Below are 52,134 nucleotides of genomic sequence, written 5' to 3'. Positions count from 1 at the left end.
GAGGCAGAATGCCGCCCTGATCGTGCAAGTAAGGCAGGCCAGTCGAGCCGATGCCGTCGTCCTTGCCACCTTGACCAGTGACAAACGCGACGGCGCCGTCCAAGACCTTCTTGCCAGCACCGATGGCCATGTCCGCGAACATGCCTGCATCCGGGAAGGCCTTCTTGAACTGGTCCACGAGACCGTCCACGATTCCGGCGATCGGGTTCCAACCTGCAGAACCTGCCTCGCCGCCACCGTCCAAGTACTCGGCAGGGTTCACGTAGCTCGGCCATCCGCCGTTCATCACCATGTAGTGCAGGTGATTTCCGGTGGAGTTGCCTGTGGAACCAACCTCGCCGATCTTCGATCCGCCGGTGACCATCTGGCCCAGCTTCACGGCGAACTTGGAAAGGTGCGCGTACCACGTCTGCAACCCGTTCGGGTGGTCAATGTGGATCTCGTTACCGCCGCCGTATTCGGACCAGCCAGCGGACGAGACACGTCCCGGCCCAGCAGCTCGGATAGGAGTGCCGGCCGCAGCCGCCATGTCCATACCGTTGTGCCCGCTGTGGAACGGTTGGGATACGACACTGCCTGGCAGAGGGTGAATCAGACCGCCCTTAGCTCGGCCCGGGTGGAACCCCGATGCCATGAGCTTTCGAACGGCACTGACGCCCTTGTTGCCCGCAGCGTTGAGCATGTCGATGAAGCCTCGCCCGGCGCCGCGAACGACTTCCGGAACCAGCACACCTTCACCGGGGCGCATGGGGGTGAGCACAGTGTCCCGCTTGCGTGCTTCGTAGCCTGGCAGCACACCGCCCTCGGAGAACCCGGACGGCAGAGATACGCGTGGTAGCTCCGCCAACCCAAGGGACTTGCCGATGGTATTGAGCCCGTTTATCAGGCCATCATTGATGACCGTATCGACCACGAACTTGACCGGGGCCTTCGCGATATCCTGCAGCTTCTCCCACGCGGTCTTTATGAAACCGACCCCGTCTTCAAAGGCTTTCGGGATGGTTTTCGTTATGAAGTCGCCTAGGACGTCGAAAACTGGCTTGATGACGTTTTCCCAGACCCACTTGATGACGGCGCCGATAGCATCGAACTGAGGCTTGATGACGTTCTCGTAGAGCCAGACGAAGGCCGGTCCGAGGACGTTGTTCAGCACCCACACGAGGCCGTCGAAAATCGGCTTGATGATGACCGTCCACCAAGCCGAAATCAGTGCTCCGATAAATCCGAACACTGGCTTAATGACTTTTTCGTAGAGCCAGAGGAAAGCTGGCGCTATGATCTTCTCGATCACGGCACCGAGTAGCTGGAAAATGTAGCTCGTGACCGTCCACCAGGCACCGACCACGAGGCCGATCCCCTCAAAAACGGGACGGATTATGTTTTCGTAGAGCCACGTAAAAACGGCTCCGACGACGGCGAAGACCTGCTGGATTATTGGCATGGCCGTGTTCTGGAACCAGTCGACCACCGCGGCTACGGCGACCTGTATAGCGGCCCACACGTTCTGGACGATCTGCTGCCCGAGCTCGGTCTGCGTGAAGAACCAAACAAGCCCAGCGACGACGAGTCCGATGGCGGTGATGATCCACATGCCGGGGAACGCCTTGATGCTGTTGTTCCACAGCCACTGCGCGGCGGTGACGATTTTCGTCGCCGTAGCCCAGTCGGCCATCACTATCCGCTGAATATTGCCTGCGGCCGTTAATGCTGCAGAAGCGGCGCGTGTAGCGACGAAGGCGCCGATCAGCAGGCCCAAAACTGCAGGGCTGCCAGCGATTGCCACCAGCAACGGATCGAACACCGCTAGCAGGGTCGCGACGCTTGAAGCGAAGAACGAGAAGACCTGAATCAGGCTCGGCCCGACTTTTTCCGTGATCGGCGCGAGCGCTGAAAGGAAGGCGCCGAAAGCTCCAGTCAGTCCCGGAAGTAGCGGAACAATTTCCCCTACCCCGCGCTGCACAGCCTCCATGAAGATTTTCAGCCCGGCCCCGAACTCAGGGTTCGACAACGCCGTGAACACGCCACCGACGAAGGTGCCCGCGATCTCGCCGCCCAGCCGCAGGAAGTCAGCGAATGCTGTTGCCCCGTTAGCGAAGGCGTCCCCGATAGGGCCCAGCGCCGCCAGGAGTCCTTGCGAACCAGCTTCCGCGCCAGCGAATATCGTCGACATGGTCGTCTGGAACACGGGGCCCTGCATGACCGTCTCGATATTGCGCAGAGCCGCAGCCATGCCACTGAGAGTCGACACAGCGCCGCCGGCCTCAGCTGCTTGGTTCAATGCGGAGAAGATCCCTGCCACGGAACCACCGATGGACCAGAGATCCTTGAATCCCTGAATTCCGTTGTCGATCCACATGGCAAGGCGCCCGTCGGCCGCGGCTGCCTGGATGACGTCATTGAAGCGTGTAGCGATGTCAGCGATTGCCGTGGCCAGCCGTGGCATGTAGTCCATGCCGACCTGGCCAAGGGTCACGAAGGAGGTCACTACAGGCTCAATTGCCCGGTTTAGGATGGTCGTGCTTGTGGCCACACCCATCAGCAAGGACTCGAGCACGCCGCCGTCAAGGGAAGTCTCGAGTGCCCGCATGAAGATCTGCGCACCGGAACCCAAGGCGGACGCGATAGCGCCTACACCCGTTGCCAGCTGCGGCATCACGGAACCAGCCAGTGAAAGCAGAGGTGCAGCGAACCCCGTAAAGAAGTTCTCCTGCGCGATCCGCCGGATTTGGCCCAACTGTTCCTTCACGGCCAGAAGGGCCCGGACGGACTCCTGCGCTGCAGGGGTCAGCTTTCCCATCGCGTCAGCTGACTTCTGCCCGGACTGCGATGCTGTGTCCGCCTGCTGCATCTGAACCCGTTCAAGGTTTCGATGAGCCTGCTCAACGGCACGGGCAGCATCTACCTGCGACTTCTGAGCCTGCTCAGTCGCATCCTGAATGGCCATCTGCGCATCAGCGATCCGCTTAGCGCCGTCCTGCTCCTGCTTGAGGACTTCCGCCTGGGCTTCCTTGCGCGCCTCAATGGCATCCGCCTGCGCTTGCCGAGCGTCAGCCAGGCGCTGCTCCGCGTCAAGGACCTTCTCGTTGCTGTCCTGCGCTTCCTCCTGCGCCTTGACCTGCTCATCGCGAAGGTCCAGCACGGCGCGCTTGGCGTTTTCATCGGCCGCCATCGACTTCGCAACGTTGTTCTCCAACTGCGCGAGAACAGCATCCGAAGATTTCGGGTTGCTGGCAGCCTTGTCATACGCTTCGATCGCGCGCTGGTGAGCCAGTGCGGTGTCAGTGGCTTTGAGGTTGGCAGCCTCCAAAGAGCGGCCGACGGTCTCGACTTTCTTGGCTGCGTCCTCACGTGCCTTGACCAGATCGCGCTGGGCTTCGATGACGTCGCGGGCGGCTTTCGCCTCGTCCCGCTCAGCCATTTCAACTGCTTTCGCGGCAGCTTTCTGAGCTTCGGCCGCGGCAAGCGTGACTTCCTGCAGGCTGCGCTTGGCGTCAGAAACGCGCCGGGCGGCCTGCACTTGGGCATCAGCAGCGTTTTCCTCCGCCACGGAGATGGCCTGCATAGCGTCCTCGACAGCCATCGCAGCCAAGCGCGGGTTTGCGGTGGATAAGCTGCTCGCACCCTCCAGCGCAGTTTTCAGCGCTTCGCCCACGCCAGAGAAAGCGGAGACGAGCACACCGGCGCCTGCGCCGATGGCCATCAGGCCGGCCGGAACGAGGGCAGCTACGCCTGCGAGTGAACTGAGGGACGCAGCGAAGGTGATGACATTGCCAGATGCGCCCAGTACAGCCGCACCTACAGCGCCCGCCGCTGGCGTAATTGCAGACAGCCCACCAACGACGCCGATGAAAGCTTGCGTGAATGCCCGGCCGCCGCGGGTACCCTCCCGGGCGACGTCCTGCGCCATCTTGGACAGGTCCACGCGGATCCGGTCAGAGTCGCGCCGGATGCCCGTGACAAGGTTGCCGAGAGGGCTACCCTTGAACGCGCTCGTCAGCCTGGCGGCCAATGTGTTGGCGCTCCGGCCTGTCCGTTCAGCTTCCTCAGACACGCGCTTGAGGTGCGTTTCCAGTTCGACCGAAGCGGCAGAGGACTTGCTCTGTGCATCACCGAGGTTGAGCGTTGCTTTGGCCAGGGCATGCTCAGCGACTTCACGGCGGTCCGTTGCGTCAGCTGCGCGGCGCCGAATGACACTCAGCTTCTCTTCCGCAGCAGCTATCTGAGACGCCTTAGCGTTTCCGTTGTCGCGGACTTCCTGAAGCTTGAGCTCCGCCACGCGCAGCTCGCCAAGAGCCTTGGACTCTGTCGCCGAAGCGGCGGCCAGTTTCGCTTTGGAAGCAGAGAGGCTGGTTTCAGCCTGAGTGGCCGCCTTAGTCAGGCGCGACACCTCAGCTTCAAGCCCTGCAGTTTCCGCCGAGAATCCGGCCGCCATCCCGGCGCCCATGTCCTTGCCAGCAGAACGGCCAGCCTTCGTGAACAGCGGGCCTACGCGCTTAGCGACTTCCTGCTGCACCCCTGTGAAAATCGGCTTCACAAGCACTTCCGCGATACCGATTACGGACATGGGATACCTCGAATCTCTATTCAGATGTCTGTGGCGTCAAAGCCGAACTGGCCTATAAAGTCCTCAGTCCATTGCCTGTCAAGGTCCGCTAGGGCCCGGTCAATCTCAGTTCGTGGTCCGGGGAACGGGGCCTCTTCGGAAGGCTTGCCACCGGCCACCGCTATGGATGTTTGGCGCAGGCTCTTGACCGCGTGAAGGATTTCCCGGAGAAGATGTGCGTTCAGGTCAAACTCGGAAACGCGAGGCGCCCACTCGCCCTTAGGCTTCGGCTGCGAGGCGATGTGCTGCGCGTACTCTTTGTCGTTGACTATTGCCTCGTTGAGCCTGCAAGCGCTGGGCAGCATGTCGATCAGATCGAGCAATGCCACCCAGCGCCCGTTGGCGTACCACTCCGCAAGATCCACGCCCGGATACTCATGTGCGAGATCGGCGCGGATCTGCGGGCGGAAACGCTCTATCAGCCCTCGGAGGCGTTGCCTTCCCCCGCGGTGCCGTAAATGTCCTCGTAGTACCGGATCGCTCGGCGCATCACGGTCGAGAGCTCAATCACCGAGAGCTTCTCAGCCTTCAGCGCATCGGCATCTTCCATGGATAGCCACGTACGGATTACCTTCCAGTTCGTGGCGTTCTGGTTCAGACGGCCGAAGATGCTCTCAGCTTCCGTGGACTCCATTGCATAGAGGTCCGGGAAGGTGATGACCTTCGAGTTCGACAGTCCTACCTTGAGGACCTCGGCTTTGGTGATTTCCTTACGGACGCCGGCAATTGAAAACTGGATGTTCGGGGTGTCAGTCATTTCTTGTTACCTCCGGGTGGTGGTGGTTGGGTTACTTGGCAGGCTTGGGGGAAGGGGCGGGCGGCTCGACGCGGGCGGCATCCGTTTCGCGGACGGCAGCGGTGCGGGCCTTCTGTTCGGTGAAGCCCTCGGCGCGCAACCGGGCGGCTTCGCCTGGCACGGACGTCTCGACAGCAAAACCCTCTTTGTTGGTAAAACGGGGCATGTCACGCTCCTAAGATCACGGGTGGGAAAAGGTTTGAAGCGGGCCGCACCATCACCACCCGGAAAGATGGCGCGGCCCGCGGTCATTACGGGGTTTCCGGCGTGAAACCCGTGACGGTCTTGTGCTTCACAGCACCCGTACCGCCCATGTAGTGCCGGACCGGAGTTCCGATCTCGGTGTCAGTGAAGACATCGAGGGTGACCGGGGCAGTTACCGGGTCACTGGAGCCCCACGTCTGGGAGTCGGTGGAAGCGAGCTTGACGATCCCGTAGCCGCGGCCAAGGATCCAGTTCTCGGCGGCGGGACCATCAGAGCCGATGATCAGCAGGCGGTATTCCTGACCAACGGGAAGCTCCGGCTCGTCAAAGACAACCTCGCCGGTCGTCCCGTCCTGCGTGGTCGCGGTCAGGTCCGTGCCGTAGGTAAGTTCCAGCATGTGCCGGCGGCCGGTCTCCAACGGGGTGAAGGTGATGGAGCGGGCGACCTCGGTAACGTCCGAGCGTGCAGGCCCGGCGTAACCGAACGCGCTCACGTCCTCCTTGGACACGTCACGGCCGAATTGGTAGCCGTCAGGCGTGACCATTCCGACGGGCAGCCAGCCGGCCACCTTGAGGTCAATCAATGCACCTACACCCGTAAAGAGCGAATCGGGCAGATCAACGGTCGTGGGAGCCAGGAAAGCAACAGCCTTCTGAATCTTCCGAATAAGCGCGCGCTCGTCAGCATCCTGGCGGATAGTGTCAAAAGTTGGCATGGCAAATAACCCCTTTCAAGGGCTCAGGTTTTTGGTGAATCCCCATCGGGGGTCTAGTTGATGGGCCTTGAGGTAATCAGAAGGGTCGCCAAGGCCCGATTCAGGGTGTCCGACTGATACGGCACGTCATCTGGGGTGCCGTCGCAGGTGATGCTGTCGAAATATCCGGAAGGAGTTTCGATGTCTTCGCCGCAAACAAGCGCCACGATCGACTCAAGAACGTTCACGGCTTGCTCGCCAGGTGCGTACACCTCAACCGTTCGACGCTCGACCCTGTCGATGTAACCCTGAGTACCGCCACTTCCGTAGATGTGAGCGATAGGAAACGGGCCCTGCAGAGATCCGCGCTCATCCGCCTGCAGGTGGTAGAAGGCCAAGACGGTTGCGCCGTCGTGGACACTCCCATCAATCAGGTCGAAGAGGCCAGCCTTTGAATCAGGAAAAACGAGGGCATCGCTCATTTACGCCTCACCTTCATGGCCGCCGCGACGCGTAAAAGAACGCCATCACGCCAGTCACGCCAGTGAGCTTCAGACTCGCGAACCACAGCGCCAGCGCGCCTTTCGTTGGCCCAGCCTGCCGTAACCGTCGTACTCTCCGCCTCATAGGTGGAGTCGCCAACAGCGTTCGCATTGCCGGCCATTCGCTTGGCCGCTTCCAGCGTTGCCGCGCCCATCTCCGGAGACTGGGCAAGCTTGCGGAGGCCGAAGTCGTCAGCTTTGTACTTGACGCTCATCCAGCCTCCAACCCAACCTCGACACCAATCGGCCATTCCTTTGGTCGGCCGTCCACGGACCAATCACCCGACATGCGAGCGCCATCCGGAACCCGGATGCGGTCAGTCGTTCGGAAACGGAAGTCAGGATCAGGATCCCGATAGAGGTACACCTCGGAAGCAGAGACATCCGACTGGTCAACGGGGTCATTCATCAGCCGTGGACCGATCAAGCAATCCTTGAGCGGGATCTCTTCATCCGGCCGCGGGTTCCCCTTCGGGTCACGGCCGCCATTGCGAAGAACAACGACGTCCACCCGCCAGGACTTCGGGAACCTCTTCACGATGCCCATGTCAGCCTCCCGGGTGAATCGTCCAAGCCTTGGCCTTCGGCCTGGACCTGCCCAGCAGCCGCTTATCAGCAGCTGTCAGGTACAGAGCATCGTCAGGGTTGGCTATCTTGCCGCCCATAGTGAACGGGCCGGCCCCTACTTGGAACGACTCGGTACCGGCCGGCGGCGCGTTCTCGTCCCGAGGTTCCAAAGCGCGCTTGACCATACGGTTCACAACAAGCTTCGGAACATCGCTGTCGAGTGAGCCGCCAGCGATCCGGGCGTCAAGATCGGGATATAGGCCTCGAACTTCAACAGACGCTTCGTGAAGCTTCTGCCGGGCTTCCGCCTCGTCCTCAGCAGGGAGCGCCGACCAGTGTTCTTTCAGATCCTCAAGGGATGCGTAGTCGGCGGCCACAATTACTGCTTCCGAGCTCGGCCGCGACGTGCAGGAGCAGGTGCGGTGAAGTCGGGTACGTCAGATGCGTCCGCAGCTTCATCGGACGATTCCGAATCACCATCGTCAGCGGCGTCAGAGTCGGCACTGTCCGAACCGGAATCTTCCTGTTCACCTTCGTCGGCCGCCAGCGTCTCAGGCACGCCAGTGAAGCCGGGAACATCAGGTGCGTCCGCAGCTTCGGGTTCAAGAACATGCTGGCCGACCTGATCGATCGCCCATTCAGGAACTTCGTCGCCAGGCGCAAAGTTCGCCGGCTGGTATTCGGGATTCATGAGAGCGACGTGCGTAGAGAATTTCGGCATTGTCGATCCTTTCGCTCAGGGATGGAGGATGGGGCGCAGCCGAGGCCACGCCCCATCAGGTCATGCTCAGAGGACCTTGGCCGCCAGAGACAGGTTGGCGTTGGCCAGCACCGGAAGAGCGATGGCGTCAGACTCGACCGTGGCAATGTGCGGGATCGAGGTTGCCTTGTGGGCTCCCACGACAACGCCCGGCTGCTCCACGTCGGCCAGCTCGTAATCGGACTCCTGTGAGGTCAGGGTCTGCCCCCAGAAGGTGCCACCCAGTTCGGAGTCGCCTTCCATCGGATTGACCGGAGCCGGAAGCAGGAGCAGCTTGTCGTCAGACAGCACGCGGCCGCCGGAGGTCCGCCGGTCGTAGACCGTGATCGGGGGCAGATCGGCGGCGACGAGGTAGTCGCGGACCTCGCTGGCGATGGCCGGACGAGTTGCGCCACCCACGAGCGTGGTCTTGAACTGGTCACCAGCTGCCAGCGCGGTCATTACTCGCCCAGAAGTGACGATTGCGCCGGGGGCCTGCCCGTCGTTGGTTGCCTTGTATGTGGCGACCAGCGTCTGCAGGTAGGTGAGCCGGTCAACGGAGGATGTGGACCACAGGGACCCTGCGGTCAGGGTGTGGCCCGCGGTGCGACCGAAGTCGTCATCGAAGATCACGTTGCCCTGGTTTACGGTTGCCTTGCCGGTTTCCAGTACGGTGCCACGCAGCCGCTCGATGCGGTCAGCGATTGCTCGTGCCACGTTACGGGCTTCCTTGAGGATGCTGTTGCGCAGCACCTCTTCGGAGGCGTTGCGGGCGCGAAGCTGGTCGTACTCGGAGATGATGCGCTTCTGACCGAGGGGCAGCATTTCCAAGGTGACGCGCTGACCCGTGATGCCGCCAGCGATCTCCGGCTCAGCATCGAAAGCGCGGAAGGACGCTTCAGCGACGAGACCGGCCTGGCCCTTCACGAAACGAACAGTGATGTCGTTCACGAAGGTGTTGGGCAGCCATGGGGCGAGGGAGGCCTGGTTTACTTCCAGATCCTCAAGGGCCGTGCGGACGTAGCCGGTCAGCTCGGCGGGAGTGATGAGATCAGTCCAAAGTGCCATGAGTCATCCCCCTTTCTTAGACGAAGACGATGGTGGTAGCGGAAAGCTTTGCCGCGGCGGCAGGCTTCGTGAACGCGATCGGCAGGTTCGCGGTCTTTACCCGACCGTGGTCGTAAAGCGGCACGGGGAAGTCGGTCGTGCCAACGACCTTCTGATCCGTGAGCACGAATCCGGCCAAGATGCCAGCACCTGTCACGGTGGCCTCATTGGAGTCGTAAGGAACGAGAAGGCCAGCCACTTTCGCGACGGCGGTGCCAGAACGGATGTAACCGTCGGGGTAGTGGGTGCCGGCAGTAAATGCGCCAACGTCAAGCTGTTCGGTCCGAGCGTTGTTAATCGCGTGTTCGGAGCCGACCCAGGACATGTTGCCGCTGCCGAAAGATTCGGTAGTCAGACGAGGCATGGTGAGCCCTTTCTAGGAGGTTTTCTTGTGCTTCTGCTCGTAGAGCTCACGGCCAGCCGCGAGCGAGCCTCCAGCAGCGTTGCCGCCGCCGGAGCGGTTGCCCGATGGAGGCACCGGGTCATTCTTTGGAGCTTTCCCCTCAGCAGCGGCCGCGAGCTCTGCGATGGCCTTTGCAGACTCGGCATAACTGTTCGCGTCCGTGCCGTGCACGAGGTGCTGGTACTTTTTCGGCACAGAGTGTTCTGCGATCGCGACAAGGCGAGCGTTGGTCTTTTCCAACTCTGTGGCCCGGTCGGCGTTGGCCTTCGCTTCGCGTTGCGCCTTCTCAATGTCGGAAAGTTTCGCCGCCTCAATGTCATCGAGGTCTTTCTGAAGCTTGGCGGCCTTGGCCGCTTCCGCATCAGCACGAGCACGCTCCGCTTTGAGTGCTTTCAAGCCCTCAGCGCGCAGAGGTTCGTCACCTTCGTTTCCGTCCGGCTCGCCCGGCGTGGGATCGGTGACGGGGGCTGCTGGCACCGGAGTCTGCGGATCCGCATCAGGATTGACGCGCATAACGGCGTCACCGAACTGTGCCCGGCGGTACGCGAACAGGGCCTTCAGCCCGCCCGGAGCGGTGATGTCAATGCCGTGGGGGAATGGTTTGCTCAAGGGAAATGCTCCTTCGTGAATGCCGCATCGCACGGCGAATAACCCTGCCCGCGTCGCACGGAAGGGAACTTAGTGGGGGTGGACTCCGTCAGTGACGAAGTTCGGGAACTCGCGGCGCATGGCAGCAGCTATAGCCTTCATGTCCGGTGAGTCAGCCGAGTCGCGGGCGACCTGGTACATGTCATAGAAGTCATCAGGCAGGTAGCCCGGCGGGTAATCATCGCCAGCGCGCAGCGGGACCGCCTGGCAGTCGCAGTCGCCGTGGTAGTCCTCGCCGTCCTCGCGAATCGTGGCGGAGGACTCGGAGAAGTAGACGGCGTCCCGGGAAGCGAGGATGAGGCACCACGAGCATGTGGTGGCACCAGTTGGAACCCGCGCCCAGGCGACGCCTTCACGGTCGGCATTCCACGCAACCGTGTTTCGCCCGAACTGCTTGACGTATTTGTCACTGGCCATCGACATGCCTGAGAGTGCAGATTCAGGGTTCGGGGTCCACAGCTTCCCAGCAAAGAACCGGACCGTGTCCTCAACCTGCTCCGCAACAACCGCCGGCGTCGGAGGCAGGGCAGCTGCAAACCGGCCCGCCTCACCAGCCTCAGCCAGCAGATCGTCGTACCACTCCATAGCGAGAGCGGCAGCAATCTGCCCATACTCGGCCACCAGAACAGGGACGAACTCCAACAAGGCATCGCGAGCGGCTTCAGGACGGGACATGTTCAACGTCGCGAAGAACGCAGCCAACTCATTGGTTGCCAGCTTTGACAGCCCTGAGCTCGCCGCCCGGAAGGCCTCGATGGACTCGCGCGCGACCACGGCTAGGCGTCCTGCGTCTCGCCAGGCTGACTGAACACCGGTGTAGCCGAGGACCTAGCCGCAGCTACCAAGGCGCTGAGCTTATTGCCCGCTTCCTTCTTAGCCCGGTGGTTGTTCATGCGCTCGATTTGCCGTTTCTCCAAACCGTAGACCTCCATAGCCACCTCGGGGTCGCCGTCCGGGAAGGTCTGTGTGAACTTCAAACCGGCGTCAGCCTGAGCAGCCTTCGACGTCGTGCCCGGATCCATGAAGTGCGCGGACAGGCCCCGAAGCTCTGCTTCCATGGCAGGCGTCCATTCGCCGTACCTCACAGCCAAGACGTTCCGGGCCAAGTCGACACGGGACATGCCGATGCTCGGCAACTCGGCCTCAACGACCGATACAAGGTCTGCTTCGTTCGCCCGGATGGCGTCAGCCGATGATGGATTGTCATGGATGATGCCGAGATAGCCCACAGGGATGGACGTTTCACTCGACACCATCAAGCCGATGCCCTTGAGCATCTCGCCGTGCGGCTGGAAAGTCGCCTGCGACAACTGCTGCAGAGTCGGCTTGACCAGATCGCCAGTTTCCTCATCTCGCGTGTTGGGGAGTGCCCACACGCCGCCGATCAAGGCGTCCAAAGGCGAAATGCGCTTACCGTCCGCGTCAAGGAAGTGCTCTTCCTCGGCGCCCAGCAGGGCCCGTTGAGGTGCGCCGTAGAACTCGGCGTTGACCTCTTGCCGCAACATCGTGCGCACAGCCATGTCCGTGAAGCCCATCAGCGGGCGTGTGATGCGGGAGTACCCAAAGGGCCGCTCGAGTGAACGCCCCCAAACGTAAGGGGTGCAGGTGACACGATTCGGCACACCAACGTAGACCTTCGTAACGAGCCACTCGTTCTTGAGGTACTGAAGCCTCAAAGTCTCGCCCGGCAGGTAAAGAAGGGCTTCCCACCGGCCAACCAACTCCAGAGCCTGTGTGACACGGTTCGTTCGTGTGTCGATCTCGGCCGTTGCTTCCAGTGCGGTCCGGGCGGCCACGATGATCTCAGGCTCGCCAGCGGCTTCATCGCCAGGTGTCACAAAGACGAATGACACCGAATGCTGAAGTGAAGCCTCAATTGCCATGCGCTCGACGGCAGCAAAGTAGTTCTCGCCAAAAATCTCTTCAAGCTCGCTGAGCATCTTGGACTGGCGAGGGAGGGTGAAGCCGTCCGGCCGAACCCTGCGGGACGGAACCTTCACGGCCTTGTTCGGCCAGCCCAGAACGACAGCGAAGTCCCTCATATGCGGAGGGATCGAAAACCCGATCTTGTCCAGCCGCTTCTTCGAATCGTTGTACGACGTCCGCAGTTGGTTCCGGTCGCGCTTCTTCCGGATCAGGCGGAGCATGCGCTGAAACGCAAGAGACTCCAACTCTGTCAGGGGGCGGGCTACGTCAAGTGAAGCCAAGCAGGCCACCTCCTAGAAAACGATCGCGCCGCGCTTCTTCGGAGAAGACTTGAGGATACGGCGAGCAAACTTTTTTGCGCCGAAGTGCGCGCACGTGACTGCAACTGTCGGGGCGAGGTCAGCGTCCAAGGTGTCCTTGTTCCACTTGAACGAGCCTGGGCGATTCTTGATCGGATCCTTGACGACGTGCTTGGCAGAGTTATCAAGGTGTTCCTGCCCGAAATGCCGGATCGCAGGGTGCTTCTCAACAGCTTCGTACACTCCTGCGCACGCTTGCGTGTACTCGCTGGAACTGAGAATGAAGACCTTCATTTTCTTGGCCTTCAGTAGTGGCTCCAGCAGGTCCCGGCACGGCGACAGAGCATCGATGACGATCGGGATGCGGCGCTTGGCGCGCTCCCACAACCACTCCACCAGCGCCGTTGTCCCGCGCTCATCAAAAGGCGCATCAGCAGCCAACTCAAGGTAAATGTCGTCGTCATCCGTGAACTGCGAGACGCCGATGGAGACCTTCGTGCGCTCCGGGTTCATGTCGACGCCATACGAAGCGATCTGCCACTCAGGATCCGGATCATCGATCGCCAGGTCATCCCACTTTGTGAATGCCTTCTTGCCAGTCTCTGTCGGCGTCGGCCACATATTCAGACGCTCACGAGCGTAAGACCGCGGAGAGAACTCGTTGAGCTCATCCTCGATCGTCTCCATGGAAATGCGAATACCGAGGGCAGGGTTCGCGTCAGCGGCGTTATGGAGGTCCCGGACAAACGCGGCAAGCTCGGCTTCGTCCATTTTGTCGACGTCGCCGCGGGCGGAGTGCTCCACCCATGCTGCACGCTTGTTCTTGCCAGTCACAGCGTTATTCCGCACACGAACAAACGGTTCGCCGCGCTCGGACAGATCCTTCGGCGGGGTGCCCATGAAGATCGTCACGGGATCGCCGCCAGGCGCAGCTGAGATCGTCGGCTTGAGAGCTTCCTGCTCGTCTTCTTCGTACTCCTGAGCCTCATCAATGACAAGGACGTCGAAGGAGCTACCACGGCCGGCGCCACCGGTGCGGGCGCCAAGCTCAATCATGCCGCCGTTACTCAGCACGATCGCTTCCTGGCCATTGGTTTTACGGATCTCAACGACCAATGCGTTCAGTTCCGGGAATGGCGCGTTCGGGTCGTTGACCTTCTGCCCAAAGAATTGAAGCAGGCGCTTGAACGCCTTCCGGGCCGACGTCAGCAAATGCGACGTGTGGAGGATTTTCAGGCCCAATTCCACGAGCATGTATAGCTCGACAGCTTCAAGGCCGCCGTTCTTGCCGTTCTGCCGCGGCACCGAGACGCCCCAAGTTCCAGCGCACCATTTTCCGGTCGTGGTTGTCCGCAGCCATGCCCGGACTACCTTCTCCTGCCACTCGTCAAGGACTAGGCCATAACCAGCGGCCAAGTCGATAGCGGCATCGGCGTGATCGCAAGAATATCCGCGAGGCTTAGGAGCGATGTAGAAGCGCGCGTCCTGTGAACCCTTCAACACACACCACCGATCAGGCCTTCTTCAAATTGCGGGCCCTTATCCGGTCGAGCGGGGTGACGCCGGCGGGCACGGGCTTAGCCGATGCAGGCTTCGCGGCAGCGTCGGGCGGGGATAGCTTCGTAAGGATCGTGGCCAGAGCAATAGCTTGCTGCCGGGCCTCCGCCAACGGGGCCGCAAACTTGACCTCAACGTTGATGTTGCGATCTTCGCCGTCGTCCTCAAAGGCATGAAGCCGGAATTGCATCAAATTCAGAACACCCTTGCCCTGAATGATGTTGTCGAGCTCGTCCAGGCGATCAGCGGTTCGGGCAGCCTCAAGAGCCAGAGCGTTCCGGGCAACGTCAGTGCCCGACAATGCCTTCCACACCTCAAGACCACGCTCACCAAGGCCAGCGGGAGCATCCATGGCGCCTCCGATCAGTAACCGGCGAGAGTGCCGTCCTTGCTCGCGGCAAGGCAGGGGCGGAGATGATCATCGACGAACTGACGCCGCGTACCAATCGGCACGTAACAGCGGTCCAGGCTCCAGCCGCGCAGACGATTCAAATTCATGGACTGGGAAAGGAACGTCAAAGTTCCGCCGCCAGGGAAAGTCAACGCTTCACGGCCGAGAGCCCGAATGATTTCCGCGACGACACCAAGCTCGGGATATGCCCGCATGAAATCCTCAAAAAGCACCCGTTCAGCTGTGGCGGTCTCTGCAAAGATCGCCACATGTCCGCCGTCAACAGCGGCAAGCAGCGCATCGGCAGCCAAAGACTTCGACATGATCACTAGGGACTCCTAAACTCGCGAAGGCCAGGACCAATGCCCGAGCTTCGGCTCTTCGCTGAATGGGTACAGGTGACCGAGATTGGCGGACCCGATAGGTTCCTCACGTTCAGGCCACAGGATTTTGAGCCTGACAACCATGGACCGATCCGCATAGTCCTCGCCGATGCCGGACATCTCGTACCACTGGTCATTGCAGAGCTGCGGGTCCACTTCAGTAATGATCGCGGCAACGTCTTGCGACAATGGATGCTCATGTCCGTGAAAATGGACGACCCTGCCCACGCTCGGCTGCTGGCTCATGATTTCTCCTAGGTAAGTTGAGCCGCGCCGCCCACGAGAGCAAAGGGCTCTCAAGCAAGCAGCGCGGCAGTCGAAATGCTGGTGAGGCCAACGAAAAACAGCCATGTGCGTCCAGTGGGAGAGCTCGGGGGGATATTTTTGCCCTATGCCAGAGGGAGGGCGCGGCCCGGGGGTGGGAGGGGATACCCGCCACCCCCGGTTTGGGGTTCAAACGCCCAGGACAAGGTCCATTTGGGTTTTTATTGCTTCGTCTGTGAGTCGTTCATCGCCTCGGACCGCGTTGCACCATCGGTGGGCGGTTCGCAGGTTGTTTGGCGTGTGGTCAGGCTTTGATGTGGATGACTTGGGCTTGACGTGATCGAGCGATGGAGCAAGCGGACTGTTCGCATGCGCATCTCGATCTATCGGATGCTGACATATCTTGCAGGTCCATGCATCACGTTCATAGATGGAGTGTCGATCGCGATCTGATATCCATCGTCCTCTGTTCCATTCGCCTGTCTTCTCGAAGTACGAGCGTGCCCACTTGGCATAGCGTTCGCTATGGGCAGCGGTACATGGTGCGCATCGGCATCCGTACCGGTACTTGCTTGCGGTGCCATGTGTGACCTTGGGTGGAGGTGTTGGTGTTCCATAGCGCTTGAACTTGCGGTAGTGGTTCTCGCAGTAGGTCAAGCGGATCTTCCCTGCACGCGAGCATTGGTCTACTGAGCATGTGTTCGCGGGCAAGGAGCTTCACCACCTTCGGCTGGTCTTGAGTGGCTTTGGCGGCTGGAGTGCGAGGACCTTCGCGTGACCCGGTGGCTTATTGCCGCGCTTGGCATTGCAGAGTCGGTGAGCAAGTCGGCAATTGGAGCGTTCGAAGGGTGAGCCGCCTTTGGACACCGGGATGATCTCGTCTATCTCGGGCGAGCCCGGCAGGCCGTGAGGGAGCGTCTTGTCCACCAAGAGGCCGCATAGCCAGCAGTGGGTTTCTTCCCTGAGGACCCTCGCCCTGAGCTTGTTGCGCATTGCGCTGTTTGCTCTGCGTGGGTTATTGGAAGCCATCTTGCGGGCCTCCCTAAGTGTTATCCGGTGTCGTAGCAGGGGCGCTTGGGATGGAAGAAAGGACATCCCTGGGCGTCGTTGCGTCCTGCGCTTCCTTGGGTCCTTGCACGCTGTGACAGCCTTTGGCGTGGTTGGTGGCTTTGACTGCGACACCGGAAGTGTTTCCCCGCTCGCCCTGCTCGCGCATGTTTGTTGGTCAGGGGCGGGGTAGCGGAAGATGCAGGGATCGAACCTGCTGGGCCTTTCGGCCGTACCTCTTTAGCAAAGAGGCTGCTCACCATTCGCTTATCTTCCAGAGTGCCAACATGGCCCAGAGTCGAACTGGGGTGCCATACCGCTCACATGTTGGCTTGTGCGCACGCGGCTCGCGGAAGTCACAGGAGTCGAACCCGCTGCCGTTTTACCGGCCACTGTTTTCAAGACAGCTTCCCACCGTTGGGGTAACTTCCAAGTGAAGGAGCATGGCGGGCTGCTGACCGAGCCATTCAACCGGGGTGCGTAAGACGTCGCCCGGCACCACTCATTGGCCATGCTCATTCGTGGGAGCAGCTGGAATCGAACCAACCGTGGACTGGTTTACAGCCAGCCCTGGCACCTTGCCTCTTCTACTCCCATGCTCCCTTGGTGCTCATGTACACCGTGGGACGCTATTTAGTTGGTGGCGCGTCTCTCGACATGGCCGTGGTCCGCTGCAGGCGCACCAGCTGAGATAGGGCCTCCTGGGGGTTGGTTTGCCTATCCGAGGGCATGAAAAAAGCCGGTCGCTTTTGCGATCCGGCTTGTTTTGGGTACGTCACTTACCCCTCAGTGAGTCACTTTAACACAACCTTGCGGTCTCATGCGCGGCTTTCTTCACGGCGTGTTTCGTACCAAGCGTCAAGCACCTCGTGAGGGTGATAGGTGGGTGATGGCTTGGATTCGACGGCCCTGATTTTGCCTCTGGCCACCCAGTTGCGTATGTCCTTTCCGGTGAGTGTGATTTGGGCGTTGAGGCGTAGCCAAGGGACGAGTTTGCGGGTTGGCATAGGTGGCGCAATGTCCTTGATGCGTTCCCGGTTCGCCGAATGGTTTACCGGCGGTTCCTCTGGGCCGCTGACGAGTAGTTCTGCTTTGGTGACCCAGTCTTGTATGAGCCAGGCCAGCCCGGCCGCCCGCGAGTCGTGAGCGTAGGCCTCAGCGCTTCGTCCGACGCTCTTGAGGTTCTCCTGCAGTTGGAGGGCGTCGAGATTGATTGGTGCTGCGCTGCCGGGTTTGCCGCCGGCGTTCCATCCTGCGTTGGCGGGTCTGACTTGGTCCCGTTTGGCGATGGTGATGCCTAGGGCCTGAATGAGTACGGGCACTTTATCCAGCCATGCTTGCAGGTCTCGGATGCACTGCTTGCAGAGGTATTTGTTGCTGTGGTTTGGGCAGTCCTCTGTGGTGCATTCATTGCTCAATGGTGGCCTCCGGTTCTTCCCATATTTCGTATGCTTCGGTGGCGAGGACGAGTGTTCTGTCATCCTCGTCGTTGTTCCAGAAGCCGACTCGGCGGCCGTGGTAGAAGTACACGTCGTGGGCTTGGATGGTTCGCGGTTCGGCGTGCTTGCTTTCTTTGAAGTGGAAGGTCCGAACCTTTTCGGGTTGGTCGGGTTCTGGGTCCTTCCCGTGGAAGGTCATGGTTTGCCTCCGTTATGGACGAGAGGCTTGCCCGATGAGTTGAGGCGCATGGACAGGATGCGCATGACGGTCGACCGTCCTCCGCGCCTCGGCCAGCTGATGGTGTCGCCGGCGCATAATCGTTCCAAGACTTCTTCCTGCCAAGGCGTGAGTTCGACCCCTAGCCTCGCTGCGAGCTGTTGAGGGCTGAGGCTCACAAGTTGCCTCCTAGTTCCTTTACAGCGTGTGCGGGCAATGGCGCGAAGTATTCTTCGACATCGAGGATGCCGAGTTCAGATGGGTGCGGGTCGTGGACGAGATTTCCGGAGCGGTCAACGATCACGGCATGGTGGAAGTCTCCACGTGGGGATGGCCCGACGCCGATGAAGAGTTCCAGACCGGGCGGTATGTGCTGGGCATTTCGCCATTTCCTGAGGCTGAGCTGATGCCTTTCCCAGACGTAGTTGTATGTTTCGCCCCACCAGTCTTCGAGGGCCACGAAGTGCGGGACACTCTCGTAGTCGTCGACGTCGAGTAGTGAGGCGATGCATGCTTTCCAGCAGTCGCCTGGGATGCCGTTTGCGTCGTGTCCGTCGCCGCGGGCTGGGTCGGCCAGGATGCGTTGTTTGTGCGGTTTCATGGTTTGCCTCCTAGGAGTTCGGTGGGTGCGGGCATTCCGGTGAGTTCGGCGTAGACGGCCATGAGTCCGAGTGCTGCAGCTTTGAGGTGCAGGTGGGCCTCTGGTGTGAGTCTTGGTTCGAGGTCGCGGACGAGTTCGACGTTGGCTTTCATGGTCCGGAATGCTTTGGCGACGTCGGGGTCTTGCTTGGCTGGGTGGCCGCCTGGCTTACGTTTTGCGGCCACGTGGTTTCCGTCCGTTGTGGATGAGTTGGCGTTTCGGCGGGAAGTGAGTCGGCCAGTGCCCGTAGAGCAGCCGGAGCGCGGCCAATCGTTCTCGCTTCGCTCGTCGTGTTTTGGGCGGGATGCAGGTGAATGTGAGCGTTGTTCCGATGACGGGCACCGATGTCCTGATGGTTTGCCCGTTCCATGTGTTGATTTCCTCGGGGCCGTCTTCGAATGAGATGGGCCCGGCTGCACCCAGCTCCTGCCACTGGTCGAAAGTGAGGATGTCGGTTCCTGCGGGGGCGAAGTACACCTTGCCTGGCATGAGCGGGCCGCCTTTATCGAGTGGGCCCATCAGCGTTCTCCTTCGTCGTAGATGTAGTTGGTTTGGAGTGATTGGACGGCTTTTTTGGTGCTGTATTTTTCGATGGCTTTCCAGAGGGCCCGGAACATGTGGTCGCTCTTGCCTTCTTTGGGTTGGCAGTCGATCGTGATGATGATCTTCCGGAGCTTGCCCACGCTTAGAACTTCTTCCCGTGCTTGTGGGGGCGGGACGTGTTGAAGATGATCTTTTCGACGATGATCGCCGCGCCGTCGATGTTGTTGCGGTAGAAGTAGTCGAAGCCTCGGATGATGCCGTCGGCGATTTCGGACGGGACGCCTTCGGGCTTGCGGGGCTTGCCCGCATTATCGGCCTCGATCAGTTCACGGGCCCGATCGACGCCGACCTCCGCGACGAGTGAACCGGGAAGCTGGAGTTCGGGGTAGTAGGTTTCGTCGGCGGCGCGGCCGTGGCGGATCTCGTCGTGGGCTTCGACGGCTTCGGACACGATGAGCATTTGAAGGTTGGCCTGGTAGCAGCGTTCGGCGTTGATGAAGGCGACGTCGCCGCGTTCGCCAGGCACGAAGTCGGCGCGGTCCGGGCGGTCGCCGTGGAAACCTTTCGCTTCATTGTTTTCGCCGATGGTCTTCTGAAGTTCGCGCAGGGCTTCGATGGTGCTGGCTGAGATGGTCATGGTGTCTCCTGGGTGGTTTCGTAGTGGTCGCGATTGCCGTTGATGAGGGCGACGAGTTCGCCGAGGGTGAGGGTCACCCATTGGTCTTGCGCTTGGCCTTTGCCGTGGCGTTTGTGGATGATGAGGCCGGCGAGGGCGTCGTCGTTGCCGCGTTCGGTTTCTGCTTCGGTTGCCCACGGGCCGAGCGCCAGCTTCATGGTGTTTTTGCATTCGAGGACTATGCGTTGGCCGAGGTGTCGGAGTCCGCCAATGTCGCCTCGGTCGTTGTTGCCGTTCTTGGCCCGCCGCTCGATTCGGTCGTCAACCCATTTGGCGAGGTAGTTGGCGATGAGTGTTTCGAACGATGATCCGGCTTTCTTGGCGGATGCCCGGTTACGTGTCACGAGGTTCCTCCCATGATGCGGTGATGGTCAGAGTTCGACGTCCTGGCCCGTCCTTGGCGTCCGTGATCGTTACGTCAGCGTCGGCCGGGACGGAGTTGATCAGTACAGGCAGGAGGTTCGCGATCGGGCCGCGCATGAAGTGCATGGACGGCTCAGGGCGGAGCGGTGGCCGGTATGTGCTCATCGTCCGCCCCATTTCCGGCGGTCGCGCAGGAGGCTGGGATCGTGCGGGACGTTGGGCGGGGTGGCCAGAGCGTCAGTGAGCGGTTTAAGGGCGGATGCGATGGTGTCCACGAAGGCGTTGGCCATCTCTGTTAGCGACTCCGCGAAGATGCCCAGAGCGTCAGCCATTGGCTTCGTGGCGTGCTCGATTGTTCCCTCGTGGGCTTGCTGCTGTTCGATTGCTCGAAAGTGGTCCGGGTGGGCTGCCAGGACCCTGCAGAGTTCGCAGGTATAGACCCATCGGGCTTTGCCTTCCTTGCGAATCATTCGCCGGCTTCCAATCGCTGAATCTTCCGGCCAAGGTAGAAGTGAGCCTTTTTATGGTCCTGAAGCGTCGCGCCCTTCTTGCCTGCCCGGGCGATGTACTTGAGGACGTTGAACAGGTACGCGTCCTTATCGAATCCCCACGCTTCGGCGACTTTGATGACCTCGTACGGGTCATCCGCTCCGCCGTAATGCGCGGGGTGGTTCACCGGATCATCAGCCACCGTCGGATGCTCGGCCAGGATCAGCTCCTGAGTGCCGAAATGGATGACCGTGTCGCTGGTATCGAAGATGACCCCGAATGGCAGCTTGTAACCTCGGATTGAGCTAATTTCGCGAACGTGGCCAACTCTGTCGAAATAGCTGCTGGTCTGCTCGATGACGCGGACAGGATCGCCGATCTTGAATTTGCTCATCGCTTGGCTCCGGCCCATGTGGCAGTCAGTGTGAAGTATCCGGGGTCGCGCTGATCCCCGCGTGTTTCGGTCAGGGCCACGGTTGCGTCTTTGGGAACCTCTGCGAGGAAGTCAGCCAAGTCGCCAGCTTTGAGCTGGCCCTGCAGTTGGACGCTTGCCGAGTTTCGGATGTTCATTTCTCTCCTTGAATGAGTGAAGCCGCCCCGGTTGGGACGGCTTCTTCGTTTTCTGTAGCTCTTGGTTGGTGGAGTGGGCATGGTGCGAGTTGGCCGCAGGCTTGGCATTGCTGGAAGTAGCCTCGACCTTGCTCCCACCGGTGGAGCGTCCGGACGTCCCGGTGAAGCGGTTCTCGATATGCGGTGCGCTGGACCGCCGCGGTGAGGCCTGCGATGAAGTCCAGTCGGAGTGGGTCCGGTTGGAGCTCGACGGCTTGCACTTTGATGCGGAGCTTTTCGCCGGCCTTCACGATCAGTCCCCATCCCTCAGGGAGTTCGCCGTCCTTGACGATGGATGCGTCTGACACGACGAGCCACCAGAAGTTGCAGTACCGCTTGATCCTCTCGGCCTTGGCAAGGTCCCGGAGTTCGGTCAGCCAGTCGGAGCGCGACACCTTGACCTCGTGGCCATGCATTGCCTGGGAACTGCTGTACTTGTCGATGGCGATGAAGTCCGCCACGCTCACGGTTTGCCGGTAGTCCTGCGAGGATCGGACATGTTCAGCGCGCACCCAGCGATCGGCGATCGTTCCCCGGCGCTCAGTGTTGTATCGCGCCAGCAAGAGGTTGAGCATGTCGCGCTCAGTGACAGCACTCATTCGACTTCGCTCTCGACGTCATCTCTCGGGGTGAGTTCGTCGTGGATGGCTTGCAGCACTGCGATGAGGGCTTCGAGGTCGGAAGCGTCGATTACTTCTTTCAGAACCTTCTTCAGTCCAGGCGCGTGGGATGCGTGATCGACGCTCACCTGTGGCCGCATGCCAGGAGCCAGCAGCAGTTCGCCGCGGAATGGTGAGGCGTGGAATGTCGACTTCTTGGTGACCTCGTGCTTGGCCGTGATCTTGGGGCTCATTCTTCGTTCTCGCTTTCTGGTTCGTGGTGGCGGCCAATACGGTCGCGTGGCCGGATGCCTGCTTTGACATCGGCCCAACATGAGGCGCAGTTGTGTGCGTCTTTGCCGATGTGGTCTTCGCATGGTGGTGGTTTCGGCAGGGAAGCGCGGACGGCTTCGGGCCAGAATCTGTGGTCAGTGAAGATGCCGCCAGGGGTATCGACTTTCGGGTCGCGTGCTGCGTTTACTGCGGCCAACGCGAGGTCCCGAAATGTGCCCGGGTGCTGGGCATTGCGTTCAAGGACTTTCATCATTGACGGGATGCTCCACTTGGGCCTGAGCTCGTGGAGGATGTTGGCCAGCGCCGTGGCCTGGCTCTCGGTGATCAAGGCTGATTCCTTCCTTCAATCAAATGTCCCGGCGGCTCGCGTTACTTAGGTGACGATTGATTGAGAACTTTCACCATTCCTTCTCTCAAGAACCTCAAACACAGGAGAGATAGGCACTCAGGTGAGTAGGTATATAGGTGTTGGTGTTGGTGCTTACTTTTCGCTTACAAAGTGCTTACAGATTCGTTACGCCTGCTTATAAGCACCCGCTTACAAAGTGCTTAGAGTGCTTACCCGAATTCGGCCTTGCACAGGTCGCACCCTTCCTTGATTTCGCCGCGGTCCACGTGCCACCGTTTGTGCGCTGATCGCTTCCCGCCTTCCTTGCCGGATTCCCGCTTCTCCTGGATGCGTGCTTCGATCTCAGCCCTTGACGGTTGGTGACTGAGGTAGTCGTGCATTTCGAAGGTGTTGGGATCCTTGGTGCTATTGACCCAGCCGCCGGCGATGAGTGCTTTTGCGACGGCTGGGCCTTTGGCGTTGAGGACGTGTTTGGCTACGGCGCCGTCAGTGCGGAACTCGTTGCAGTGGCCCCAGAGTTCGAGCAGGTGGATGCGCGTCTTGTCGTTGGGCAGCCCGGTCCACTTCGGATGACGGAAAAGCTCATTGGTGACGGTGAAGTACGGGCGGGTGTCCTTCGACAATTGGGGCTCCTTTCTTGGCTCTGAGTGCAGTGGGCGCGGGTCACGCTGCGACGCCGAGTGATTCGGCTGCGATCATGCCGAGGTCTCGTGCGTTGGGTGGGCAGACGGCGTTTCCGGCCTGCTTGACCATTTCCCGTTTGGTTCCGGTCATCTGGTATTCCTTCGGGAATGCCATGCCCCAGGTGACTTCGTGGGGTTCGAGCATCCGGAAGGTGCAGTCTTCGACGGCTGGTGGTTTCATTCCCATGAGGGCGTGGTGGTTTCCGTTGGCCGCGAACGTATCGAGCGGGTCGTAGACGTCCTTCGGTGCGTTCTGCCCGCGGAGCGTGATCATGGCGTAGCGGTCCACCGTTGTGAGGGTGCCGATCGGCTTATCCATGCCCTGCGGCTTGCTAGAACCGTAGTAAGGCATGAGCAATGACTGATGCCCGGCCGTCGTCAGAGTACGCATGGGCTCGTGCACGGGAGTGGTCATCTCAGATCCGTCTCCGCGACTCGAGTTGTTCCGCATCAGGTAGGCGTCCGGGATGGACAGGAAGCCAGTCTCGTTGCGCGTGGTCTGCGTACGCATTGCCTGAGCGACGTCCTGCGCTTCCTTGCCCGTCCGACCTTCCACGGGAACCAGCAGGCCTCGTGTGTAACTGGTGGTCTGAGTCCGGTGCGGTTCGTAGTCCACAGGGGTGAGGATCTGCGCTCCGCGGACAGCATCAACGGACAGCCGGGCCGGGCCGTACTTCGCGAGTCCGGCCCGGATCCGGGCCATGGTTTTCTCCGCCAACGGCTTGTCACGATCACCGATTCGCTGCCCTTCGATGGACCAGTCGATAGCCTCTGACGCGGGCAGCCATCCAGGCTCGACAATGCGGTTCCGGCAGGACACCTTCGGGCAGCGGTAGTTGTACTGGGCACGGTACCTGCCCCAGCGCTCGTTGGGCTTCTTGAAGACCTGCAGGGCCCGGACTGTCTCATCGCATGATGGGCAGTATGCGAGCGGGCGCAGCTTGTCGAAGTCGGGCTTCGCGTTGCCTTGCTTCCAGAACATGACGTACATGCGGTCGCGGGACTGCGGGGCAGGTAGGCCGCCAAGCTGGGCGTGCATGCTGTTCATGTAGACGATGTGGTGGTCGTAGCCGAGTGACTTCATGGCCAGCAGCCAGGCATCGAACATGAGCCACTTGGCGGCATCAACTACGTTCTCGGTGATGATGATCTTGTAGTCGTGGATTTCAGCGAACCTCGGCACATCCCACATGGTGGCGCGGGACTTGATTGCCGCTTCGTCAGGCAGTTTCTCGCCGAAGAGTGCGGTCTGCCGCGTGACTCGTTTCTTGCCCTTCGCCACACTGTGGTTGGTGCACTCCGGCGATGCCCAAAGCATGTCCGTGGTCGAGATGAACTCCGGGTCCACCTGCTGGATGTCCGCGCAGACGTGGTCAACCTCGGGGTGGTTGGTGTTGTGGGTCTCGATCGCACGGGCCCAGTGATTCATGGCCGTCTTGACCTGAATACCCGGGACATTGGAAAGGCCGGTGGATGATCCACCGGCCCCGCAAAACATGTCTGTAACTGTGATCGTCATTTCGTGTCCCTCTGAGCAAGTTTGTGCTTGGCGTCCTCGATGATTTCGTCGACGTCCAGGCCGCGTTCGTCGGCCCATTCCAAGAGCGATTCGTAGAAGTACTCGCCGTCGAACTTTCCTTCAAGCTCGTTGGCGAGTTGGTCGGCCCATGCTTGGTTGTAGCCTTCTATTTCGCGGAGGAAGTCCACGATCACGGCATCCAATAGGAAAGCGAAGAGGTGCATGTTGCTGCGCAGGATGCCCTGCGTTTTTGCGGATTCGTCCTTTTCGCCTAGCGGAGGGTTAGTCCCAAGGAAATATTGGAATTGGGAGATCGCCTCGGTGATGCTCTGCTTGATCTTTATGTCTGCCGTCGTGACCGGCTCCGGAAATTCGGCGGGCAGCATTTCCTGCCCTTCCAAGGGTTGAACTGTCTCGGTCATGGCGTCATCCTGAATTCGTCGCTGAGTAGGCCGCACGGTTCGTACGGGCAGTTCGCCCACAGCGTCAGGCCGTGGGCTTGGTCGTGCCAGTCCGAGAACGTCTGCAAGTCATCAGCGAAGTCTCGTTCTTCGTCGGCTGGGCAGTCGTCCTCGTGGTGATAGCCGTTGTCTTCCAGCACGCTGGCGTCAATATCGACATCGACGCTCACTGACGTGTAGAAGGGCTTAATCTTCTTCGCTGCGGCGGCCATTAGAGGCGCACCGGCATGATGAGGTGTGACAGGGAATCGTGCCCGGTGATCAGCACTGGCATGGTGCGCTTCTCTTGGAAGCCGAGCGTGATGTTCTCCGATGGCGTGACGGCTAGCGCCCAGCCGAGGTATGCGGGATTCACCGCGACGATGACGTCGGTTCCGTTGACCTCGCACGGCAGAGTTTCCTGCCCTTGAGCGGCCTCGCCCGTGCCGGCGTCGACGGTCATCTCGGACCCGGATGCCGTGATGCGGATCGGGGTGTTTCGTTCAGCGACTAGGCCAACGCGAGATACGACGTCAGAAAGCTCGGCTCGGTCGACAGTGATCTCCGTTTCCGTGGACTTGGGGAACAGTGTGCGGATCTTGGGGAAGTCCTGGTCAAGCACGGTCGATGTGATGGCGCGGTTCCCTGATCGGACGCCGACGTTGTTGCCGTCGTTGAGGATCTGTGTTTCGCCGGCGAGGCCCTTTGCTGCATCTCGGAGCCATGTCGCCCGGACGAGAGCCTCGAACCCATCACCTGCAGGTGTCCATGGGATGACGACTTCGGCAAGGCGGTATCGGTCGGTGGCCAGCAGGACAAGTTCGTTGCCGTCGCTGATGATCTTGACACCCATGAGCGCCGGCACCGCGGCGTCGGTAGATGCAGCGTCGATGATCTGCGCGACGGCTGCGGCGAGCACGTCGCCGTCGACGGTTCCAGCGGACTGGGGGAGCGGGGGCATCGGCGGGAAGTCGGCAACGCTCATTGATCCGATGGTGAAGACGGCGGATCCGGCAGTGAGCTTGGCTGCGTTACCTTCCACTTCAACGGTGACTGTCTTCTTGCCGAACTTCTTGATGATGTCTGTGAACATCTTGCCGGGCAGCAGGGCGTTCCCGTCGCGCTCGACGTCGGCGGCTGCTTGCGTGCGGGCGGACTTGTCGTAGTCAAAACCGCTGATGCGCAGAGTGCCGGCGGCGGCCTCGATCAGGAGGCCGGACAGGATCGGGTTGGCCGGGCGCGGGCTGATGCCCTTGGCTGCAAATGCGGCGGCGTCGGCCAGGGCGTTAGCGGGGATGGTGAATTTCATGAGTGTTTGCCTTCTTCTCTTCGTTGTTTGGCTGGATGGAGCCGCTCCCAGGCGTGCACTTCTGCGGCGGCGAGGGCGAGTCCGAGCGGGCCGCCCCAGATGGGTTCGGGGAGCGGCTTAGGTCTTCTTTTGGGCGGCAGAAGCGTCTTCGGGGGCCACGGTTTGGAGCCCCGGTACACGTAGCCGCCCATCTAGACGGTCATGCGGTCGAATGCCTTGCGCTCGGCAGGAGTCATCCGACGGCAGATCTTGCAGGTGCGGTGTTTTCGGTCCGGGCCCTGCCATGCAGTGCTTGCTTCCGTCCACGGATGACCACGGCGGCAGGTCGGATAGTCGTAGTTCCCGGCGGCCATGCGATCGTCCATGTTGTCCTGATGATCGCCAGGTTCAACGTGTGCAGGGTTTACGCAGGGCGGATTGTTGCAGCGGTGGCGGACGAGCAAGTCCGTAGGTCCGTTGTGGAGCTCGTACGAGAACCGGTGCGCCCGGATCTGAGCGGGGCCGACCCGAAGCTGCCCGTATCCGTCATCGTCTCGGCGGCCCGTCCACTCCCAGCATTCCTCGGCGCCGGCCTTGGGTGTCTTGGCCCAGAATCGTTCCTCGGGTGTTCCGTGCGGGTTTGGCCGGGCTACCTCTGCGCTACCGGTGCGCCACTGCTGTTGGTAGTGACGCTTGCACAGCCCCTTGCAGTGAACATCGCCGTCACAGTCCTTGAAGTCGCACGTCATGACGCGGATTCAAGCTCAGCGAGGTCGAACAGCGTCGGCATGTCTCGGTTACGTTCCTCGGCCTCCAAGTACTTGACCGAGTCGGCCCAGTACCCGGGGTTCAGTTCGGAGCCGCGGCCCTGTCGCCCGAGCTTGAGAGCGCGAAGGGCAACGGTTCCGAGTCCCATGAACGGATCGAAGACCACGTCGCCGGGATTCGAATAGCGCTGAATCAGGCGATCGACGATGTCAAATTGCAACGGGCACAAGTGGAGCTGTACGTTACGACGCTTCTGCTCACCGTTGAGGGTGAACATCCGGTTGACGTCGTGCCATACGTCCGGCGCCCAGGATCCCGGCATGAGGGACATGAACGTTGCCGGAAGCGCGCCCTTGCCTTGCAGCGCTTCGCCTACCTTGATGTGCGACTCGTAGTCGTAGACCTCGCGGAGCGTCTGCTCGGTGAAGAGCCGTGACCGCTGCTCGACGGGCAGTGCCGCGAGCTCGTCCGGGGTGAGGTGCCGCTCTCCACTGGATCGCCAGTTGGCGTGAGCGTCGACCTGCCAGCGTGCCAGCGAGTAGTCTTCCTTCTCCTTGGTCACGCGCTCGTCCGCGTAGCCCTTGGACCGGTCAGTCTGGGGCTTGTGGAAGAGCAGGATGTACTCTGGTGAGCCGACGCCCATCTTCGTTCCGTCTTTTCGCATCTCCGTGTATCCGAGGCGGTACGTTTGGTTGTTTTCGCGGACGACGTCGGTAACGACGGTGATCATGCCGATGTAGTCGAAGCCGTGCTTGACTCCGTGGAACAGTGCCTCTGCGTGGAAGGGGCTCACGGTTGGGATGCCAGCGCCGGTGACGTTGCCGAAGTTGATGCGGTCCTTGACGTGGCAGGCGTAGATGCGGCCAGGCTTCAGCACCCTGAGCAGCTGCGGGGTGAGGAAGTCCATCTGGGCCCAGAAGTGATCGTTGTCGTCGGTGTGCCCGAAGTCGTTGTAGCTGGGCGTGTATTCGTAGTGGTTGCTGAAGGGGATCGATGTGACGACGAGGTCAACACTGTCCGCTTCCATGTGGTTCGTAGCTTCGTCCACGCAGTCATTGTTGGCGACGAGCCACCCTTCACCGGATGCTTCCATGCGGTCAACGCCCATAGATCTAGTGAGGGCTTCGGTGATGGAATTTCGGGACAACCCGTATTCCTTGATGATGTCGGTCATGGTGTTGGTTAGCTCCTTGTGCTGCGCCCATTTGTCTTTGAGCGCTTGGACGACTTCCGTCTCCGACTCGGCATGCACCATGTGGATGGTGCACGGGTGTTTCTGCCCGAATCGTTGGATGCGGTGCCACGCTTGGAAGGTGTCATTGAATTTGAAGGTGACGCCGGCGAATACCGCGGTGTGCGCTTGCTGAAAGTTCAGGCCTTGGCCAAGCTGGATAGGCTTGCCGATAAGCGCCCATGTTTCGCGGTCCCGCCAGGCGTCGATGCGGCGCTCAGCTTCGTCAGTGTCCAAGGATCCGTGGACTGAGCTGTACGTGATGCCCTCAGTGGCCAGTACCCGTTCGATGGCCGCTTGTTCGTCGTTCAGGTCGCACCAGAGGATGATCTGCGAACCGTCCGCGTCTCGGTGCTCGCGGACGATGTCCATGAGCTTCTCGATACGGGCAGTGAGGCTGTCGCGCTTTTCCTTGGCAGCGCCCTGCAGGTCCTTCACCCCGCCGCGGAATAGTCGGGCTTGCCCGTCTCGGTCGACGGCGGCCGTGGAGTGGTCCACGTCTACGGAGTGCCATTCAACGGTCAGCGGTGGGAGGTTGTATCCCTCGTCGCTGTAGCCGAGGTCGGATGGCTTTTGCAGGAAGATCGACCAGCTGTTGAGCCACATGAAGAACTCTTCCCGTTTGTGCGGGTAGAGGGTCAGGTTGTTTGCCTGTGTGGAGTCGCGTTGGAAGAACCGGGTGAGTGCCTGGCCGGTGTCCATGACGCCGAGGAATCCGGCGTAGTGGATGAGTTCCTTGTACTTGTTGGGCGACGGTGTTGCGGTGGCCACGAACCGGTACTTGACCTTGTCGAAGAGCGGCAGGAACGTTTGATAGGTCTTGGAACCGAAAGAGCGGAGCACGCCCGCTTCATCGAGTGAGACGGCGGTGAATAGATTCGGATCAAGTTTGCCGTCGCGGACGGTATCGTAGTTGGTGATGTAGAGCCCGCCGCCGTGGAAGGTCATGTCCTTGGCGCTGCGAATGAACTTGATGTCGACGTCGAGCTCCCGGCCGTCCCGGATGAATTCACCGCGGACGCCGAGCGGGGCGATGATCAGTCCGGATCCGCCAGCCTCGGCGAGGGTAAGGCGGAGTGTTTCGATCTGCATCATGGACTTCCCGAGCCCGAATGACGCGAAGATGGCCCGACGTCCGCCTTCTACTGCCCACTGAACGATGTCCCGCTGGTGTTCTTTGAGGATGGGGTTAACGGCCGTCGCTGGGATCGGATGGCCATAGGTTTTCTCAAAGTCGGCTTTGGCGCGTAGAAACTCTTGGTAGTCGCTCATTGCTTTCTCCTTTGGTGCGGGTACGAAAAAGGCCCCTTTCGTGGGGCCTAGGATTTGGGGCGCGTTGAGCGCATTACGTTGTTCACTGCTTTGTTTCCGGTGGGGTCCCGGTACAGCTGCCTCGAGTAGTCAGTGGAGTCTTGCCTGCGCCTGGCATCTACGTGGTGGTCGCAGGATCCTCGAGTGAGGCAGATGCCGAGCGAGCTCTTGCAGAGGAAGCAGCAGGGGTCATCCAGCAGCTTCGCCATCGGCGGCCGCCTTCGCTTCGTAGTAGTGCTGAATCCCGGAGAGGATTGCGTGGCAGCACCAGAGGTAGTGGAAGGTGTAGTCTTCCCAGTTCTGTTCCCATACGTCGGGGTATTCGAAGCCTTCAACCCGGAAGTCGGTGACGATGATGTCTGCCATTACTCTTTGACCTCTCCGTCCTCGATGATGATCCCGCGGCCGTCGCCGTCTCCGACGACCTCGATCCACACTTGGAAGTCGTGTTCGCGGGCGATGGATTCAACGAGCGCGAGGTTGTCCTTGTCGAGCAGCGAGCCGTCGGCGATTCGGATGACCCGCAGCTTCGGGTTGAGTGCGATGGCCATGGCGAGCGATACGCGCAACTGCTCGGCGCTGGATGCCTGCTTGAACGGGACGCCTTGGTAGGTCACGCCGGACTCATCGAATCCGAGGTCATCGATGGGGAACTTGGCCTTGGCGAGCCCGTCAGCTTTCTTTTGGTCGAGAGCTTGGATTTTGTCGCTGAGGCTGTTGTATTCGGCGCGTAGTTCGGCTTGCTTGGCCACTTTGCTCAACGCTGCGTTGTTGGCGCGGATCGCAGCGTTGTTGTCTTCGACTGACGCAAGTTGAGCTTCAAGCGGGGCTGTGTCATGGGCTGGTGGGAGATCTTCTTGGCCGTCAAGTCGCGTCTTGAGCGTCGATTCCCAGTGTGCGAGTTCAGCGGTGAGCTCCTTGATCTGCTCTCGGATGGCACTGACCTTGTCCTCGGCAAGTCGGATCCCGCTGGCCCACTCGGCGCGGGCACGGGCGTTGGCTTCAAGCTGGCGGATCTTCGCAATGATTTCCGACGCACTGGTTTCTTCGGTCGGCAGCGAATCGTCCACCGTGACGTCGCCAATGGCCTTGCCCTGCCTTCCGACATCGGCGCGGGCGTCGAATAGTTTCTTCCGTTCGGCGGCCAGCTTCTCAGGACTGAACGGCAGTTCCACAAGGTCAAGCAGTGTGGCGAGCTGTTCCTTGTCCGAAAGCTGCGTGAAGGCCAGTGGGTCGAGGGAGAGTTTGCCCAGAAGGTCATCAAGCTTGGCCTGGCCTTTGGGGTAGACGGCGCCGTCGGGGGACTTGACCGTCAGCGTTGAGCCCCCGGCGGCGAAGCGGCGGACAACGATGAGGTCCTCAGTTTCGAGGATGATTTCTGCCCGTTCTTCGCCATCCCGGATCGGCTTCGGCGTGGTCTTGGCATTCACTCCACCGAGGGCCGCGGTGATGGAGTCCAGGATGGAGGACTTGCCCTGCCCGTTGTTGCCGCCGATGACGACGAGGTTGCCGTTCTGGTCTGGTTGGATTCGGACGGCTTTGAGGCGCTTGTAGTTGGTGGTTTGAAGGCTGATGATTCGACTCATTCTGCTGACTCCTGGTGGTTGTCTTCTCGGACAGCGGCAAGGACTTTCTGTGCGTCTTCGGCGCTGATCTTGTTCGGGTGATCCCATGTGGCGCCTATGACCTGCCCGGCCGTGGCGAGCATGGCCTTGCCGTCGCCTTCGTATCCGGCGGCGGTTAGTGCGTTGGTGATTGCCTGCCATTGCGCCCGCCACGGTTCGGTCTGCGGCTCGGCTAGGACGGTCACGGTGTGTTGCTTTACCTTCTTTTGGCTGATCCGGACGGGGATGGTGAAGTCCGCGGCGATGTGCGACATGGCGATGACCTCGACGCCGCCGACCTTCTCTCCGGCGTAGATCACTTCCGGGTTGTTGACGAGCTTCACGGATCGTCCAAGCCATACGTCTGACTCGGTGCCCCAGCCGTGCGCGATGATCCGGAGCATCCCTTTCGACGGCTTCCACGGGCGGCCGTCCATGCCTACGAGGTCGATGACAATCGGCTTGGTCGCATCACCTTTCCGAACGTTGGCGATTGTTGCGACGATGGGCGCCCCGGTCAGATCGGAGGCGTTGAGGCAGTCCGACTTGGCAACTAGAGCCTTCGAAATGTCCATTATTTGACCACGATCTCCGTTTCGATGTTGAGGCCGAGGATGTCTTCGGCTTGGTAGATCGCCCAGATCGGCAGCCCGATCGGCTCCGCTGACGGGTAGCCGGGGTATTCACCCGTGTCGAGGCAGCGACGGTAGATGTCCTTGGCTCGGGCGTTCATCATTCGGCCGAGTTCCATTGCGTAGTCGTCGTACTCCACGATGGAGACGAGGTACGGAGCGGACTTCTCTACGTTGATGAACCAGAACGGGAGCCTCTCACCTGTCATTGCCAGGACACCGTCTTGGTAGTGCGCGGCTGACTGGTAGTAGCCGAGTTTGAACCCTGACTTGGGGAACTCGCGAGGGTCCGCGTTCACGGTTGTTTTCAGGTCGACAATCCGATCGCGCAACCACGCGTCCGGCCGGCACTTCAGCATGAGCCCGTCATCTTCCCAGAAGACGGACTCTTCGGCGCGGTGGCCGGTGAAGGCGGTCTTCGCTACGGGGTGTTCCATGACGCTGTCCCGCATTGCGCGGACCAGGTCCCATTCGGCTTGTTTCAGCGGGATCTTTCCAGCGTTCACGGCTGCGTCGGCCGGGACTGTCCACTTGGCGCCTCGTTTGTCTGGCACGTCGATGACTTCTACACCGGATTCGTCGCCTTCGAGGATGAGGCTGTGGGTCACGGTGCCGAGGTCGTAGATGTCTTTGTGGACGGGGTTGGCTTTCTCGTACTGCCAGTGCGCGGGAGTCCGGCTGGCGAGGGTCTTCAACGACGTCGAGCCGAGCGCTGGATCGGCGTGGTATTCCTCGCTGGTTAGGTTGGCGTAGATGCCGGGGGAGTACGTCATTCTTCTCCTTGGTTTGGGCATGAAAAAGGCCCCTGTGCGGGGCCGTGGATTTTGCAGTCTTGGTTGGTGGGTCTGGGTGTTCGCGGGTCGTATCGGGATGGTGGGCATGCACATCCCGGGTACGTATTGGTTTGTCGTTGCCAGAAGTCCGCGCCCATCCCCGGGAGCAGGTCAGGCATCGCTCACTGTTCCTCCTTGACGGCGGCAGCCAGCACAGCACGGGCCTGTTTGCGGTAGGCATCAGTCACGCGGGACATCTTGGAGAACCGATGCCAATCCGCTTCCGGGTTGTTGGCCATGAACAAGGCTTCCGCTGCCCGCTCAATGGTGGCATCGTCCAGGCTTACCCGGTGTACCCCGTTCACGGCGTCATGTGCGTCAGCGGCGGCGAGTGCGGATGATGCGTATTCGCGGTCAAGCTTGACCCTGTTCTGGTTAGCTCGGTCCTTGGATTTTACGAGCTCATCCCAGGGTGGCATCGCCCATCTGAGCGGGTAGCTTGCATTGAGCGCCTTCGCTGCGGCTTCGATGCGTTCCTGGGTCATAGTGGCAGCTCCATCTGGTTTGGGTCCGGTTCAGGCTTGCACTCTGGGTCGTCATCCACTGTGACGCTGAACCTAACCCCGGCACGGCCTTTGTCAGGGTCGTCCCACCATTGGTAGATCGGCCGGTTTTCATCGAATGCGGCGAGACGTTTGGTGCGCCACACCTTGTCGCCGGTATCGGACACGTCTAGGTGCCAGCCGCTGCTGTAGTACTCGGCGGACATTTCATCTGCGGCCTGCAATGCGACTGTTCGGGCGAACTCAACGTCATGGGTGCCGAACACCACGATGTCAGTTATCTCGTCCTCATCGCCCCACGTCTCGGCGGTGATCTTCCGTGGCTGGTACTTGGTGCCGTTTGGCCTGGCGATGGTGGGCAGCTTGATCCCGCTCATGCCTGCCCCTCATGAAGAACCGTCATCGGGTACTCCATTTCCCAGTCGTCCCAACTGGACCCGTCATAGTCCATCCACGTGCCGTCATGCTGTCGGATTGCAGGCTTCCCGCCGGACAGCACAACAGACAGGGGCGGCAGGGAGTCCGGGCCATAGTCCTCGTAAGCTGACTCGATGGTGCGCGGCTTCACCCAACCAGCGGCAAGGATACGTTCCACGGCTTTCGTGGTGGTCCGGCCCAGCATCAACTGGAACAGCTCGTCATGTGAGGCGTTCATTGTGTTCCTTCTTGGTTTGTGGTGTCAGACCCCAAAGCGGCGGCAAAAGTTTCGGTGGTCTTGCAGGGCCAGAGCGCTTCCCGGTATCCCCATTCCTCGCCGGATTCCGATAGCTGTTCGGATTCGACACGGGCGCATTCGGCGCAGACCTCAAAGAACTGAGGCCCGGCTTCCATGGCCACGGCACCTAGGTCTTCCTCGCCTGCCGCTTCCAGTGCTTGCTCGCGGGTGAGGAACGTGTAACCGGCTCCCTCGTATGGTTCCCAGCGCTTCTCCGGCTTGTGCAGCGCACCCACGGCTTCGATGGCGGCGAGTAGGCGGGTCATTGCGTCAAGTGGGCGGGTGTCGTACGTGTCAGGTTCGGCCAGCATGACAATCACACGCTGCTCTTGGACCAGATCGTGGATGGGTGCCAGGAGTGCCCGCAAATCAGTCATCAGAGGACACCTGCTCGAACACGTACGCGGGGATGGGCTTCTCAACGATGGGCATGAACACGTACCAGCGTTCTTCTTCCTCAACGCCGTCTTCCCAGTCGTACTTTGACGGGAATCCGTGGTCATCGCCGTTGTGTTCGATCATGGTTTCGCCGTGCTTGCCGCCACCTTCCCAGTAGGAGAAGCCGAACAGCTTGCCGTCCGACTTGCGACGCAGGACGCGCATGAGGGTGGAGCCTTGGTAGAGGTCGCCGTCAGTGTGCCACCAGTCGTCGGAACCGTTCTTCACGTACTCGTAACCGGCTGCCTCGAACGTGACTTTATGCGCTCTGGCTTCGTCGGTGTAGGCGTCATCGATGCTGGCCCAGCAGACCGAGTTGCCGAGTTCGTCGCGGAATGCGATCTTGTCAGGCTGGTCTACGATCCACGGTTGTTCGCTCATTTGGTGGGTTCCTTGGTTGTGAGTAGTTGGGTGAGTTGTTCCGGGCGTGATGGCGCCGGTGAGGATTGTTGCAAGTTCAACTTGCAAGGGGTTGCGGGCTTTGGCGGCAAGGTGCGGCGGGAGAGGCGGTGACGGGGTGGCGTCGATGGACTCGATCACGGCCTCACAAGACTCCACGATGTGTTCGACAGCGGCCGCAGCTCGGAACTGGCAGGCCTGGCAATCGTGGTCCACCGGGTTGTGATGGCACAGGGCCAAGAGAGCTTGCACTTCCGGATCGCCGCTCATGACGCCTCCCTTTTCTCTGGTTTCTGGTCGCCGCTGATGGGGTATTCGCAGCCGGTCGCGGTACGGGCCAGTTGGTCGTACCACCAGCACGGAAGGTTCAAGTCAGCGGCCGCCCAACCACCAACCGGCATACCCTCAGCCGGACGCTGACGGATGTGAGGGGCGCGGCGAGGATTGCGGATCATGGCTTAGCCTCCGCCGCTGGATTACACGGGCAAGAACATGTGTCCCACCACCCGGGAACATCCTGAGCGGCCACGGTGCCGTCACAGTCGATATGCTGGCCCGACTGGCACGTCTCGCAACGGATCATCACCGTTCCCCTTTCCGCCAAGAGTCGCAGTCATCCGCGTCTCTGGTGTCCCGCTCTTCCTCGATTGCGTCCCAGTCCACCGGCACCACAGGTTCCAAGCGGGCGTCATGCTGGCGTGCCCGGGCGATGGTCAGCGGTGCCGCGAAGATCGTGGCCGCGAAGAGTAGGAAATAGATTCCGGTGATCATGATGTTTTCTTCCTCCATACGCGGGTGGCGCCATGCCTGCGGGCCTTGGCTTGAGAGGGTTGGTAAGTAACTGCTTCTATGTGGCCGGCCTTCTTGGCCGCGATGATTGCCCGGCCGGGCCAGCTAGGTTCGTCAGGTTCCCGCATCTCCCGGCGGAGATCGTCAGCGCTGAACGTTTCCTGCGAATTAGCGAGGCCGACGATCGTGGCCACCGCATCCTCGTGCCATTCGTCCTTGTCTTGCTCAAACGCCATCGCCCTCATGCCAGCGGCTCAATGTGCGAGAGCTGGATGACATCACTGCCACCAACATGCCGAAGAACTCGGATGCAGACCGTGCCGCCGAACAGGACAGGACCATCCGCTGCAACGATGCCTGTTTCGGGCTCGTTCTCAGCGTGCCTAACACCGCGCCAGAATCGGACTAACTTGCCCATCCGCCAATGCTCGTCATCGTTCGCCAACTCAAGCAGCACATCAGCGTGGCAAGGCTGATCGAGCGGGCACCAGCAGGCGAGGTTCTTCCCCTTCAGTTCGGTTCGGGCAGCTTGCCAGAGTTTCGGCGCTTCGTGCTTGCGGAACAACTCGACCACTGTCGCTGCTGATGCGCCAAAGCGGCTGCGGTAGAAGACAGCAGATCCGTCATCGAACTGGAACCCTTGAGCCCCAACCTTGAACGGGTTAGACCACTTGCTCGGACGCCCGACATAGACCGTGTTGTCCGGCATCCTCCAGCCCTTAGTCCGCCGTCGCTGTATTCGGCTGGGCGATTCCTTTATGCTGTTCACAGAAGTTCTCCTTAATATGGGTTTTTCTGAAGGCGGTCACCGGGCATGGTGGCCGCCTTCACCTGTTAAGAGGCGGTTGATGTAGTTCGTGAGTGCTCGGGATTCGGTGAACCATTCGCCGGTGTGCCTGAGCTTTTGAAACTTCTTGTGCAGCTCACGCTCTCGGTCGAGGCCGCCTGGCTCGGTTGCAATGAGCTCGGCCGTTTCAACGTCGAGCATCCGCGGGAAATGAGAACCGCCACCCCTCCGGATCTGGTGGAGACGAGTGGCAGGGTCCCGGGAGATGCCGATCTTGATGTATTGCTGGCAGCGGATGAAGTAGACCGTTTGGGCCTTCCGCTGGCGTTCAGATTCGGTTAGCGCCATCTTGAGTTGCTGGTCGGATGAACTGTCCCGGGCGGCTGATAGGTCTTCGTACGCTTGGTCCAGCCGTTGCTTGAGGTTCTCAACACGCACCTTGTTTAGAGTCTCTAGGGACTCTTCGAACACTCGCTCGATGACTCTGAAGTGACGGTTGCATAGGTAGATCCACTCACCAACGTTCTTGGTCGGCGGAAGTGAGCAGCGCTTCCTGACGCTGCCCAGGTGGTTGGATGTCCACGCGGCGCACTCATTGGCGTATGTGCGTGAGTAGCCGTAGTCGCTGAGGTTCACGCTGCCACCGCCCGTCTGGCTGCGTTTTCGGCGTTGATGTTCTTGATGGCTATCAGGGGAGTTGGGTCGTTGTAGGTGAGCGTGCTGTAAAACTCGAGCATTTCTTCGTCAGTTGGCTCGTTGGTGAAGGCATCAAATCTGCGCTTAGCGAGCTTGGCGGTCTTCTTGATCATTGAGCGGTCGGCGTTGGTTACTGCGTTGCGTATCCGGTTTTCCCAGAACGCGAGGGTGAAAGAAGGCATAGCAATTAGCCCTATCTCCGAGGGACGAACCCAAGGGTGAGGTCAAAGATGGTGGTGCTGGGGTGGTGTTGCCCAGACGATGGGGCGAAGGTGCCGAGAGTCGGCGAGGGGTGTTTCTAGGATGCTTCGGAGGGAAGTGTTTCGAGCCACGCATCTAGCTCTGTAGCTCTTATTACGGGTTTGCTGCCGATGTACTTGACGGCGATCTCTCCGCGTTCAACGATCCGCTGAAGGGTTCGTACTGAGACGCCTACAGAGTTTGCGGCTTCCTGATAGGTGTATGCGCGCTTCTCCATCACGCAACCTCTGTCAGAGAGGGTGGGAGAAGGACTTTGGCCGGAACGTTTAGTGCGCCGGCGATACTGCCGATTTCTCGGATGGTTAGGCTGCGGCCTCCGGTGAGGCTGCGGCGTAGGGTGGGGTAGCTGATGCCTGTTGCGTCTGACAGTGCTCGGGCGCTTGTGCCCTTCACGATCAGAGCATTTGCGATACGGCTACCAATTTCAGTGTCTGCGGTGGGGGTTCCATCGCCCTGTTTGGTACTCATAAAAGAACTATATGTATTCAAACGAGTACTCGCAAGTCTCAACCAAGTACTCGGCGTGTCGGAAACCTGAGTACTCATTCTGCATATGCAAGTAGTCATTCGCTTGCTTCAAGTACTCATATGCACTTAAACTTGCACACATGACAACAACGTACGGGGAAAAACTCGAAGCCGCTCTTTCCACCCAGATCAAGGTGGAGCTAGTTGAGCGAGAGATGACCCAAAAGGATCTCGCCGAGGCGATCGGCGTTGGCCGCCCCGCGATGAACCACTACCTAAAGGGTCATAAGAGCATGCCCATGCCAACCTTCATGAAGGTGGCCGAAGCCCTGGGCCTCACGCCAGTAACCTTAATGGCTCGCGCTGAGGCTCGGATCCGGCCAGAATCACAGTCGGCATAATTCCACGTATCGCAGCGAGGTCCCCGAACTCTCGGACTGTCATCCGCTGCACCGCACGGCAGAGCGTTCCCGTCCCGCCTTGGGATAGGGGGCGCTCTTCTCTTTTAAGCGCAACCACGACGTTGTGGTTGTTGGCTGCGATAGTGGCCGGTGCAGTCAGACGCTCAGAGTCCATGTTCTCCCCAGATTCGAATATGTTTTCGAGTGAAATCAAAGCTTACGACGTCGGGCTGACATCGAAGCAAATCCCGCATCTGCCTAACGGGTTTAAGTCGAGATGGTTTAAAGAGTAGCGTTATGCACGCCAAGGTTTAAATTTGGGATTCATAGGCGCATAATGCATGCTTAACGAGGATCACGCACTCCATGAGTGCATCATGAGTGCCTAGACGTCGATTTGAGGTCATCAGCATGCCTTTTGGAGTTTCTGACAGCGGAACGGATAGCATCGTGGACGTGCCAGCATCTAAACAACCGGAATCTGGGCCGCTAGCCCGTGCCTTCGCGGCGGAGCTACGTGCCGCCCTGGCACGACAGCGGATTAGCGCGAAACAGTTTGCGCTGAAGGTTGGCCTGACGCCTGCGTACTTCAATAAGAGGTTGCGAGATGACGCTCCCTTTACGTTGAACGACGTGGAGAAGATCATCGCAACGATGGGCGCCGACTGGGACAGTGTCGCGCAAACAGCCATCGAGACACTGCGGGCAGCAAGTCAACCTGACGGCGAGAGTGAAAGCATGGAACGCTAGACCAACAAAGAAGGGCGCCCCTACCGGATTCGGTAGGGGCGCCTTCTGCGTTCTATTGAGTCAGTTCTGGCGTGAGTAGTTTGGAGATGGATTCCATGCCTTCACGCATGCGTTGGCGGTGTACTTGTGAGCGGGTGCGGTAGTCGCGGGACATGGCTCTGGATGAGTGGCCGAGGATCATTGGTATGAGGTCTTCGGGGACGCCGGCGTAGTAGAGCAGGTCGGCCATGGTGTGCCGGGATCCGTGCAGGTTGACATCCTCGGGAAGGCCAGCGCTCAGAAGGACAGCCTTCCAACGCTTCGAGGCGCGGTCTGGATCGTATGGCCTGTCATCTCCGAACTCACTGAAGACCAAGCCTTCCGTGCGTCCGTCGACTGCCAGGCCGAGGAAGGATCGCAGGGGCTCGACGTTCGGGATGATTCGCCAGCCTGCGCTTGACTTGGGCCGCGTTAGGTAGAGGGTGCCCTTGAGGTGCCTGTACTCGAAGTCGTCAGGCGCGGACTTGATGTCCTTGATGCGTTGGAGCTGCCATGAGAAGTCGATCTCCTCGCCGATGCGATCACATTCGAGTCCGAGAACTTCGCCGCGTCGGCCGCCGGTGAGTAGGTAGGCCGCCCAGAGCGGCCCGTCTGGAAGTGAGGCGAGATGCGCCAGGAGTTGGATGGCTTCGTCTAGCTCCAATGCCTTCTGTTCGGTCTTGCGGGCCTTGGGCCGGTCAACAAGTTCGCATACGTTCCGACGCAGCTTCTTTTCTTTGACTGCTTGCTCTAGCGCGGACGAGAGCACGTTGTGGGCGAGCAGGGTGTAGGTGCTGGAAAGCGTGGGCAGTTCGTCCGGCCACTCTTCTTCGGGCTTGCCTCGCAAGGACTCTGGCCACTTCTTCGGATCGATGTCCTTGACTACCTCAGCCCAGCGCCCACGCGGGACACCCCTGAGGTAAAGGCGGTCTAGCTTGTTCTTTGGCATGGACCGCATCGTGGCGTGAAGCTTGCGGACATGGTCGGCACTCAGCTTCTCCATCTTGGTCTTGCCGATGGTGGGGATGATGTAGTTGTTGATGACGCCCCGGTAACCTTCCATGGTCTTAGGCCGGACGTCCTTGGGTGCGATATCGTCACGCCATACAGCGAGCCAGTCTCCCAGGGTGGTCGCTCCGTTGATGAGGTCGCCGTGTTCGGCAAGTTCGGCCTTTAGTCGGCGCATCTCGGCCACGAGCTTCCCGCGATCCTTCCGGCGGACTACTTTCCGGACTTGCTTCCCTTCCTCGTTCCAGCCGAGGGTGAGCGCGCCAGCCCACATGCCATCCTTCTGGCGGTAGATGCTGCCGTCTCCATTGGCCTTCTTCTCAGCCATTCTTTGCCCACTCCTGCTGGTAGTCCGGGTGGTCGGAGTAGATGACGGCGAGGTGGCGCACGGTTGAGCAGGGCCAAGCCTCATAGTCCAGTGCGCAGCCTTTGCCAGCGGCGTCGTCGGCGCCCATGCACTCGTACTCGTGCCGCTTGATGATCGCCCGTTTCGCCGCGCACTCAGCAAGGACACGGGCCGGGTCGTGGGTTGCTATGTGTTCAGCTTGGTCCGCGTCGTGGCCGCCTTCATCGTAGATGGCGATAGCGTCCCCCTCGACTCTGCATTCATCGTCGTCCGGCGCCCAACCCTCTCGCCCGCGGCGCCACTTACCGTTAGAGCCCCGGGCGGCTTCCGACGCCAGCGTCTCATCCTCGGCAATCCTAGCTTCAAGGAACTCGATGATGGTCATGCTGTCCACGCTGCCAGCATCGCCTTGTGCGTCCGAGTGACAGCCCGCTTGGCGTCGACCAGGTGCGCTATGTAGTCGATGACTGGGATGTTCTTTTCTGGGTTGTTGATCAGTTCGTCTCGTGCTGCGACAGCTTGTTCGTAGGCCTGCTGCCTGGCTTCGTATTCGTCCACTTGGTTCCCCATTCATTTGGTGTAGCTACGCCTGTAGCTACGACAGTACATGACATGGCGCAGCGTGTCAGCCTTAGTCCTTGAAAGTCCCCGTAATCTAGCGGTTTTTGCTATCTCAAGTGTACCTTGCCGCACGACTCATAATCGTGAGGTCGGGAGATCGAGCCTCCCCACCGCTACAGAGCAAGACCCCGCAGCTTTCGCCTGCGGGGTCTTTTTTCGTTTCGTGGGACAGAATGGGTCCATGAGCCGAATCGCAATCATTGGCGGCCACGGGAAAGTGGCCCTGCATCTGTCCCGCATCCTCAGTGGCGAAGGTCACTACGTCACTTCTTTCATCCGCAATCCCGAACATGTGGCAGATGTCACGGAGACCGGTGCCACGGCGGAGGTGCTGGATGTGGAAAATTCGACGACGGCGGAACTCGCCCAAGCTTTCCAGGGCCATGACGCGGTGGTCTGGTCTGCCGGTGCCGGCGGAGGGAATCCGGCCAGGACCTATGCCGTGGATCGTGACGCAGCTATCCGCTCGATGGACGCCGCAGCCGAGGCCGGCGTCAAGCGTTACGTGATGGTCTCCTACATAGGGGCTGCCAGAAATCACGGCGTCCCGGAAGACCACCCGTTCTTTGCCTATGCGGAGGCCAAGGCGGCGGCGGATGACTACTTGCGTGGCACCGATCTCGCCTGGACCGTCCTGGGCCCGGGAACTTTGACCAATGAGCCTCCCACCGGTTTGATCGAAACGGATCCAGCCAATCCCGGCAACGGCACTGAGACTTCCAGGGCCAACGTCGCCTTGGTGACAGCGGCCGTCCTGGAACTGCCGGGGACCATCCGGCGGACCATCACGTTCAAGGATGGATCCGACGACGTCGTGGATGCCCTGACGGAGGACTGACGCCGTACTGCCGGCATGCCTGCGCGCCGGGATATGTTGGTAGGGAACTTTTTCGGCTTGGCCTGGGGAAGTGCCGGACCGCCTCAGGGGAAGCAGGAAAATGGATCAGTTGGCGCTCATTGTCGGATTGTTGCTTGCAACGGTGGTGGCAGTGGGCCTGGGGGACAAGCTCCGGCTTCCCTACCCGGTCCTGATGCTGCTCCTGGCTGTTGCGCTGACCTTCATTCCGGGCTTTCCCGAGTTTGAGATTTCGCCTGAACTGATCCTGCCGATCTTCCTTCCGCCCTTGCTCTTCGCTACGGCGCAGAAGAGTTCCTGGGCGGTTTTCCGCGTGCGTTGGCGGACGCTGCTGCTGATGGCCGTGGCCCTGGTGGTGGTGTCCACCGCAGTGGTGGCCGGTGCTGCCTGGCTCATGATCCCTGGCATCGGCATCCCCGCCGCGATTGCGCTGGGAGCCATGGTGGCACCGCCGGACCCCGTTGCAGTGGAGTCCGTAGCTGGACGCGTCCATATGCCCCGCCGGCTTATCACGGTCCTTCAGAGCGAGGGTCTCTTCAACGACGCTGCTGCCATCGTCATTTTCCAAGCTGCGGTGGCTGCAACAATGTCCGGCAAGGAAGTGGGCCCGGAAGTCATTCCGCAGTTCGTCATCGGGGCGGCCCTGGCTGTTCTGATCGGCATCGCCATGGGCTGGTTGACCAAGGCCATCACCAAGTTGGTGACCTCCATGGTTGCCCGCAGCGCTGTGACATTGGTGGTTCCTTTCGCCGCCTACATCCTCGCCGAAGAGCTGCACGCCTCAGGTGTGGTGGCCGTCGTCGTCACCGCCTTGGAGCTGCAGCGCCACACGCGGCCGCAGGACGCCGCTGAACGCATCACGCGGACGGCCTTCTGGGACGTAGTGGAGCTGCTCGCCACCGGATTGGCCTTTGGATTGGTGGGGCTGGAGATCCGTCAGGTGATCCGGGATGAAGGCACGGCGATTTTCGGAATGATCGGCATGGCCGTGGTGATCTGCATCCTGGTCTTTGTTGTGCGCTTCCTGTGGCTGGGGCTTCTCGCCCTCACCGCGCGTAAACGCAGGAACCTGTTGCAACCGACGTCGCCCAAGGAAGTGCTGATCCTGACATGGTGCGGCATGCGCGGACTGGCCACGCTGGCTCTCGCCCTGGCCCTCCCCATGACCTTGCCCGATGGCAGCGACTTCCCGGCGCGTCACGAGATCCTGGTGATCGCCTGCGCGGTGCTCCTGGCAACTTTGGTCCTCCCCGGCCTGACCCTTCCGTGGCTCATGCGCGTACTGGACGCCACCGAGGACGGATCGCACGAACAGGACGCGGCCAAGGTCCTTGCCAAGCGGGCGCAATCGGCTGCCGTGGCTGCGTTGAAAGACCACGACCTCATGAAGGAGCTCCCCGCGGAGAAGGTGGCCCTGGTCAAGGAAAAGATGCGCCGGCTCCATGCGGAGCTGTTGGACGGCACGCTGCAGAACGAATCCGTTGCCGAGAAGCGCAAGCGTGGACGGGAACTGTCCATCGCCGTACAGACCATCGCCCTCGATGCCGCCCGCCAGGAAGTGGTGGCAGCGCGCAACGAGCCAGGAACCGATCCGGAGGTGGCCGACAGGGTGCTCCGGCAGCTGGACCTGCGGACTATGTCGATGCCGGATTAGGCAGATACCGGCCCAGGTTCGACGCCGGACTGGCCGGCTGTCACGTGCTTTGGAAGAGAAGCCGGATAGAGATCCAGCGCATGCTCTTCCACGTAGTCCAGGGCGTGTCGGATGGCGCCGAGGGACACGATGCCGTCTCCCAGGGTTGAGGTTCTCAGCCGTGGGGGAGTGAAGGTGAAGTTCGGCAGCTGCTTTTCCATGGCGGGAATGAGGGCATGGGCAGAAGCCGCCACAGCTCCGGCAATAACCACCAGCTCGGGGTTGACCAGGGTACTGACGGACCCCACAACGCGGGCCATGCGCTGCGCCATCCGATCGAGGACTTTGCGGGCTGCTTGATCGCCGTCCGCTGCCGCCCTGAAAACCATCTCTGCTGTGAGGGCTTCAGGCTTGGCGTGGCATAGTTTCCGCAGGGCCGTTTCCGCGCCGGAGTCAAGGACCTCCCGTCCCCACAACGCCGCGTAGTGGGCAATGCCATAGGTGTCGCCCACACCATCCACGTTGTCCAGGTATCCCAGCTCGCCAAAGCCACCCACCTGCCCGTGGAGCAAGCGGCCGGATTCGAGGATGCCTGATCCCAGGCGGTCACCTGCAAGCATGACTACAAGGTTGTCCACTCCCTGCGCGCTGCCCTGCCACCGTTCTGCGAGGGCTGCGAGGTTGGCGTCGTTTTCCAGGAGCACGTGCCACCCATGGCGCTCGGACACGATCCGGCGTACATCGAACGATTTCCAGAATTCCTGTGCCGTGAGGACCTCGCCCTCCCGACTGACCGGCGCGGCCACGCCAACGGAGACAGCAAGGACGGAGTCTGCGGATACGCCCGCCTTGTCCAGGGCTTCTGCCGCGATCCTGTCCAGAACGTCTGCGCGTTCATCGGCGGGGACGTTGTAGGCGCGGAAAGGCATCGTCACCTGGGACAAGGACGTTCCGGCCATGTCAGCCACAATTGCCGTGATCTTGTTTGCACCAATGTCGATGCCGATCACGCTGGCCGCGCTGTCGTCAAAAGCGAAACGGCGTGCCGGCCTGCCCTTGACGTAGTCCCCGGCTCCTCGCTGGTTCTCCAGTTCCCTGAGCCAGCCGAGCCGGACGAGTTCGTCACAGATCGAGATGACGGTGGCGCGGGAGAGCCCTGTCGTAGCCATCAGCTCAGTACCTGTAACCACGCCGGCGCCCCGCATCGCCTTGAGCATTGCGCTGGCATTGACCCTGCGTACCAGTTGTGTTGATGGTGCAGTCCCGGTTTGCATTCGGAGCTCCCACTTTCCAGCCGTCCGTCGGAGTGATAGGACGATCTCTCTAAATTTAGTGCATAAATTTAAATGTCGACGCATTTGGCCCAACGCTTGACGCTGTGGCGGGCATCACTCACCATGGTTAGCGATAGGACATAAATTTACCTCCTATCTAAACTTCGGGCGGCGACGTGCAAGTTCCGCCGCGCGATGCACCTGCGGCCGCTGAGGTCCGCAAGAACGAAAGGGCTACGGTGTCCGTGAAAATGACACGCAGGAAACGCTTCGCAGCGATGGGGTTGGGGCTGGCCCTGCTGGCCGGCCTTCTCTCCGGCTGCACGGGGGATTCGGGTCAGGGGCGGGGTTCAGCCAAAGAGACCATCCGTTTCACGTTCAGTAAACGGGAAGCCATCGGCTTCATGACCAAGCTGGTTGCCGATTACAACGCTTCGCAGGATGAGGCTGAGGTGGTACTGGACACTTCCGGCGTCGACGTCGTGTCCGCGAGTTTCGTTCGCGGCAATCCGCCGGACATTGCACTTGCCAACTACAACATGGAGACTTCCCGTTTCGTCCAGCGTGGAGCGTTGAGCGACCTGTCCGGCACCGAAGCTGCTTCCCGCATCCGTGAGGACCTCCAGCCCCTGATGGAACAGTATGGCTCGTATCCCGGACGGACCAGCGCCCTGCCGTACTCGGTCATGGCATCCTCCGTGATCTACAACAAGGACATTTTCGCTGCCAACAATATTGCTGTGCCAACCACGTGGAGCGAACTGATCGCGGCGTGCGAAGCGCTGAAAGCTGCAGGAGTAACGCCGTTTTATGCCACATGGAAGGATGACTGGACCATCGCCCAAGGGTGGTTCGATTATTCGGTAGGCGGGCAGGTTGACACCCTTGACTTCTTCAAGAAGCTTGACGTCGAAGGCGTGGACGTCGGGCCGGAGTCCTCGGTGTCATTTCAAAAGGACTTCGACCAGCCCGTCCAAAAGATGTTGACGTTGGCGAAGAGCTACGTGAACAAGGACGCTGCGAGCCGGGCATACGGCGACGGCAACCTGGCGTTCTCGCAGGGCAAGGCTGCCATGTACTTGCAGGGGCCGTGGGCCTTCAGTGAGATCGCCAAGACTGCCCCCGACCTCAACCTCGGAACCTTTCCGCTGCCGATGACTGAGGACCCCAAGGACTTGCGCGTCCGGGTCAATGTGGACCTCGCGGCCTGGATTCCGGAGGCGTCCAAGCATAAGGACGCTGCGCGTGATTTCCTCGAGTACCTGTACCGGCCTGAGGTGATCGATGCCTACAACAAATCCCAGCTGGGCTTCACACCCACCAAGGAGACCGCGAATGTCCCCGATCCCCGGATTGAGGGGATGGTGCAGTACTACAACGGCGCCAAGGTCTACCAGGGTCCGTCGGTGCTCGTTCCCCGCACCATCCCCATCATGAACTACACGCAGGCAATGGTGTTCGGCGCACCCCCTGCATCCACCCTCCGCACCCTCGACGCAGATTGGGCGCGCCTGGCCTTCCGCCAGTAGCGCACATTAAAGGGAGTCAGATTGATGTCCACCACCACCACACCGACCACGTCCAAGCACGGCCTCCAAAGGCGGGGCCGTCAGCAGCAGGGCCCTCGAGTGCAGGGTCCCCAAAAACGGGGCAACCGACGCGTTGAGCCGATCTTCTACCTTTTCCTGGTCCCCAGCCTCATCCTGTTCACCCTGGCCATCACGGTACCGGGCATTATCGGCATCTTCTTTAGTTTCACGGACTCCATCGGAATCGGTGACTGGAAATTCATCGGCCTGACCAACTACATTGCGATCTTCAGTGATCCGGCGATCCTGCAGAGCTACCTCTTCACCTTTGGATTCTCGATCGTCACAGTGATCGCGGTTAACGTCATCGCCTTCCTCCTTGCCGTCGGACTCACCGCCCGCATACGGATGAAGACGGCGCTGCGGACCATCTTCGTCATCCCCATGGTGGTTTCCGGCATCATCATCGCCTATGTCTTCAACTTCCTGTTTTCGAACTCCCTGCCGTCGCTCGGTGCTGCGACAGGTATTCCCTGGCTCGAAAGCAGCCTGCTCGCCAACCCGGACCTGGCGTGGATCGCGATCGTGCTGGTCACAGCCTGGCAGGCCGTTCCCGGGGCGCTGCTCATCTATATCGCCGGCCTCGTGGCCGTACCGGGAGATGTTTATGAGGCCGCTGAAATCGACGGTGCGAGCAAATTCCAGCAGCTGGTGAAGATCACGCTCCCGCTGGTGGCCGGCTACGTGGTCATCAACATCATTCTCGGGTTCAAGGGCTTCCTTAACGCTTACGACATCATCGTCGGCCTGACGAACGGAGGTCCGGGAACATCTACCCGGAGTATCGCGATGACTGTCATTGCGGGCTTCAATGGCGGTGACTACGCCTACCAAATGGCCAACGCGACGATCTTCTTCGTGGTCGCCATCCTGATTTCTCTGGTACAGCTCTCGCTGACTCGCGGACGGAACGCACTGTAATGACCAACAAACTGATGACCAACAAATCCAGCACCAAAGTTGAACGCGTCAACTGGCCGGCAACCACTGTTCTGGTCCTGTGCGCGGTGACGGTGCTGCTTCCCCTGTACGTTACGGTCTCCATGGCATTCAAATCCCAGGGGCAGGCGGTGGATGGCAACGCCTTCTCCTTCCCTGCCCCGTTCAGCCTCGACGGCTTCGTCCAGGCCTGGACCCTCACGAACTTTCCCGTGGGTGCCGCCATGTCTTTGCTGGTGACAGCCGGAACGGTCCTTGCCACGATTGTGCTGGCGGCTTTCGCCTCCTACGCGATCGTGCGCAACTGGGAACGGCGGCTCTTCAGGTACTCGTTCTTCTACTTGCTGGGTGCAATGTTCATTCCCTTCCCCGTGGTTGCGTTGCCGCAGATCCAGCTCACGGGCCGGCTCGGCCTGGACAATCCGTTCGGGGTTATCCTGCTTGCCACCATGTTCCAACTGAGCTTCAGCGTCCTGCTGTTCACCGCCTTCCTCCGCTCCATCCCGATGGAACTGGAAGAGAGCGCCAGGATAGACGGCGCAACTACCTGGCAGACCTTTTGGAAGCTGATTTTCCCGCTGCTTGCTCCGATGAGTGCCACCGTAGGAATCTTCGCGTTCCTCTATGCGTGGAATGACTTCATGATGCCGTCGTTGATTATTTCCGATCCGGCAATGCAGACGCTTCCCGTGAGGCAGAACCTTTTCCAGACGCAATTCAGCAACAACTACCACGTGTCCTTCGCGTCCTACCTGATGGCGATGGCGCCGGCTATTGTCGCCTACCTGTTCACGCAGCGGTGGGTCATGGCCGGAGTGACTCAGGGTGCCGTAAAGGGCTAGTGGTTGTTGACCTTCCCGGACCAGGCGTTTCATACTGGTCCAGAAGATAAATTTAGATTCTAAATCAAAGGAGTTTCGTGAGCACTTCCGCCACTCAGGCACACCGTACCGACGCCGACCGCATGTCTGATCCGAACTGGTGGCGCCAGGCGGCCGTCTACCAGATCTACCCGCGCAGCTTCTACGATGCCAACGGTGACGGCCTCGGAGACATCAAGGGCATCACGGCCAAAGTCCCGTATCTGCAAGAACTGGGAATCGACGCCGTATGGTTGAGTCCGTTCTACCCATCGGCGCTCGCAGACGGCGGCTACGACGTGGACGACTACCGCAATGTGGACCCGAAGCTGGGAACCCTTGAGGACTTCGACGAGATGGCCGCAGCCCTTCACGCCGCAGGCATCAAGATCGTGGTGGACATCGTTCCCAACCACTCCTCCGACCGCCACGAATGGTTCAAGGAAGCGTTGGCCTCACCCAAGGGCTCCGCGGCACGCGAACGCTACATCTTCCGGGACGGCCGAGGCGAAAACGGTGAGCTGCCGCCGTCGGACTGGGACTCCGTCTTCGGCGGACCCATCTGGGACCGGATCACCGAACCTGACGGCACGCCGGGGCAGTGGTACATGCACATCTTCGCCAAAGAGCAGCCGGACTTCAATTGGGAGAATCCGGAGGTCCGCGAAGACTTCCTGAAGACCCTGCGCTTCTGGTCGGATCGGGGCGTGGACGGTTTCCGCATCGACGTGGCGCACGGCATGGCCAAGGATCTTTCCGAGCCGCTGCCCATGAAGGCTGACTTGGAAGCCAAAGCCCATGGCACGGACGGCTTCACCGATGGTTCCCACCCCTTCTGGGACCGCGATGAAGTCCATGAGGTATATGCGGAGTGGCGCAAACTGTTCAACGAGTACACCCCGCCGCGCACCGCCGTCGCCGAGGCCTGGGTCCACGAGTCCCGCCGTTCCCGCTACGCCAGCCCCGAGGGACTGGGTCAGGCCTTCAACTTCGACCTTCTTCAGTCGGACTACGACGCAGCCTCGTTCCGGAAGATCATCACTGACAATCTGGTGGCGGCAAAGGAATCGGGAGCCTCCTCCACATGGGTTTTCTCCAACCACGACGTCGTCCGCCACGCCACCCGCTACGGCCTGCCCAAGGGTGGTTCCGTAGCGCAGGGGACCAATGCGGCGCAGGACATCACGGGCGGCAAGCCCAAGGGCCAGGACGGCAAGGGCTGGCTGCTGGCAGGCGCTCCGGCTGAAGAGCTCGACGTCGAACTCGGCTTGCGTCGTGCACGCGCCGCGACGCTCTTGCTGCTCGCGCTTCCCGGTTCGGCCTACCTCTACCAGGGCGAAGAGCTCGGTCTGCGTGAAGTTGCGGAAATTCCTGATTCCGAACGGCAGGACCCATCTTTCTACCGCAATCCCGGCGTCGAGATTGGCCGCGACGGCTGCCGCGTACCGCTGCCGTGGACCGCGGAGGGCCCTTCCTTCGGTTTCGGCGCAGGCAAGGCACACCTTCCGCAGCCCGAGTGGTTCAAGGATTATGCAGTATCCAAGCAAGAAGGCGTGGCAGGTTCCACCCTGGAGCTCTACAAGAAGGCACTGCAACTCCGCAGCGAACTCCAAACGGACGAGGAACTCGAGTGGGTGGAAACCGGCAACCAGGACGTGCTGCACTTCAGCCGCCCCGGTGGCTGGCACACCGTGACCAACTTCGGCACCAAGCCTGTGGAGCTTCCGGAAGGGAACGTTGTGGTGACCAGCGCACCGCTGGAGGATGGCAAGCTGCCTTCAGACACCACTGCCTGGATTCTCAGCAACGCGTAAGCGCTGAGGACACTCCTGGCGGTGGGGCAGAATACTGAGTTATGACTAGTGCGAACGGGCGTGGACGCCTCATTTACGGCTGTATGGGACTCGGCGGTCCTTGGAGCGGTACGTCCTATGGGGCTCCGGAAATCGATCAGGCCGCTGCTGTGATCGAAGCCGCCCAAGGGATTGGCGTCGGGCTTTTCGACCACGCGGATATTTATCGCAGCGGAAAGTCCGAGGCCGTGTTCGGTGAAGTCCTCGCCCGTTCGCAGGGTCTGCGCGGGAAGATCCAACTGCAGACCAAATGCGGGATCAGGCTGGGGGAGCGCGGACTCCAAACGCATTACGACCTCAGCCGTGAAGCCATTCTTGAACGCGTCAACCAGAGCCTGAAACGGCTTCAAACGGACTACGTGGACATACTGCTCCTGCACCGTCCCGATCCGTTGATGGACCCGCGCGAGGTGGCGGGCGCCGTCGGGCAGTTGATGGCGGAGGGCAAGGTGCGGCAACTGGGTGTGTCGAACATGTCCGGCGCGCAGATCGCGTTTCTGCAGGATGAGCTGGAGACGCCCATTGTGGCGAACCAGCTGGAAATGAGCTTGCTGCGCAGGGACTGGCTGGAGAGCACCGTGCTGCTCAACCACTCCGAGGGGCTGGAGTACAGCTTTCCGCACGGGACACTTGAGCACTGCATGGCCAAAGGGATTGAACTGCAGGCGTACGGCTCCTTGGCCCAGGGGCGCTTTACAGGTGCGGCGTCTGCGGAGTTTTCCCCCGCCGAGACGGCTACCTCGGAAATGCTTGGAAAACTGGCGGGGGAGAAGAACACCACGCCGGAATCAGTACTGCTGGGCTGGCTGATGAAGCACCCGGCCGGCATCTCTCCGGTGGTTGGGACCACCAACCCAGGGCGCATCAAGGCCTGCGCAGATGCCGCAGCGATCGCTAAGAGAATGACTCGTGCCCAGTGGTACGGGCTCTGGGTGGCAGCGAGGGGAAACAACATCCCCTGATCCCGTTTTTTAACCCAACTGAGTCGCATTTGTGGCTGTTCCCAAGCCTGGGAAGGACCACTAATGCGACTCAGTTGGGTGCGAACAGCAACACATACTAGGCGGCGTTGCTGATCGGGGCAACCACGGAGTACGTGCTCGAATCACCCTGCAAGGCCTGGCTGGGCTTGCCGTCGATGCTGACAGGAATGTCCCCGGCAATGGTCACGCGATTGAGCTTGCGCTGCTGGCCGTCGTAGTTGTCCGGGGCGTAGTGCTGGGTGATGCGGTTATCGAACAGGACCACCTGGTTGGGCTCCCAATTCACGCGGACCACGTTCTCCGGACGCGTCACATAAGCCTGCAGGAGCCGGATGATGTCCTTGGATTCAGTGTTGGACAAGCCCACGATCCTGAGACGCTGCGCGAAGCCCCCAATAAACAATCCGCGCTCGCCGGTCAAAGGGTGGACCCGCACCACGGGGTGGGCGGTTTCGAACTTCAAGCGGGTGAACTCCTTGCGTCGCTCTTCCGCGTTGGAGTGCTCAAGGTTCTTGGGCACCGAGTAGTCGTAGTCATTGGTGTGGATCGCCCACAAGCTGTCCGCGAAGTTACGCAACTCCTCGGGGAGGTCCTGGTACGCCCCGGCCGAGGACGCAATCAAAGTTTCGCCGCCGTACGCCGGGAGGTCGATGCTGCGCAGCGTGGAAGCCTGCGGCGGGTTGACCACAAAGGTGACGTCCGTGTGCCAGTTGTTGGCCGAACCGTTCTCACTGTCCACGGGCAGGACGTTTTCTTCGCCGTCCACGGAAGCAACCGTGGGGTGCGCCTTGGTCAGGGGTCCAAAGTGCGAAGCAAACTTCACTTGGGCTTCGTCGGTCAGGATGTTGGCCTCGCGGAACACCAGTGCTTTGTGTTCGTTGAGCGCTGCCCGGATCTGCGCCACAGTTTCTTCGCTCAGGTCTCCGCTGATGTCCAGGCCACGGATTTCGGCGCCGATGCGTGAGCCCAATTTGGCGAACTCGAGCTTGGTTTCGGTAATGACGGTCATGATGGTTTTCCTTACTTGTTGTGAGGGTTCTTGTTGTGATGGTTGCGGCGAGTGCCGCGTGGGTGGGGTCAGGAAGCGGCAGAGCCAACGGCGGTCCGCCAACGGGAGAAGTGCCGTTCCAGGGCTACCAGCAGGAAGTTCACGCCGAGCCCCAAGAGGGACACCGTGAGGATGCCCGCATACATGTCCGGGATGAGGAAGCTGCTCTGGGCGTTCACGATCAGATAACCCAAACCCGCT

Annotated in this window: 72 protein-coding genes and 3 tRNA genes (2 of these 75 only partly in view); 9 read left to right on the top strand and 66 right to left on the bottom strand. The window is 60.6% G+C overall.

Going from position 1 to position 52,134, the window contains the following annotated elements; all coding sequences use genetic code 11:
- The 60 genes from ACLRGI_RS05155 to ACLRGI_RS04860 all read right to left on the bottom strand — a co-directional run.
- Positions 1-4,564, bottom strand: the 5' portion of a protein-coding gene (locus ACLRGI_RS05155; RefSeq protein WP_419200583.1) for a peptidoglycan DD-metalloendopeptidase family protein. It extends 206 nt beyond the left edge of the window; 4,564 of the gene's 4,770 nt are visible here — the first part of the coding sequence; its start codon is at positions 4,562-4,564; the stop codon falls past the left edge of the window.
- Between the two features lie 20 nt (positions 4,565-4,584).
- Positions 4,585-4,968, bottom strand: coding sequence for a hypothetical protein (locus tag ACLRGI_RS05150; protein ID WP_223941827.1), 384 nt, complete (start codon positions 4,966-4,968; stop codon positions 4,585-4,587).
- 53 nt (positions 4,969-5,021) lie between these two features.
- Positions 5,022-5,360, bottom strand: a complete 339-nt coding sequence (locus ACLRGI_RS05145; RefSeq protein WP_419200582.1) for a hypothetical protein — start codon at positions 5,358-5,360, stop codon at positions 5,022-5,024.
- A 31-nt stretch (positions 5,361-5,391) separates the two neighbouring features.
- On the bottom strand, positions 5,392-5,565 hold the full coding sequence (locus ACLRGI_RS05140; protein ID WP_419200581.1) for a hypothetical protein: 174 nt from the start codon (positions 5,563-5,565) through the stop codon (positions 5,392-5,394).
- An 85-nt stretch (positions 5,566-5,650) separates the two neighbouring features.
- On the bottom strand, positions 5,651-6,319 hold the full coding sequence (locus ACLRGI_RS05135; RefSeq protein WP_419200580.1) for a hypothetical protein: 669 nt from the start codon (positions 6,317-6,319) through the stop codon (positions 5,651-5,653).
- 53 nt (positions 6,320-6,372) lie between these two features.
- Positions 6,373-6,780: a hypothetical protein gene (locus ACLRGI_RS05130; RefSeq protein WP_223941831.1), complete on the bottom strand. Its 408-nt coding sequence runs from the start codon at positions 6,778-6,780 to the stop codon at positions 6,373-6,375.
- Entirely contained in the window at positions 6,777-7,055 is a 279-nt protein-coding gene (locus ACLRGI_RS05125; protein ID WP_419200579.1) for a hypothetical protein, read from the bottom strand. The genes ACLRGI_RS05130 and ACLRGI_RS05125 overlap by 4 nt, the downstream gene beginning before the upstream one ends.
- Positions 7,052-7,387, bottom strand: a complete 336-nt coding sequence (locus ACLRGI_RS05120) for a hypothetical protein (RefSeq protein ID WP_419200578.1) — start codon at positions 7,385-7,387, stop codon at positions 7,052-7,054. Before ACLRGI_RS05120 ends, ACLRGI_RS05125 begins: the two co-directional genes overlap by 4 nt.
- A 1-nt stretch (position 7,388) precedes the next feature.
- Positions 7,389-7,784: a hypothetical protein gene (locus tag ACLRGI_RS05115; RefSeq protein ID WP_419200577.1), complete on the bottom strand. Its 396-nt coding sequence runs from the start codon at positions 7,782-7,784 to the stop codon at positions 7,389-7,391.
- A 2-nt stretch (positions 7,785-7,786) separates the two neighbouring features.
- Positions 7,787-8,128: a hypothetical protein gene (locus tag ACLRGI_RS05110; RefSeq protein WP_419200576.1), complete on the bottom strand. Its 342-nt coding sequence runs from the start codon at positions 8,126-8,128 to the stop codon at positions 7,787-7,789.
- Positions 8,129-8,194: 66 nt separating this feature from the next.
- Positions 8,195-9,214 (bottom strand): major capsid protein, encoded by a 1,020-nt coding sequence (locus tag ACLRGI_RS05105; RefSeq protein ID WP_419200575.1) that lies wholly within the window; start codon positions 9,212-9,214, stop codon positions 8,195-8,197.
- A gap of 16 nt (positions 9,215-9,230) precedes the next feature.
- Positions 9,231-9,617: a hypothetical protein gene (locus ACLRGI_RS05100; protein ID WP_419200574.1), complete on the bottom strand. Its 387-nt coding sequence runs from the start codon at positions 9,615-9,617 to the stop codon at positions 9,231-9,233.
- Between the two features lie 12 nt (positions 9,618-9,629).
- Positions 9,630-10,265, bottom strand: a complete 636-nt coding sequence (locus ACLRGI_RS05095; protein WP_419200573.1) for a hypothetical protein — start codon at positions 10,263-10,265, stop codon at positions 9,630-9,632.
- 69 nt (positions 10,266-10,334) lie between these two features.
- Complete coding sequence (locus ACLRGI_RS05090; protein ID WP_419200572.1) at positions 10,335-11,078, bottom strand: VG15 protein; 744 nt, start codon at positions 11,076-11,078, stop codon at positions 10,335-10,337.
- Between the two features lie 2 nt (positions 11,079-11,080).
- On the bottom strand, positions 11,081-12,511 hold the full coding sequence (locus tag ACLRGI_RS05085; RefSeq protein WP_419200571.1) for a hypothetical protein: 1,431 nt from the start codon (positions 12,509-12,511) through the stop codon (positions 11,081-11,083).
- 12 nt (positions 12,512-12,523) lie between these two features.
- Positions 12,524-13,834 (bottom strand): hypothetical protein, encoded by a 1,311-nt coding sequence (locus ACLRGI_RS05080; protein ID WP_419200570.1) that lies wholly within the window; start codon positions 13,832-13,834, stop codon positions 12,524-12,526.
- A gap of 208 nt (positions 13,835-14,042) precedes the next feature.
- Complete coding sequence (locus ACLRGI_RS05075) at positions 14,043-14,438, bottom strand: hypothetical protein (RefSeq protein WP_419200569.1); 396 nt, start codon at positions 14,436-14,438, stop codon at positions 14,043-14,045.
- 11 nt (positions 14,439-14,449) lie between these two features.
- Positions 14,450-14,800 carry a hypothetical protein gene (locus ACLRGI_RS05070; RefSeq protein ID WP_419200568.1) on the bottom strand — a complete coding sequence of 117 codons (351 nt, stop codon included), beginning with the start codon at positions 14,798-14,800 and terminating at the stop codon, positions 14,450-14,452.
- A 15-nt stretch (positions 14,801-14,815) separates the two neighbouring features.
- Positions 14,816-15,106 carry a hypothetical protein gene (locus ACLRGI_RS05065; RefSeq protein ID WP_419200567.1) on the bottom strand — a complete coding sequence of 97 codons (291 nt, stop codon included), beginning with the start codon at positions 15,104-15,106 and terminating at the stop codon, positions 14,816-14,818.
- A 1,258-nt stretch (positions 15,107-16,364) separates the two neighbouring features.
- Positions 16,365-16,447 (bottom strand) — tRNA-Ser (locus ACLRGI_RS05060).
- Positions 16,448-16,521: 74 nt separating this feature from the next.
- Positions 16,522-16,602: transfer RNA gene (locus tag ACLRGI_RS05055), tRNA-Ser, on the bottom strand.
- A 91-nt stretch (positions 16,603-16,693) separates the two neighbouring features.
- Positions 16,694-16,774, bottom strand: a tRNA-OTHER gene (locus tag ACLRGI_RS05050).
- Between the two features lie 215 nt (positions 16,775-16,989).
- Entirely contained in the window at positions 16,990-17,493 is a 504-nt protein-coding gene (locus tag ACLRGI_RS05045; RefSeq protein ID WP_419200566.1) for a hypothetical protein, read from the bottom strand.
- An 85-nt stretch (positions 17,494-17,578) separates the two neighbouring features.
- Positions 17,579-17,809, bottom strand: a complete 231-nt coding sequence (locus tag ACLRGI_RS05040) for a hypothetical protein (protein ID WP_419200565.1) — start codon at positions 17,807-17,809, stop codon at positions 17,579-17,581.
- Positions 17,810-18,002: 193 nt separating this feature from the next.
- Entirely contained in the window at positions 18,003-18,428 is a 426-nt protein-coding gene (locus ACLRGI_RS05035) for a hypothetical protein (RefSeq protein WP_419200564.1), read from the bottom strand.
- Entirely contained in the window at positions 18,425-18,652 is a 228-nt protein-coding gene (locus ACLRGI_RS05030; protein ID WP_419200563.1) for a hypothetical protein, read from the bottom strand. Before ACLRGI_RS05030 ends, ACLRGI_RS05035 begins: the two co-directional genes overlap by 4 nt.
- Positions 18,636-18,986, bottom strand: a complete 351-nt coding sequence (locus tag ACLRGI_RS05025; RefSeq protein WP_419200562.1) for a hypothetical protein — start codon at positions 18,984-18,986, stop codon at positions 18,636-18,638. The genes ACLRGI_RS05030 and ACLRGI_RS05025 overlap by 17 nt, the downstream gene beginning before the upstream one ends.
- Positions 18,986-19,150, bottom strand: a complete 165-nt coding sequence (locus ACLRGI_RS05020) for a hypothetical protein (protein WP_419200561.1) — start codon at positions 19,148-19,150, stop codon at positions 18,986-18,988. The genes ACLRGI_RS05025 and ACLRGI_RS05020 overlap by 1 nt, the downstream gene beginning before the upstream one ends.
- 2 nt (positions 19,151-19,152) lie before the next feature.
- The gene (locus tag ACLRGI_RS05015) at positions 19,153-19,647 is read right to left on the bottom strand and encodes a nucleoside triphosphate pyrophosphohydrolase family protein (protein WP_419200560.1); all 495 of its coding nucleotides are present in this window, start codon (positions 19,645-19,647) and stop codon (positions 19,153-19,155) included.
- On the bottom strand, positions 19,644-20,030 hold the full coding sequence (locus tag ACLRGI_RS05010; RefSeq protein WP_419200559.1) for a hypothetical protein: 387 nt from the start codon (positions 20,028-20,030) through the stop codon (positions 19,644-19,646). The genes ACLRGI_RS05015 and ACLRGI_RS05010 overlap by 4 nt, the downstream gene beginning before the upstream one ends.
- Positions 20,020-20,214 carry a hypothetical protein gene (locus ACLRGI_RS05005; RefSeq protein ID WP_419200558.1) on the bottom strand — a complete coding sequence of 65 codons (195 nt, stop codon included), beginning with the start codon at positions 20,212-20,214 and terminating at the stop codon, positions 20,020-20,022. The genes ACLRGI_RS05010 and ACLRGI_RS05005 overlap by 11 nt, the downstream gene beginning before the upstream one ends.
- Entirely contained in the window at positions 20,211-20,519 is a 309-nt protein-coding gene (locus ACLRGI_RS05000) for a hypothetical protein (protein ID WP_419200557.1), read from the bottom strand. Before ACLRGI_RS05000 ends, ACLRGI_RS05005 begins: the two co-directional genes overlap by 4 nt.
- Complete coding sequence (locus tag ACLRGI_RS04995; protein WP_419200556.1) at positions 20,516-20,932, bottom strand: DUF3310 domain-containing protein; 417 nt, start codon at positions 20,930-20,932, stop codon at positions 20,516-20,518. Before ACLRGI_RS04995 ends, ACLRGI_RS05000 begins: the two co-directional genes overlap by 4 nt.
- Positions 20,929-21,108 carry a hypothetical protein gene (locus tag ACLRGI_RS04990; RefSeq protein WP_419200555.1) on the bottom strand — a complete coding sequence of 60 codons (180 nt, stop codon included), beginning with the start codon at positions 21,106-21,108 and terminating at the stop codon, positions 20,929-20,931. The genes ACLRGI_RS04995 and ACLRGI_RS04990 overlap by 4 nt, the downstream gene beginning before the upstream one ends.
- On the bottom strand, positions 21,105-21,746 hold the full coding sequence (locus tag ACLRGI_RS04985) for a hypothetical protein (RefSeq protein WP_419200554.1): 642 nt from the start codon (positions 21,744-21,746) through the stop codon (positions 21,105-21,107). The genes ACLRGI_RS04990 and ACLRGI_RS04985 overlap by 4 nt, the downstream gene beginning before the upstream one ends.
- A complete protein-coding gene (locus ACLRGI_RS04980) occupies positions 21,743-22,000 on the bottom strand; it encodes a hypothetical protein (protein WP_419200553.1) in 258 nt (85 codons plus the stop codon). Before ACLRGI_RS04980 ends, ACLRGI_RS04985 begins: the two co-directional genes overlap by 4 nt.
- Positions 21,997-22,368: a hypothetical protein gene (locus ACLRGI_RS04975; RefSeq protein ID WP_419200552.1), complete on the bottom strand. Its 372-nt coding sequence runs from the start codon at positions 22,366-22,368 to the stop codon at positions 21,997-21,999. Before ACLRGI_RS04975 ends, ACLRGI_RS04980 begins: the two co-directional genes overlap by 4 nt.
- Positions 22,369-22,598: 230 nt before the next feature.
- Positions 22,599-23,012: a hypothetical protein gene (locus ACLRGI_RS04970; protein WP_419200551.1), complete on the bottom strand. Its 414-nt coding sequence runs from the start codon at positions 23,010-23,012 to the stop codon at positions 22,599-22,601.
- Between the two features lie 40 nt (positions 23,013-23,052).
- Positions 23,053-24,591, bottom strand: a complete 1,539-nt coding sequence (locus ACLRGI_RS04965) for a DNA cytosine methyltransferase (RefSeq protein ID WP_419200550.1) — start codon at positions 24,589-24,591, stop codon at positions 23,053-23,055.
- A complete protein-coding gene (locus tag ACLRGI_RS04960) occupies positions 24,588-25,013 on the bottom strand; it encodes a hypothetical protein (RefSeq protein WP_419200549.1) in 426 nt (141 codons plus the stop codon). Before ACLRGI_RS04960 ends, ACLRGI_RS04965 begins: the two co-directional genes overlap by 4 nt.
- Positions 25,010-25,264 carry a hypothetical protein gene (locus tag ACLRGI_RS04955; protein WP_419200548.1) on the bottom strand — a complete coding sequence of 85 codons (255 nt, stop codon included), beginning with the start codon at positions 25,262-25,264 and terminating at the stop codon, positions 25,010-25,012. The genes ACLRGI_RS04960 and ACLRGI_RS04955 overlap by 4 nt, the downstream gene beginning before the upstream one ends.
- Positions 25,264-26,340, bottom strand: a complete 1,077-nt coding sequence (dnaN, locus tag ACLRGI_RS04950; protein ID WP_419200547.1) for a DNA polymerase III subunit beta — start codon at positions 26,338-26,340, stop codon at positions 25,264-25,266. Before dnaN ends, ACLRGI_RS04955 begins: the two co-directional genes overlap by 1 nt.
- Positions 26,341-26,531: 191 nt before the next feature.
- Positions 26,532-27,068 carry an HNH endonuclease family protein gene (locus ACLRGI_RS04945; protein ID WP_419200546.1) on the bottom strand — a complete coding sequence of 179 codons (537 nt, stop codon included), beginning with the start codon at positions 27,066-27,068 and terminating at the stop codon, positions 26,532-26,534.
- Positions 27,065-29,590, bottom strand: a complete 2,526-nt coding sequence (locus ACLRGI_RS04940) for a DNA methyltransferase (RefSeq protein WP_419200545.1) — start codon at positions 29,588-29,590, stop codon at positions 27,065-27,067. Before ACLRGI_RS04940 ends, ACLRGI_RS04945 begins: the two co-directional genes overlap by 4 nt.
- Before the next feature lie 228 nt (positions 29,591-29,818).
- Entirely contained in the window at positions 29,819-29,995 is a 177-nt protein-coding gene (locus ACLRGI_RS04935; protein WP_419200544.1) for a hypothetical protein, read from the bottom strand.
- Positions 29,995-31,215, bottom strand: coding sequence for an AAA family ATPase (locus ACLRGI_RS04930; RefSeq protein ID WP_419200543.1), 1,221 nt, complete (start codon positions 31,213-31,215; stop codon positions 29,995-29,997). The genes ACLRGI_RS04935 and ACLRGI_RS04930 overlap by 1 nt, the downstream gene beginning before the upstream one ends.
- Positions 31,212-31,808, bottom strand: coding sequence for a hypothetical protein (locus tag ACLRGI_RS04925; protein WP_419200542.1), 597 nt, complete (start codon positions 31,806-31,808; stop codon positions 31,212-31,214). The genes ACLRGI_RS04930 and ACLRGI_RS04925 overlap by 4 nt, the downstream gene beginning before the upstream one ends.
- Complete coding sequence (locus ACLRGI_RS04920; protein ID WP_419200541.1) at positions 31,808-32,638, bottom strand: PD-(D/E)XK nuclease-like domain-containing protein; 831 nt, start codon at positions 32,636-32,638, stop codon at positions 31,808-31,810. The genes ACLRGI_RS04925 and ACLRGI_RS04920 overlap by 1 nt, the downstream gene beginning before the upstream one ends.
- A gap of 182 nt (positions 32,639-32,820) precedes the next feature.
- A complete protein-coding gene (locus ACLRGI_RS04915) occupies positions 32,821-33,183 on the bottom strand; it encodes a hypothetical protein (protein ID WP_419200540.1) in 363 nt (120 codons plus the stop codon).
- Positions 33,180-33,578, bottom strand: a complete 399-nt coding sequence (locus ACLRGI_RS04910) for a hypothetical protein (protein WP_419200539.1) — start codon at positions 33,576-33,578, stop codon at positions 33,180-33,182. Before ACLRGI_RS04910 ends, ACLRGI_RS04915 begins: the two co-directional genes overlap by 4 nt.
- A complete protein-coding gene (locus tag ACLRGI_RS04905) occupies positions 33,575-33,856 on the bottom strand; it encodes a hypothetical protein (RefSeq protein ID WP_419200538.1) in 282 nt (93 codons plus the stop codon). Before ACLRGI_RS04905 ends, ACLRGI_RS04910 begins: the two co-directional genes overlap by 4 nt.
- Positions 33,853-34,293: a hypothetical protein gene (locus ACLRGI_RS04900; RefSeq protein WP_419200537.1), complete on the bottom strand. Its 441-nt coding sequence runs from the start codon at positions 34,291-34,293 to the stop codon at positions 33,853-33,855. Before ACLRGI_RS04900 ends, ACLRGI_RS04905 begins: the two co-directional genes overlap by 4 nt.
- Positions 34,286-35,023 carry a hypothetical protein gene (locus tag ACLRGI_RS04895; RefSeq protein WP_419200536.1) on the bottom strand — a complete coding sequence of 246 codons (738 nt, stop codon included), beginning with the start codon at positions 35,021-35,023 and terminating at the stop codon, positions 34,286-34,288. The genes ACLRGI_RS04900 and ACLRGI_RS04895 overlap by 8 nt, the downstream gene beginning before the upstream one ends.
- A 312-nt stretch (positions 35,024-35,335) precedes the next feature.
- Positions 35,336-35,524 carry a hypothetical protein gene (locus ACLRGI_RS04890; protein ID WP_419200535.1) on the bottom strand — a complete coding sequence of 63 codons (189 nt, stop codon included), beginning with the start codon at positions 35,522-35,524 and terminating at the stop codon, positions 35,336-35,338.
- Positions 35,521-35,778, bottom strand: a complete 258-nt coding sequence (locus ACLRGI_RS04885) for a type 2 periplasmic-binding domain-containing protein (RefSeq protein WP_419200534.1) — start codon at positions 35,776-35,778, stop codon at positions 35,521-35,523. Before ACLRGI_RS04885 ends, ACLRGI_RS04890 begins: the two co-directional genes overlap by 4 nt.
- 5 nt (positions 35,779-35,783) lie before the next feature.
- Positions 35,784-36,251: a DUF4326 domain-containing protein gene (locus ACLRGI_RS04880; RefSeq protein WP_419200533.1), complete on the bottom strand. Its 468-nt coding sequence runs from the start codon at positions 36,249-36,251 to the stop codon at positions 35,784-35,786.
- Between the two features lie 96 nt (positions 36,252-36,347).
- Complete coding sequence (locus tag ACLRGI_RS04875; protein ID WP_419200532.1) at positions 36,348-36,965, bottom strand: GIY-YIG nuclease family protein; 618 nt, start codon at positions 36,963-36,965, stop codon at positions 36,348-36,350.
- On the bottom strand, positions 36,962-37,207 hold the full coding sequence (locus ACLRGI_RS04870; protein WP_419200531.1) for a hypothetical protein: 246 nt from the start codon (positions 37,205-37,207) through the stop codon (positions 36,962-36,964). The genes ACLRGI_RS04875 and ACLRGI_RS04870 overlap by 4 nt, the downstream gene beginning before the upstream one ends.
- A 116-nt stretch (positions 37,208-37,323) precedes the next feature.
- Positions 37,324-37,503 carry a helix-turn-helix domain-containing protein gene (locus tag ACLRGI_RS04865; protein ID WP_419200530.1) on the bottom strand — a complete coding sequence of 60 codons (180 nt, stop codon included), beginning with the start codon at positions 37,501-37,503 and terminating at the stop codon, positions 37,324-37,326.
- Complete coding sequence (locus ACLRGI_RS04860) at positions 37,503-37,754, bottom strand: helix-turn-helix domain-containing protein (protein WP_419200529.1); 252 nt, start codon at positions 37,752-37,754, stop codon at positions 37,503-37,505. Before ACLRGI_RS04860 ends, ACLRGI_RS04865 begins: the two co-directional genes overlap by 1 nt.
- Before the next feature lie 140 nt (positions 37,755-37,894).
- Between ACLRGI_RS04860 and ACLRGI_RS04855 the strand changes: the two genes are divergently transcribed.
- The gene (locus ACLRGI_RS04855) at positions 37,895-38,155 is read left to right on the top strand and encodes a helix-turn-helix domain-containing protein (RefSeq protein ID WP_419200528.1); all 261 of its coding nucleotides are present in this window, start codon (positions 37,895-37,897) and stop codon (positions 38,153-38,155) included.
- A 411-nt stretch (positions 38,156-38,566) separates the two neighbouring features.
- Positions 38,567-38,905 (top strand): hypothetical protein, encoded by a 339-nt coding sequence (locus ACLRGI_RS04850; RefSeq protein ID WP_419200527.1) that lies wholly within the window; start codon positions 38,567-38,569, stop codon positions 38,903-38,905.
- A gap of 52 nt (positions 38,906-38,957) precedes the next feature.
- On the opposite strand, the gene ACLRGI_RS04845 is transcribed toward ACLRGI_RS04850, so the two are convergent.
- From ACLRGI_RS04845 to ACLRGI_RS04835, 3 genes are read right to left on the bottom strand one after another with little or no spacing between them, the layout of a single operon-like run.
- Positions 38,958-40,259: a tyrosine-type recombinase/integrase gene (locus ACLRGI_RS04845; protein ID WP_419200526.1), complete on the bottom strand. Its 1,302-nt coding sequence runs from the start codon at positions 40,257-40,259 to the stop codon at positions 38,958-38,960.
- The gene (locus ACLRGI_RS04840; protein ID WP_419200525.1) at positions 40,252-40,662 is read right to left on the bottom strand and encodes a DUF6221 family protein; all 411 of its coding nucleotides are present in this window, start codon (positions 40,660-40,662) and stop codon (positions 40,252-40,254) included. The genes ACLRGI_RS04845 and ACLRGI_RS04840 overlap by 8 nt, the downstream gene beginning before the upstream one ends.
- A complete protein-coding gene (locus ACLRGI_RS04835; RefSeq protein ID WP_419200524.1) occupies positions 40,659-40,847 on the bottom strand; it encodes a globin family protein in 189 nt (62 codons plus the stop codon). Before ACLRGI_RS04835 ends, ACLRGI_RS04840 begins: the two co-directional genes overlap by 4 nt.
- Before the next feature lie 232 nt (positions 40,848-41,079).
- On the opposite strand from ACLRGI_RS04835, the gene ACLRGI_RS04830 reads away from it, so the two are divergent.
- Entirely contained in the window at positions 41,080-41,736 is a 657-nt protein-coding gene (locus tag ACLRGI_RS04830; RefSeq protein WP_419200523.1) for an NAD(P)-dependent oxidoreductase, read from the top strand.
- 100 nt (positions 41,737-41,836) lie between these two features.
- On the top strand, positions 41,837-43,408 hold the full coding sequence (locus tag ACLRGI_RS04825; RefSeq protein WP_419200522.1) for a Na+/H+ antiporter: 1,572 nt from the start codon (positions 41,837-41,839) through the stop codon (positions 43,406-43,408).
- Here ACLRGI_RS04825 and ACLRGI_RS04820 read toward each other — a convergent pair.
- Positions 43,405-44,661, bottom strand: coding sequence for an ROK family protein (locus tag ACLRGI_RS04820; RefSeq protein ID WP_419200521.1), 1,257 nt, complete (start codon positions 44,659-44,661; stop codon positions 43,405-43,407). The two genes, ACLRGI_RS04825 and ACLRGI_RS04820, sit on opposite strands and share 4 nt — an antisense overlap.
- A 251-nt stretch (positions 44,662-44,912) precedes the next feature.
- On the opposite strand from ACLRGI_RS04820, the gene ACLRGI_RS04815 reads away from it, so the two are divergent.
- From ACLRGI_RS04815 to ACLRGI_RS04795, 5 genes are all read left to right on the top strand, one after another.
- Positions 44,913-46,190, top strand: a complete 1,278-nt coding sequence (locus ACLRGI_RS04815; RefSeq protein WP_419200520.1) for an ABC transporter substrate-binding protein — start codon at positions 44,913-44,915, stop codon at positions 46,188-46,190.
- Positions 46,191-46,214: 24 nt separating this feature from the next.
- Positions 46,215-47,171 carry a carbohydrate ABC transporter permease gene (locus tag ACLRGI_RS04810; protein WP_419200519.1) on the top strand — a complete coding sequence of 319 codons (957 nt, stop codon included), beginning with the start codon at positions 46,215-46,217 and terminating at the stop codon, positions 47,169-47,171.
- Complete coding sequence (locus ACLRGI_RS04805) at positions 47,171-48,031, top strand: carbohydrate ABC transporter permease (protein WP_419200518.1); 861 nt, start codon at positions 47,171-47,173, stop codon at positions 48,029-48,031. Before ACLRGI_RS04810 ends, ACLRGI_RS04805 begins: the two co-directional genes overlap by 1 nt.
- Before the next feature lie 77 nt (positions 48,032-48,108).
- Positions 48,109-49,863, top strand: a complete 1,755-nt coding sequence (locus ACLRGI_RS04800; RefSeq protein ID WP_419200517.1) for a glycoside hydrolase family 13 protein — start codon at positions 48,109-48,111, stop codon at positions 49,861-49,863.
- Positions 49,864-49,904: 41 nt separating this feature from the next.
- Complete coding sequence (locus ACLRGI_RS04795) at positions 49,905-50,864, top strand: aldo/keto reductase (protein WP_419200516.1); 960 nt, start codon at positions 49,905-49,907, stop codon at positions 50,862-50,864.
- 97 nt (positions 50,865-50,961) lie between these two features.
- Here ACLRGI_RS04795 and ACLRGI_RS04790 read toward each other — a convergent pair whose 3' ends face one another.
- Both ACLRGI_RS04790 and ACLRGI_RS04785 read right to left on the bottom strand, forming a co-directional pair.
- A complete protein-coding gene (locus ACLRGI_RS04790; RefSeq protein ID WP_419200515.1) occupies positions 50,962-51,894 on the bottom strand; it encodes a TauD/TfdA dioxygenase family protein in 933 nt (310 codons plus the stop codon).
- 68 nt (positions 51,895-51,962) lie between these two features.
- Positions 51,963-52,134: the final stretch of an ABC transporter permease gene (locus ACLRGI_RS04785; protein WP_419200514.1), read on the bottom strand. 764 nt of this gene lie beyond the right edge of the window; the window shows 172 of its 936 coding nt (coding positions 765-936); its start codon lies off the right edge, out of view; the stop codon is at positions 51,963-51,965.

The sequence above is a fragment of the Paenarthrobacter sp. PPS72 genome (assembly GCF_048537125.1).
GTDB lineage: Bacteria > Actinomycetota > Actinomycetes > Actinomycetales > Micrococcaceae > Arthrobacter > Arthrobacter nitroguajacolicus_E.
This window is presented reverse-complemented; position numbering and strand designations above follow the sequence as displayed.

Coding starts and splice junctions, on each gene's coding strand:
- ACLRGI_RS04845 (WP_419200526.1), bottom strand. CDS start 40,259: ATGGCTGAGAAGAAGGCCAATGGAGACGGCAGCATCTACCGCCAGAAG.
- ACLRGI_RS04965 (WP_419200550.1), bottom strand. CDS start 24,591: ATGACGATCACAGTTACAGACATGTTTTGCGGGGCCGGTGGATCATCC.
- ACLRGI_RS05075 (WP_419200569.1), bottom strand. CDS start 14,438: ATGGATGCTCCCGCTGGCCTTGGTGAGCGTGGTCTTGAGGTGTGGAAG.
- ACLRGI_RS05120 (WP_419200578.1), bottom strand. CDS start 7,387: ATGGGCATCGTGAAGAGGTTCCCGAAGTCCTGGCGGGTGGACGTCGTT.
- ACLRGI_RS04920 (WP_419200541.1), bottom strand. CDS start 32,638: ATGACGTACTCCCCCGGCATCTACGCCAACCTAACCAGCGAGGAATAC.
- ACLRGI_RS05125 (WP_419200579.1), bottom strand. CDS start 7,055: ATGAGCGTCAAGTACAAAGCTGACGACTTCGGCCTCCGCAAGCTTGCC.
- ACLRGI_RS05130 (WP_223941831.1), bottom strand. CDS start 6,780: ATGAGCGATGCCCTCGTTTTTCCTGATTCAAAGGCTGGCCTCTTCGAC.
- ACLRGI_RS05040 (WP_419200565.1), bottom strand. CDS start 17,809: ATGACCTTCCACGGGAAGGACCCAGAACCCGACCAACCCGAAAAGGTT.
- ACLRGI_RS04880 (WP_419200533.1), bottom strand. CDS start 36,251: ATGCCGGACAACACGGTCTATGTCGGGCGTCCGAGCAAGTGGTCTAAC.
- ACLRGI_RS04885 (WP_419200534.1), bottom strand. CDS start 35,778: ATGGCGTTTGAGCAAGACAAGGACGAATGGCACGAGGATGCGGTGGCC.
- ACLRGI_RS04815 (WP_419200520.1), top strand. CDS start 44,913: ATGACACGCAGGAAACGCTTCGCAGCGATGGGGTTGGGGCTGGCCCTG.
- ACLRGI_RS05070 (WP_419200568.1), bottom strand. CDS start 14,800: ATGTCGAAGTCTTTGGCTGCCGATGCGCTGCTTGCCGCTGTTGACGGC.
- ACLRGI_RS04840 (WP_419200525.1), bottom strand. CDS start 40,662: ATGACCATCATCGAGTTCCTTGAAGCTAGGATTGCCGAGGATGAGACG.
- ACLRGI_RS04825 (WP_419200522.1), top strand. CDS start 41,837: ATGGATCAGTTGGCGCTCATTGTCGGATTGTTGCTTGCAACGGTGGTG.
- ACLRGI_RS04960 (WP_419200549.1), bottom strand. CDS start 25,013: ATGACCGAGACAGTTCAACCCTTGGAAGGGCAGGAAATGCTGCCCGCC.
- ACLRGI_RS04935 (WP_419200544.1), bottom strand. CDS start 29,995: ATGGCAGACATCATCGTCACCGACTTCCGGGTTGAAGGCTTCGAATAC.
- ACLRGI_RS04810 (WP_419200519.1), top strand. CDS start 46,215: ATGTCCACCACCACCACACCGACCACGTCCAAGCACGGCCTCCAAAGG.
- ACLRGI_RS04955 (WP_419200548.1), bottom strand. CDS start 25,264: ATGGCCGCCGCAGCGAAGAAGATTAAGCCCTTCTACACGTCAGTGAGC.
- ACLRGI_RS05110 (WP_419200576.1), bottom strand. CDS start 8,128: ATGCCGAAATTCTCTACGCACGTCGCTCTCATGAATCCCGAATACCAG.
- ACLRGI_RS05015 (WP_419200560.1), bottom strand. CDS start 19,647: ATGACCATCTCAGCCAGCACCATCGAAGCCCTGCGCGAACTTCAGAAG.
- ACLRGI_RS05000 (WP_419200557.1), bottom strand. CDS start 20,519: ATGATTCGCAAGGAAGGCAAAGCCCGATGGGTCTATACCTGCGAACTC.
- ACLRGI_RS04795 (WP_419200516.1), top strand. CDS start 49,905: ATGACTAGTGCGAACGGGCGTGGACGCCTCATTTACGGCTGTATGGGA.
- ACLRGI_RS04990 (WP_419200555.1), bottom strand. CDS start 21,108: ATGAACATCCGAAACTCGGCAAGCGTCCAACTGCAGGGCCAGCTCAAA.
- ACLRGI_RS04945 (WP_419200546.1), bottom strand. CDS start 27,068: ATGACGTGCGACTTCAAGGACTGTGACGGCGATGTTCACTGCAAGGGG.
- ACLRGI_RS04805 (WP_419200518.1), top strand. CDS start 47,171: ATGACCAACAAACTGATGACCAACAAATCCAGCACCAAAGTTGAACGC.
- ACLRGI_RS04930 (WP_419200543.1), bottom strand. CDS start 31,215: ATGAGTCGAATCATCAGCCTTCAAACCACCAACTACAAGCGCCTCAAA.
- ACLRGI_RS04980 (WP_419200553.1), bottom strand. CDS start 22,000: ATGAGCCCCAAGATCACGGCCAAGCACGAGGTCACCAAGAAGTCGACA.
- ACLRGI_RS04915 (WP_419200540.1), bottom strand. CDS start 33,183: ATGACCCAGGAACGCATCGAAGCCGCAGCGAAGGCGCTCAATGCAAGC.
- ACLRGI_RS05005 (WP_419200558.1), bottom strand. CDS start 20,214: ATGAGCACATACCGGCCACCGCTCCGCCCTGAGCCGTCCATGCACTTC.
- ACLRGI_RS05035 (WP_419200564.1), bottom strand. CDS start 18,428: ATGAAACCGCACAAACAACGCATCCTGGCCGACCCAGCCCGCGGCGAC.
- ACLRGI_RS04995 (WP_419200556.1), bottom strand. CDS start 20,932: ATGAGCAAATTCAAGATCGGCGATCCTGTCCGCGTCATCGAGCAGACC.
- ACLRGI_RS05145 (WP_419200582.1), bottom strand. CDS start 5,360: ATGACTGACACCCCGAACATCCAGTTTTCAATTGCCGGCGTCCGTAAG.
- ACLRGI_RS04790 (WP_419200515.1), bottom strand. CDS start 51,894: ATGACCGTCATTACCGAAACCAAGCTCGAGTTCGCCAAATTGGGCTCA.
- ACLRGI_RS04890 (WP_419200535.1), bottom strand. CDS start 35,524: ATGATCACCGGAATCTATTTCCTACTCTTCGCGGCCACGATCTTCGCG.
- ACLRGI_RS04855 (WP_419200528.1), top strand. CDS start 37,895: ATGACAACAACGTACGGGGAAAAACTCGAAGCCGCTCTTTCCACCCAG.
- ACLRGI_RS04835 (WP_419200524.1), bottom strand. CDS start 40,847: ATGGGGAACCAAGTGGACGAATACGAAGCCAGGCAGCAGGCCTACGAA.
- ACLRGI_RS04895 (WP_419200536.1), bottom strand. CDS start 35,023: ATGAGCGGCGATCCGGAAGTGCAAGCTCTCTTGGCCCTGTGCCATCAC.
- ACLRGI_RS05025 (WP_419200562.1), bottom strand. CDS start 18,986: ATGGGCCCACTCGATAAAGGCGGCCCGCTCATGCCAGGCAAGGTGTAC.
- dnaN (WP_419200547.1), bottom strand. CDS start 26,340: ATGAAATTCACCATCCCCGCTAACGCCCTGGCCGACGCCGCCGCATTT.
- ACLRGI_RS04820 (WP_419200521.1), bottom strand. CDS start 44,661: ATGCAAACCGGGACTGCACCATCAACACAACTGGTACGCAGGGTCAAT.
- ACLRGI_RS04860 (WP_419200529.1), bottom strand. CDS start 37,754: ATGAGTACCAAACAGGGCGATGGAACCCCCACCGCAGACACTGAAATT.
- ACLRGI_RS04865 (WP_419200530.1), bottom strand. CDS start 37,503: ATGGAGAAGCGCGCATACACCTATCAGGAAGCCGCAAACTCTGTAGGC.
- ACLRGI_RS04910 (WP_419200539.1), bottom strand. CDS start 33,578: ATGAGCGGGATCAAGCTGCCCACCATCGCCAGGCCAAACGGCACCAAG.
- ACLRGI_RS05135 (WP_419200580.1), bottom strand. CDS start 6,319: ATGCCAACTTTTGACACTATCCGCCAGGATGCTGACGAGCGCGCGCTT.
- ACLRGI_RS04985 (WP_419200554.1), bottom strand. CDS start 21,746: ATGAGTGCTGTCACTGAGCGCGACATGCTCAACCTCTTGCTGGCGCGA.
- ACLRGI_RS05140 (WP_419200581.1), bottom strand. CDS start 5,565: ATGCCCCGTTTTACCAACAAAGAGGGTTTTGCTGTCGAGACGTCCGTG.
- ACLRGI_RS04925 (WP_419200542.1), bottom strand. CDS start 31,808: ATGGACATTTCGAAGGCTCTAGTTGCCAAGTCGGACTGCCTCAACGCC.
- ACLRGI_RS04905 (WP_419200538.1), bottom strand. CDS start 33,856: ATGAACGCCTCACATGACGAGCTGTTCCAGTTGATGCTGGGCCGGACC.
- ACLRGI_RS04850 (WP_419200527.1), top strand. CDS start 38,567: ATGCCTTTTGGAGTTTCTGACAGCGGAACGGATAGCATCGTGGACGTG.
- ACLRGI_RS04900 (WP_419200537.1), bottom strand. CDS start 34,293: ATGACTGATTTGCGGGCACTCCTGGCACCCATCCACGATCTGGTCCAA.
- ACLRGI_RS04870 (WP_419200531.1), bottom strand. CDS start 37,207: ATGCCTTCTTTCACCCTCGCGTTCTGGGAAAACCGGATACGCAACGCA.
- ACLRGI_RS05065 (WP_419200567.1), bottom strand. CDS start 15,106: ATGAGCCAGCAGCCGAGCGTGGGCAGGGTCGTCCATTTTCACGGACAT.
- ACLRGI_RS04830 (WP_419200523.1), top strand. CDS start 41,080: ATGAGCCGAATCGCAATCATTGGCGGCCACGGGAAAGTGGCCCTGCAT.
- ACLRGI_RS05105 (WP_419200575.1), bottom strand. CDS start 9,214: ATGGCACTTTGGACTGATCTCATCACTCCCGCCGAGCTGACCGGCTAC.
- ACLRGI_RS05100 (WP_419200574.1), bottom strand. CDS start 9,617: ATGCCTCGTCTGACTACCGAATCTTTCGGCAGCGGCAACATGTCCTGG.
- ACLRGI_RS04940 (WP_419200545.1), bottom strand. CDS start 29,590: ATGAGCGACTACCAAGAGTTTCTACGCGCCAAAGCCGACTTTGAGAAA.